Source organism: Sphingomonas oleivorans (genome assembly GCF_003050615.1).
Taxonomy (GTDB): domain Bacteria; phylum Pseudomonadota; class Alphaproteobacteria; order Sphingomonadales; family Sphingomonadaceae; genus Sphingomonas_H; species Sphingomonas_H oleivorans.
The window spans coordinates 165,518-223,188 of sequence record NZ_NWBU01000018.1 but is presented as its reverse complement, the minus strand read 5'-3'; the positions used below and the strand labels follow the sequence as shown (position 1 = coordinate 223,188).

48 protein-coding genes are annotated in these 57,671 nt (G+C 62.2%); 21 read left to right on the top strand and 27 right to left on the bottom strand.

Annotated elements, in window-relative coordinates; genetic code table 11:
* Window positions 1-34 precede the first annotated feature (34 nt).
* Together CLG96_RS18355 and CLG96_RS18350 are read left to right on the top strand one after the other, a co-directional pair.
* Complete coding sequence (locus CLG96_RS18355) at window positions 35-733, top strand: pirin family protein (RefSeq protein ID WP_107970331.1); 699 nt, start codon at window positions 35-37, stop codon at window positions 731-733.
* Window positions 730-915, top strand: coding sequence for a pirin-like C-terminal cupin domain-containing protein (locus CLG96_RS18350; protein WP_279330756.1), 186 nt, complete (start codon window positions 730-732; stop codon window positions 913-915). Before CLG96_RS18355 ends, CLG96_RS18350 begins: the two co-directional genes overlap by 4 nt.
* Here the strand turns inward: CLG96_RS18350 and CLG96_RS18345 are convergent.
* Genes CLG96_RS18345 through CLG96_RS18335 form a run of 3 tightly spaced genes read right to left on the bottom strand, consistent with a single transcriptional unit; the run spans window position 872 to window position 4,362 of the window.
* Window positions 872-2,014: an FAD binding domain-containing protein gene (locus CLG96_RS18345; protein WP_107970266.1), complete on the bottom strand. Its 1,143-nt coding sequence runs from the start codon at window positions 2,012-2,014 to the stop codon at window positions 872-874. The two genes, CLG96_RS18350 and CLG96_RS18345, sit on opposite strands and share 44 nt — an antisense overlap.
* Window positions 2,015-2,017: 3 nt before the next feature.
* On the bottom strand, window positions 2,018-3,211 hold the full coding sequence (locus CLG96_RS18340; RefSeq protein WP_107970264.1) for an MFS transporter: 1,194 nt from the start codon (window positions 3,209-3,211) through the stop codon (window positions 2,018-2,020).
* Window positions 3,208-4,362 carry an alkene reductase gene (locus CLG96_RS18335; protein ID WP_243395864.1) on the bottom strand — a complete coding sequence of 385 codons (1,155 nt, stop codon included), beginning with the start codon at window positions 4,360-4,362 and terminating at the stop codon, window positions 3,208-3,210. Before CLG96_RS18335 ends, CLG96_RS18340 begins: the two co-directional genes overlap by 4 nt.
* A 98-nt stretch (window positions 4,363-4,460) precedes the next feature.
* Here CLG96_RS18335 and CLG96_RS18330 point away from each other — a divergent pair, with 98 nt between their 5' ends.
* Window positions 4,461-5,339, top strand: coding sequence for a LysR family transcriptional regulator (locus tag CLG96_RS18330; RefSeq protein ID WP_107970262.1), 879 nt, complete (start codon window positions 4,461-4,463; stop codon window positions 5,337-5,339).
* A 17-nt stretch (window positions 5,340-5,356) separates the two neighbouring features.
* Here CLG96_RS18330 and CLG96_RS18325 read toward each other — a convergent pair whose 3' ends face one another.
* From CLG96_RS18325 to CLG96_RS18315, 3 genes are read right to left on the bottom strand one after another with little or no spacing between them, the layout of a single operon-like run.
* Window positions 5,357-7,621: a xanthine dehydrogenase family protein molybdopterin-binding subunit gene (locus tag CLG96_RS18325; RefSeq protein ID WP_243395863.1), complete on the bottom strand. Its 2,265-nt coding sequence runs from the start codon at window positions 7,619-7,621 to the stop codon at window positions 5,357-5,359.
* Window positions 7,618-8,094: a (2Fe-2S)-binding protein gene (locus CLG96_RS18320; protein WP_107970260.1), complete on the bottom strand. Its 477-nt coding sequence runs from the start codon at window positions 8,092-8,094 to the stop codon at window positions 7,618-7,620. Before CLG96_RS18320 ends, CLG96_RS18325 begins: the two co-directional genes overlap by 4 nt.
* Window positions 8,091-9,395: a cytochrome c gene (locus tag CLG96_RS18315; protein WP_107970258.1), complete on the bottom strand. Its 1,305-nt coding sequence runs from the start codon at window positions 9,393-9,395 to the stop codon at window positions 8,091-8,093. Before CLG96_RS18315 ends, CLG96_RS18320 begins: the two co-directional genes overlap by 4 nt.
* 319 nt (window positions 9,396-9,714) lie before the next feature.
* Here CLG96_RS18315 and CLG96_RS18310 point away from each other — a divergent pair, with 319 nt between their 5' ends.
* The gene (locus tag CLG96_RS18310) at window positions 9,715-10,617 is read left to right on the top strand and encodes a VOC family protein (protein WP_207796757.1); all 903 of its coding nucleotides are present in this window, start codon (window positions 9,715-9,717) and stop codon (window positions 10,615-10,617) included.
* A 328-nt stretch (window positions 10,618-10,945) separates the two neighbouring features.
* On the opposite strand, the gene CLG96_RS18305 is transcribed toward CLG96_RS18310, so the two are convergent.
* Window positions 10,946-11,767: an alpha/beta fold hydrolase gene (locus CLG96_RS18305; protein WP_107970256.1), complete on the bottom strand. Its 822-nt coding sequence runs from the start codon at window positions 11,765-11,767 to the stop codon at window positions 10,946-10,948.
* Window positions 11,768-12,022: 255 nt separating this feature from the next.
* On the opposite strand from CLG96_RS18305, the gene CLG96_RS18300 reads away from it, so the two are divergent.
* Both CLG96_RS18300 and CLG96_RS18295 read left to right on the top strand, forming a co-directional pair.
* A complete protein-coding gene (locus CLG96_RS18300; protein WP_341476963.1) occupies window positions 12,023-12,763 on the top strand; it encodes a response regulator transcription factor in 741 nt (246 codons plus the stop codon).
* A gap of 85 nt (window positions 12,764-12,848) precedes the next feature.
* Window positions 12,849-13,220 (top strand): response regulator transcription factor, encoded by a 372-nt coding sequence (locus CLG96_RS18295; RefSeq protein ID WP_165799705.1) that lies wholly within the window; start codon window positions 12,849-12,851, stop codon window positions 13,218-13,220.
* Here the strand turns inward: CLG96_RS18295 and CLG96_RS18290 are convergent.
* A complete protein-coding gene (locus tag CLG96_RS18290; protein WP_107970252.1) occupies window positions 13,213-14,649 on the bottom strand; it encodes a sensor histidine kinase in 1,437 nt (478 codons plus the stop codon). The two genes, CLG96_RS18295 and CLG96_RS18290, sit on opposite strands and share 8 nt — an antisense overlap.
* A 167-nt stretch (window positions 14,650-14,816) precedes the next feature.
* Between CLG96_RS18290 and CLG96_RS18285 the strand changes: the two genes are divergently transcribed.
* Together CLG96_RS18285 and CLG96_RS18280 are read left to right on the top strand one after the other, a co-directional pair.
* Window positions 14,817-15,389, top strand: coding sequence for a helix-turn-helix domain-containing protein (locus CLG96_RS18285; RefSeq protein ID WP_107970250.1), 573 nt, complete (start codon window positions 14,817-14,819; stop codon window positions 15,387-15,389).
* 418 nt (window positions 15,390-15,807) lie between these two features.
* Entirely contained in the window at window positions 15,808-17,259 is a 1,452-nt protein-coding gene (locus CLG96_RS18280; RefSeq protein WP_107970248.1) for a catalase, read from the top strand.
* A 32-nt stretch (window positions 17,260-17,291) separates the two neighbouring features.
* Here the strand turns inward: CLG96_RS18280 and CLG96_RS18275 are convergent, their stop codons facing one another.
* From CLG96_RS18275 to CLG96_RS18250, 6 genes are all read right to left on the bottom strand, one after another.
* Window positions 17,292-17,549, bottom strand: a complete 258-nt coding sequence (locus CLG96_RS18275; RefSeq protein ID WP_243395862.1) for a TMEM175 family protein — start codon at window positions 17,547-17,549, stop codon at window positions 17,292-17,294.
* A gap of 65 nt (window positions 17,550-17,614) precedes the next feature.
* Window positions 17,615-18,244 (bottom strand): hydrolase, encoded by a 630-nt coding sequence (locus CLG96_RS18270; RefSeq protein ID WP_107970246.1) that lies wholly within the window; start codon window positions 18,242-18,244, stop codon window positions 17,615-17,617.
* 116 nt (window positions 18,245-18,360) lie between these two features.
* A complete protein-coding gene (locus CLG96_RS18265; RefSeq protein ID WP_107970244.1) occupies window positions 18,361-19,953 on the bottom strand; it encodes a PAS domain-containing sensor histidine kinase in 1,593 nt (530 codons plus the stop codon).
* Window positions 19,954-20,287: 334 nt separating this feature from the next.
* Window positions 20,288-20,974, bottom strand: a complete 687-nt coding sequence (locus tag CLG96_RS18260; protein WP_165799704.1) for a sensor histidine kinase — start codon at window positions 20,972-20,974, stop codon at window positions 20,288-20,290.
* 397 nt (window positions 20,975-21,371) lie between these two features.
* Window positions 21,372-22,478, bottom strand: a complete 1,107-nt coding sequence (locus CLG96_RS18255) for an NADH:flavin oxidoreductase/NADH oxidase (protein ID WP_107970240.1) — start codon at window positions 22,476-22,478, stop codon at window positions 21,372-21,374.
* 141 nt (window positions 22,479-22,619) lie between these two features.
* Window positions 22,620-22,958: a hypothetical protein gene (locus CLG96_RS18250; RefSeq protein WP_243395861.1), complete on the bottom strand. Its 339-nt coding sequence runs from the start codon at window positions 22,956-22,958 to the stop codon at window positions 22,620-22,622.
* Between CLG96_RS18250 and CLG96_RS19280 the strand changes: the two genes are divergently transcribed.
* Window positions 22,941-23,342 (top strand): hypothetical protein, encoded by a 402-nt coding sequence (locus CLG96_RS19280; protein WP_243395860.1) that lies wholly within the window; start codon window positions 22,941-22,943, stop codon window positions 23,340-23,342. The two genes, CLG96_RS18250 and CLG96_RS19280, sit on opposite strands and share 18 nt — an antisense overlap.
* A gap of 158 nt (window positions 23,343-23,500) precedes the next feature.
* A complete protein-coding gene (locus tag CLG96_RS18245) occupies window positions 23,501-24,490 on the top strand; it encodes an alpha/beta fold hydrolase (protein ID WP_243395859.1) in 990 nt (329 codons plus the stop codon).
* Between the two features lie 241 nt (window positions 24,491-24,731).
* Here CLG96_RS18245 and CLG96_RS18240 read toward each other — a convergent pair whose 3' ends face one another.
* From CLG96_RS18240 to CLG96_RS18195, 9 genes are all read right to left on the bottom strand, one after another.
* Window positions 24,732-26,189, bottom strand: coding sequence for a TolC family outer membrane protein (locus CLG96_RS18240; RefSeq protein WP_107970235.1), 1,458 nt, complete (start codon window positions 26,187-26,189; stop codon window positions 24,732-24,734).
* Complete coding sequence (locus CLG96_RS18235; protein WP_107970233.1) at window positions 26,186-27,475, bottom strand: HlyD family type I secretion periplasmic adaptor subunit; 1,290 nt, start codon at window positions 27,473-27,475, stop codon at window positions 26,186-26,188. Before CLG96_RS18235 ends, CLG96_RS18240 begins: the two co-directional genes overlap by 4 nt.
* A gap of 2 nt (window positions 27,476-27,477) precedes the next feature.
* Complete coding sequence (locus CLG96_RS18230; protein ID WP_207796755.1) at window positions 27,478-29,763, bottom strand: type I secretion system permease/ATPase; 2,286 nt, start codon at window positions 29,761-29,763, stop codon at window positions 27,478-27,480.
* A 39-nt stretch (window positions 29,764-29,802) separates the two neighbouring features.
* Window positions 29,803-34,161: a beta strand repeat-containing protein gene (locus CLG96_RS18225; RefSeq protein WP_243395869.1), complete on the bottom strand. Its 4,359-nt coding sequence runs from the start codon at window positions 34,159-34,161 to the stop codon at window positions 29,803-29,805.
* Between the two features lie 224 nt (window positions 34,162-34,385).
* A protein-coding gene (locus CLG96_RS18220; RefSeq protein ID WP_423828216.1) for an IS5 family transposase occupies window positions 34,386-35,142 on the bottom strand; the annotation gives its coding sequence in 2 pieces (ribosomal slippage) (window positions 34,386-34,826 and window positions 34,828-35,142; 756 coding nt in all).
* A gap of 36 nt (window positions 35,143-35,178) precedes the next feature.
* Window positions 35,179-35,433 (bottom strand): hypothetical protein, encoded by a 255-nt coding sequence (locus CLG96_RS18215; protein WP_133175422.1) that lies wholly within the window; start codon window positions 35,431-35,433, stop codon window positions 35,179-35,181.
* Window positions 35,434-35,870: 437 nt separating this feature from the next.
* Window positions 35,871-37,364 carry a glycoside hydrolase family 32 protein gene (locus CLG96_RS18205; RefSeq protein WP_133175421.1) on the bottom strand — a complete coding sequence of 498 codons (1,494 nt, stop codon included), beginning with the start codon at window positions 37,362-37,364 and terminating at the stop codon, window positions 35,871-35,873.
* A 264-nt stretch (window positions 37,365-37,628) separates the two neighbouring features.
* Window positions 37,629-39,851, bottom strand: a complete 2,223-nt coding sequence (locus CLG96_RS18200; protein ID WP_133175420.1) for a GH32 C-terminal domain-containing protein — start codon at window positions 39,849-39,851, stop codon at window positions 37,629-37,631.
* A gap of 135 nt (window positions 39,852-39,986) precedes the next feature.
* Entirely contained in the window at window positions 39,987-42,491 is a 2,505-nt protein-coding gene (locus CLG96_RS18195) for a TonB-dependent receptor (RefSeq protein WP_165799701.1), read from the bottom strand.
* A gap of 387 nt (window positions 42,492-42,878) precedes the next feature.
* Here CLG96_RS18195 and CLG96_RS18190 point away from each other — a divergent pair, with 387 nt between their 5' ends.
* The 4 genes from CLG96_RS18190 (at window position 42,879) to CLG96_RS18175 (ending at window position 47,244) form a co-directional block, all read left to right on the top strand.
* Complete coding sequence (locus CLG96_RS18190; RefSeq protein WP_107970217.1) at window positions 42,879-43,949, top strand: LacI family DNA-binding transcriptional regulator; 1,071 nt, start codon at window positions 42,879-42,881, stop codon at window positions 43,947-43,949.
* Between the two features lie 332 nt (window positions 43,950-44,281).
* Window positions 44,282-45,559 (top strand): oligosaccharide MFS transporter, encoded by a 1,278-nt coding sequence (locus tag CLG96_RS18185; RefSeq protein ID WP_107970216.1) that lies wholly within the window; start codon window positions 44,282-44,284, stop codon window positions 45,557-45,559.
* Window positions 45,560-45,740: 181 nt separating this feature from the next.
* Window positions 45,741-46,436 (top strand): HAD family hydrolase, encoded by a 696-nt coding sequence (locus tag CLG96_RS18180; protein WP_243395858.1) that lies wholly within the window; start codon window positions 45,741-45,743, stop codon window positions 46,434-46,436.
* Window positions 46,437-46,665: 229 nt separating this feature from the next.
* A complete protein-coding gene (locus CLG96_RS18175) occupies window positions 46,666-47,244 on the top strand; it encodes an RBBP9/YdeN family alpha/beta hydrolase (protein ID WP_107970214.1) in 579 nt (192 codons plus the stop codon).
* Here CLG96_RS18175 and CLG96_RS18890 read toward each other — a convergent pair.
* Together CLG96_RS18890 and CLG96_RS18165 are read right to left on the bottom strand one after the other, a co-directional pair.
* Window positions 47,234-47,401: a hypothetical protein gene (locus CLG96_RS18890; RefSeq protein WP_165799700.1), complete on the bottom strand. Its 168-nt coding sequence runs from the start codon at window positions 47,399-47,401 to the stop codon at window positions 47,234-47,236. The genes CLG96_RS18175 and CLG96_RS18890 overlap by 11 nt on opposite strands.
* A gap of 145 nt (window positions 47,402-47,546) precedes the next feature.
* Window positions 47,547-48,635, bottom strand: a complete 1,089-nt coding sequence (locus tag CLG96_RS18165) for an LLM class flavin-dependent oxidoreductase (protein WP_107970210.1) — start codon at window positions 48,633-48,635, stop codon at window positions 47,547-47,549.
* A gap of 321 nt (window positions 48,636-48,956) precedes the next feature.
* On the opposite strand from CLG96_RS18165, the gene CLG96_RS18160 reads away from it, so the two are divergent.
* Together CLG96_RS18160 and CLG96_RS18155 are read left to right on the top strand one after the other, a co-directional pair.
* On the top strand, window positions 48,957-49,793 hold the full coding sequence (locus tag CLG96_RS18160; RefSeq protein WP_107970208.1) for a LysR substrate-binding domain-containing protein: 837 nt from the start codon (window positions 48,957-48,959) through the stop codon (window positions 49,791-49,793).
* A 137-nt stretch (window positions 49,794-49,930) separates the two neighbouring features.
* Window positions 49,931-50,608 carry a peroxiredoxin-like family protein gene (locus tag CLG96_RS18155; RefSeq protein WP_207796754.1) on the top strand — a complete coding sequence of 226 codons (678 nt, stop codon included), beginning with the start codon at window positions 49,931-49,933 and terminating at the stop codon, window positions 50,606-50,608.
* Window positions 50,609-50,668: 60 nt separating this feature from the next.
* Here the strand turns inward: CLG96_RS18155 and gabD are convergent, their stop codons facing one another.
* Together gabD and CLG96_RS18145 are read right to left on the bottom strand one after the other, a co-directional pair.
* On the bottom strand, window positions 50,669-52,147 hold the full coding sequence (gene gabD, locus CLG96_RS18150; RefSeq protein WP_107970317.1) for an NADP-dependent succinate-semialdehyde dehydrogenase: 1,479 nt from the start codon (window positions 52,145-52,147) through the stop codon (window positions 50,669-50,671).
* 11 nt (window positions 52,148-52,158) lie between these two features.
* On the bottom strand, window positions 52,159-53,283 hold the full coding sequence (locus tag CLG96_RS18145) for a zinc-dependent alcohol dehydrogenase family protein (protein ID WP_107970207.1): 1,125 nt from the start codon (window positions 53,281-53,283) through the stop codon (window positions 52,159-52,161).
* A 193-nt stretch (window positions 53,284-53,476) separates the two neighbouring features.
* Between CLG96_RS18145 and CLG96_RS18140 the strand changes: the two genes are divergently transcribed.
* The 5 genes from CLG96_RS18140 to CLG96_RS18120 all read left to right on the top strand — a co-directional run bounded on the left by CLG96_RS18140 (window position 53,477) and on the right by CLG96_RS18120 (window position 57,412).
* Window positions 53,477-54,046, top strand: coding sequence for an FUSC family protein (locus CLG96_RS18140; protein WP_165799699.1), 570 nt, complete (start codon window positions 53,477-53,479; stop codon window positions 54,044-54,046).
* 135 nt (window positions 54,047-54,181) lie between these two features.
* Window positions 54,182-54,622, top strand: coding sequence for a cupin domain-containing protein (locus CLG96_RS18135; protein ID WP_107970315.1), 441 nt, complete (start codon window positions 54,182-54,184; stop codon window positions 54,620-54,622).
* An 8-nt stretch (window positions 54,623-54,630) separates the two neighbouring features.
* Entirely contained in the window at window positions 54,631-55,674 is a 1,044-nt protein-coding gene (locus CLG96_RS18130; RefSeq protein WP_207796752.1) for an L-dopachrome tautomerase-related protein, read from the top strand.
* On the top strand, window positions 55,675-56,061 hold the full coding sequence (locus CLG96_RS18125) for a hypothetical protein (protein WP_107970201.1): 387 nt from the start codon (window positions 55,675-55,677) through the stop codon (window positions 56,059-56,061).
* A gap of 19 nt (window positions 56,062-56,080) precedes the next feature.
* Complete coding sequence (locus CLG96_RS18120; protein WP_107970199.1) at window positions 56,081-57,412, top strand: Nramp family divalent metal transporter; 1,332 nt, start codon at window positions 56,081-56,083, stop codon at window positions 57,410-57,412.
* Window positions 57,413-57,671: the final 259 nt, after the last annotated feature.

Below are 57,671 nucleotides of genomic sequence, written 5' to 3'. Positions count from 1 at the left end.
AACGGCCGCCCACATGGCGGCCTGGAGAGTGACCATGATCGACCTGAGACCATTCGACACCCTCGGCGGTGCCAACCATGGCTGGCTCGACGCCAAGCATCATTTCTCCTTTGCCAGCTACCATGATCCGGATCGCATGGGCTGGGGCAATCTGCGTGTCTGGAACGACGATACCATCGCTCCGCATTCGGGTTTCCCGGCGCATCCCCACCGTGACATGGAGATCATCACCTATGTTCGCGAAGGGGCGATCACCCACAAGGACAATCTGGGCAACAAGGGCCGCACCGAGGCGGGTGATGTCCAGGTGATGAGCGCGGGCACGGGGATCGCGCATTCCGAGTTCAATCTGGAGGACGTCACCACCCGGATCTTCCAGATCTGGATCCTGCCGACCCGGACGGGCGAGAAGCCGAGCTGGGGCGCCAAGCCCTTTCCGAAGGGCGGCCGTGCCGGTCAGTTCGTGGTGCTCGCCTCAGGCTTCTCGAGCGACGGAGATGCGTTGCCGATCCGCGCCGACGCGCGTGTCGTCGGCGCCTCGATCAGAGCCGGAGAGACCATCGACTATCCGCTGGGCAAGGAACGGCGGGGCTATCTCGTGCCGGCGACCGGCGCGGTCGAGATCGAGGGGATCCGCGTCAATGCCCGTGACGGAGCCGGCATCAGCGACGTCGAGGTGCTGCGCGTGACCGCCATCGAGGACAGCGAGGTCGTCCTCGTCGACATAGCCTGACCAACCCGTGTGCCGGGGCCCCTGCCCCGGCACATTTGATCTATCGGAATTTCGTATCCTCGCGTGCTGACCGCATCGAACAGGCGAAGGAGGACTGGCGCGAGCAGCGTTTCGCCTCCGTGCCGGCGGAAACGGACTTCATTCCGCTGCCGCCGGACCCCTTCCCCGCTCGCGTCCGCTGAAGGAGAGCGATGCGCCCAGGCGCCGTCCATAGGCCGCAACCGCCCGGTTGAGGGGCATGCGCGCGCCTTCATAATGCGGCAGGGCGGATTCCAACGGGAGCTTTCCCAAGGCTTCGACCAGGGCAAGACTGTCACCGGCGGCCTTGGCGACGCCCATCGCGGTATGAGGGCGCACGACGAAGGCCGCATCCCCGAGCAGAGCGATCCGCCCATTGGCCATCCGCGGTGCCTCATAGTCGAAAATGGCCTGGATGAAGGGCGTCGCTGCAGCGGCGATCGCATCCGCGAAAACGTCGGGAAGAAAGTCGCGCGCGGCCGCCAGCATCGCGTCGCGCGCCGCGTCGGGCACCATGCCGGGTGCGAGGGAGAAACGCTGAGGCTTGTCATGACGATCGGTCAAAACCGACGGAAGATCGTCGGTCGGGCGATACCAGACCCAGTTGTAGCGACGTTGCCCCGGCTCCATCTCGCCGTGCGGCCCGGCCACGACATAGCCGAGCACATGGGATCGCGGCATGTAATAGAAGGCGAAGCGATCCAGCAGCAGCTCGGCGGCATGGGGCGGAAGATGCGCCTCGGGGAGAAGACCGCGCCAGGCCACATAGCCCGCGAAGCGCGCCTCATCCGCCTGCCCGGTCACGGCCGGACGGACGACCGAGCCCACGCCATCGGCTCCAATAACAAGGTCGGCATCGTCGATCCCATCGTCGTCCAGTCTCAGCCATGCGCGGTCCGCGTCCTGGCCAACCGCCAGCACCGCACGACCGGCCCGATACTCGCCCTCCCCGAGCTGCTCGCGGAAGCTCCGGTAGAGATGATCCCAGGAGATCTGCATCTGGGGTGTCGAGTGACGCTCGATGACGGCACCGGAACGGTCGAGGATGATCCGCTCGCGCGCGACGACACCGACATGGGCGACATGCTCGCACCCGATCGCACGAAGGATGGCGAAGATCTCCCTTTGGCCGACAAGGCCTGCTCCCCGGCCCTCGAGCCCCGAGCGCGATCGCTCGAAGACCTGGACCTCATGTCCCCGACGGCGCAGAAGGGCGGCCGCGAAAAGGCCGCCCAAGGAGCCGCCGACGATGGCGACGCGCATGGCTCAACGCTTCCGGGCGAGGCTGGCGAGCTGGAAAATGGTCGCCACGGCCGCGAGCCCCGCACCGAGGACCGAGAGACCGCTCCAGCCGCCTGCCTTCCACGCTGCGGTCGCAGCGGCCGAGCCTGCGGCCCCACCCAGGAACATCGCCCCCATGAAGATCGTGTTGAGGCGGGCGCGTGCTTCGGGTCGCAGCGCGTAGATCACATGCTGGTTCGAGACGAGTGCGCTCTGCACCGCGAAATCGAGCAGGATGACACCGACGACGAGGCCCGCGACCGATGTCCACAAGCCGAACAGCGCCCAGGACAGGAGCGTCAGCACGGCTCCGAGCGCGACGACCTTGTGGGGTCCCCTTTTGTCGGCGATCCGTCCCGCGATCGGAGCCGCGAGGATGCCGACGGCGCCGACAATGCCGAAGAGGCCGGCCACCTCAGCGCCTAACCCGAAGCGCGGCTCCTGTAGGTGCAAGGCAAGGATCGTCCAGAAGGCGGTAAAGGCCGCGAAGAGAAGCGCCTGGGTTACGGCCGCGAGGCGAAGCGCACCAAATTCGCGCCACAGATGGACCAGGGATCCCATCAGGCTCGCATAGCTATGGTCGGTATCGGGAAGGCTGCGCGGCAGCCGGAAGGCCATCAGACCGCCCGCGGCGAGGGCCAACGGCACGCCGAGCCAGAACATCTCCCTCCAACCGGCATGGGAGGCGACGAAGCCCGCAAGCGTCCGGCTGAGCAGGATGCCGCAGAGCAAGCCCGACATCACCACTCCGACCGTGGCACCGCGCCGTTCGGGTGCTGACAGATGCGCGGCGAATGGCACGATCTGCTGCGCCACGGTCGAGGAGATACCGACCAGCAGCGAGGCCAGGATGACGAACCCTGCGTTCGGGGCGATGGCTGCCGCGACCAAGGCCGCGGCGAGCAACACGAATTGCGCAACGATCAGCCGCTTGCGTTCGACGAGATCACCGAGCGGGACCAGCAGAAACAGGCCGGCCGCATAGCCGAGCTGGGTCGCGGTCGGAACGAGACCGGTGATCCCACCGGGCAGATCCCGCTCCATCACGCCCAGCATCGGCTGGTTGTAATAGATGTTGGCGACCGCGAGCCCCGCGGCGACTGCCATCGAAAAGGTGAGACCTGACCCTAGCGCCGGCGCAACGGCTGCGCCGGTCTTCGCTTGCGCGATCATGCTCATGATAGGCTCCCGGCGGGCTCGGCCGCCATTTCGAGGAAGGGATAGTCGACATAACCCCGCTCATCGCCGCCGTAGAAACTCGGGCGGTGATAGCGGTTCATCTCCGCGCCGATGGCGAGGCGACGCGGAAGATCCGGGTTGGCGATAAACAGGCGGCCGAAGGCAATCGCATCCGCTTGGCCCCTGGAGAGCGCCGCGCGGGCAGTGCCGCCGACATAGCCACCGGCGGATATCACCGGACCGGCAAAGGCTTGCTTCAGCAAGGCGCCAGCGTCGGGCGCATCGGCGTCGATCGCATTGATATCGCTCTGCTGGTCGGCGCGCGGCTCGACGACGTGGAGATAGGCCAGTCGTCGCTCCGACAGCGCGGCCCCCACATGCTGGTAGAGCGCCGCCGGATCGCTGTCGGCCATCCCGTTGAACCGGCCCCATGGCGACAGGCGCACACCGATACGGTCCGACGACCAGGCGGAAATGGCCGCATCCACGACATCCAGCAGGAAGCGCGCGCGATTGGCAATCGAGCCGCCGTAGCGGTCCGCCCGCAAATTGCTCGAATCCTGGAGAAACTGGTCGATCAGATAGCCGTTCGCCGCGTGAATCTCGACGCCGTCGAAGCCCGCGGCACGGGCATTGCGGACGGCGACGGCGAAGGATCGGACGATCGAGCCGATCTCGTCCTCGCTCAGGGCATGGGGAACCACGAGGTCGGCGGGCTGGCCCGAGGCATCGATGTGACGAAGCCCCGTCGGGAGGACCGCCGACGGCGCGACGGGCGTCGCACCGCCCGGCTGCATGGTCGGATGCGAGATCCGCCCTGTGTGCCAGATCTGAAGTATGATGGAACCATGTTTGGCGTGGACCGCATCGGTGATGCGGCGCCAACCGGCGATCTGCTCGTCGGTGTAGATGCCTGGCACGCCAGGATATCCCCGCGCCTGCTCGATGATGTCGGTCGCCTCGGTGATGATGAGGCCACCATCGCTTGCCCGCTGACGATAATATTCCTCGTTCATCGCCTGCGGAACGTCTCCAGGCTGGCGGGATCGCATGCGCGTGAGAGGCGCCATGACGACCCGGTGGCCGAGAGTGAGCGCGCCAAGGCGAAGCGGGACGAAAAGAGGATCGGAGGGAGCGGCGTCGAGCATCATCAAATGTCCGTGCTGTGGTTGCCACGACCATGTAGAAGCCTAACGAAATCCGCTGTAGTCATTGGAAACGATAAGTCGGCATATCGGATATAGATATAATGGACCTTTCTGACATCGCGATCTTGGTCGAAGCGATCCATGCCGGAAGCCTGGCGGCGGCAGCCCGTCGGCTCGGAATCGCGCCGATGGCGGCATCGCGCCGCCTGGCTGCACTTGAAGAACAGCTCGGTACCCGTCTGGTGCACCGGACGACGCGCGCTCTCGCGCTCACGCCCGAGGGAGAGGCTTTTCTCCCTTATGCCCAGGCGATGCTCGAGGATGAGGCGAACGCACGTGCGGCGGTGAGGCCATCGGCAGCCGGAGCATCCGGTTTGCTGCGTGTCACGGCGTCGGTCCCGTTCGGGCGCAAGGTGGTGACACCGATGATCCCGGACTTCATGCGCGCGAACCCGGATGTCCAGGTCGACCTGCTGCTGACCGACAGCATCGTGGACATCGTGGCCCAGGGCATCGACGTCGCCGTCCGCATCGCGACGCTGAGAGAGAATGCGCTGGTGGCGCGGCGCCTCGCGGACAATCCGCGGGCGCTCTACGCTGCGCCGGCCTATATCGCCGACCATGGCGCGCCGACGACGCTGGCCGAGCTTGCGCGACACCAGTGCCTTGCGACCACCGGGGTTTCGCATTGGACCTTCCTCAACGGTGCCAGGACGGTCCGGCAGAAGGTCGCGGGCCGCTTCACGGCAAGCTCGGTCGAAGCCCTGCATCAGGCCTGTCTGGGCGGCCTCGGGATCGCCAATCTCTCCGCCTGGGATGTGAAGGAAGAACTCGCGGCCGGCCGGCTGTTGCCGATCACGCTGGCGGATGCGCATCCCGAACCTCTGGCGGTCTGGGCGGTCTATCCGACGGCTCGCCTCGTTCCGCCCAAGGTGCGGCTCTTCGTCGCCGCGCTCGAGGCGTGCCTGCGTGGCGGATGAGTACAGCCAAGGCATCGTCAGCCCGCCAGGCCGATCGCGGCCTTCACCTTTTCCGGCGTGAGAGGCATGTCGCGCAGACGAGCCCCCGTCGCGTCGGCGATCGCGTTGGCGAGCGCAGCGGAGGTCGGGCCCTGGGCGGTTTCGCCCGCCCCCAGAAAGGGTTGCCCGGGGCGGTCCATGACATGGACGTCGATCGATCCCGGCATGTCGAGGAAGCGCAGGATCGGATAGCTGCCCCAGTCGAAGCTCGTCCGCTTGCTGTCGTCATAGCTGACGGCTTCCTTGATCGCCCAGCTCAGCGACTGGATGATGCCGCCCTCGACCTGGTTGCGGATTCCGTCCGGGCTGGCCGGCTGCCCGGCATCGACCGCCGCCTGCACGCGATGAACCATGATGGCGCCCGTTTCCCGCTCGACCTCGATTTCCATGGCGAGCGCGCAATAGGCGCCGATATTCTTGTAGCGGGCGAAGGCCATGCCGCATCCGCGACGCCCATCTCCGCGTGGGCGATGAGCCCAGTCGAACCGGCGGGTCGCCTCGATCATGACGGCGCGGGCGCGCTCATCCTGCATATGGGCCAGCCGGAAGGCGAGAGGATCCACGCCGCCCGTAAGAGCCAGCTCGTCCAGCATGCTCTCCAGGCTGAAGATGTTGAGGTGAGCGCCCAAGGATCGCAGCGCGGACACCCGGAGCGGCATCTCGGGAACGAAATGATATCGCACGTCCATGTTGGGAAAGACGTAAAGAGGATTGGCATTTCGATCGCCGTCCCCCTCGGGCATGGGAATGGGCTTGGGCTCCTGCATAAGCAGAGGCGGCACGACCTGCTGGGCGACGGCGTAGCCGCCGGCCATCACCGGACGATTATTGTGCGAGTTGCTCCAGACTTCGTACGTCCAATGTGCGATCCGCTTGTCGGGCCCGATCGATGCCTCGACTTTGGTCACCATGCCGCATCCGCACGGCTCCCAACCGAACTCCTGCTCGCGCATCCATTGCAGCCTGATCGGACGGCCCGGCAATTCCATGGCGATGAGCGCGGCTTCGGCGGTCACGTCGTCGGCACCATTCTGCCCGTAGCAGCCGGCCGAAGGGATGTGGATGCAGCGCACTTTTTTAGCCGGCAGCCCGACAAGCTCGGCCACCGCGCGATGCATGTCGAATACGCCCTGGCTGTGGGACCAGAGCGTCAGTTCGCCATCGCTTGCCAACGCCACTGCGCAAGAGGGGCCGATCGAACCATGGCTGTACCAGGGGCGGCTGTAGGACGCCCTGATCGTCCTCGTCGCCGGACGCTCGTCATCACGGGTATCGAGCACGACGATCTCGCGACTGGGAAGAGACTGAAGGCGATGGGGGCCGTCGGTGACGGGGAGCGGTGGCAGCGTTCGCACATAGTCGGACGCCTGCGCCACCCGCATCGCCTTGATGGCCTGCCATTCCTTCAGCGCCACGACGGCGGCGAAGTCTCCCTTTTGGATGACCGCAACCACGCCCGGCATCGCTCGGGCCGCCTCCAAGTTCGGCGCCTTGAGGCGCGTCCCGTAACTCGGCCCGCGCACCAGCCGGGCGTGCAGCATCCCCGGGAACCGGAGATCCTGGACGTAGGCGGCCCCGCCCGTCAGCTTCGCGGGGATGTCGACCCGCGGGAGATCGCGACCCAATGTGCGATAATGCGCCGGATCGCGGCGCGGCGCATCGGGGACGGCTTCGATATGAAGCGACAGGGCGGCGGCGAGCGGCCCATATCCCAGGCGGCGACCGTCGGGTGCCATGACATGCCCGTCACCGCTGGTGGTCAGGCTTTCGGGCGGGAGCTTCCATTGCCGTGCTGCGGCCTGAATCAGCAGGAAGCGGACATTCGCGCCTGCATTGGCGAGCGCCGTGCCCCCATCCTGCATGGAATGGCTGCCTGCCGTCAGTCCTTCGTCAGGCGTTCTCGCCGTGTCGGCCGTGATGAGCGTGATCGTGGCTGGAGAAAGATCGAGCTCCTCGGCCGCGACCTGAAGCAGGGCTGTGCGGATGCCCTGGCCGAGCTCGGCCTTGCCCGAGAAGACGGTCGCAGCGCCGTCCGGCGCGATCCGGATCCAGGCGTCGAGCTCCGGCCTGTTCTTCAGGCTTCCCGGCAGGTCCGGGCGCAGCGCTTTGGGTGCAGCACCGCCCTCGCCCCCGCCGACGAGTTGTCCGAGGCCGCGGGACGCGAAGCTGAAGGCCAGCAGGAGCCCACCACCGACAAGCGCTTCACGACGCGTCGCCATCGCCGACTTCTCCGTTCGGATCATGCCGAATGTCCATCGACGGGGAGACCGGCCGCGCGCAGGACCGCGCGCAGGATGCGCATATGCGTCCCGCACCGGCACAGGTTGGTCTGCATGTGGCGACGGATCTGAGCTTCGTCGGGCTGCGGAATCGCGTCCAAAAGTGCCTGCGCGCGCATGATCATGCCCGCGCTGCAGTAGCCGCATTGCGCGGCCTGTTCCGCGGCGAAGGCGCTTTGGAGCGCGTTCATCCGGTCGACGCTGCCCAACCCCTCGATGGTGCGCACTTTTCTCGTTCCAACAGCCGCCAGCGGGGTCACGCAGGAGAAGATGGCCTTGCCGTCGAGCTGCACCGTGCAAGCCCCGCACTGACCGAGACCACAGCCATATTTCGCACCATTGAGGCGCAGATCGCCGCGAAGCACGTAGAGGAGCGGCGTATCGGGTTCGGCATCGACCACATGCTCCGCCCCGTTGACATTGATCCTGATGGTCATGGCTGGGCCCTTTCCTTGCGAGCCTTTCGCACGGTCTGCTCCAGCTTCGACCAGTCCGGGCGATCGGTGTAACGGGCGCGTGCATAAGCGATGACAGCGGCGACCTGCCCGTCAGTCAGACTGTCGGCGAATCCCGGCATCTTAGGTCCTCTGCCTCCGATCGGCGGCTCGATGCCCTGAAGGATGGCCTGGATCGCGCTGGTCGGATCATCGTCGCGCAGATTGCTGACAAGCCCGAGCGACGGACGCCCCTGCCCCATCATGGGTGCGCCAGGACCATGACATCCAGCACATGCGCCTGCGAACAGGGTGGCTCCTTCTGGAAAGCGCTTCGCTGCGGCGACCTCATTGTCCAGGGGCGCAGGCGCTGGACTGCCGATATCCCGTCCCGCCATCCTGGACGCGATATAGGTCGCGATCGCCCTTACGTCGGATTCGGGGACCGATGCGAGGCTCTCGACCACCGGTCCCATCGGGCCGGCGGCAGCGCCATGGTCAGGCGAGATCCCGGTCCGCAAATAAGTATAGAGCGCGTCAGGCGTCCAGGCGCGCGCTGCCGGATTGGAGGCATCGAGGGCCGGCGCATGCCAGCCTTCGGCGACACCACCATGATAGGCGCGCGCGCCTTCTTCGCCCCCGGCAAGGTTGCGCGGTGTATGGCAGCCACCACAGTGGCCCAGGCCCTCGACGAGATAGGCGCCACGATTCCACTCAGTGGAGCGGCCCGGATCGACCGGCACCGCACCCTTGTGCAGGAAGAACATCTTCCAGCCGGCGAGCAGCGGGCGGAAGCCGAGTGGCGGGATCAGCTTGTTGGCCGGGGCTTCCTGATGGACCGGCCGCCGCGTCATCAGGAATGCGTAGATCGCATCCAGATCGGCATCGGTGACATGGGTGAAATGCTCGTAAGGGAGCGCGGGATAGAGATGGGCCCCGCTGCGGCTGATGCCGTCTTTCATCGCCCGGCGGAACGCCGCTGCCGACCAATGGCCGATGCCCGTGTCCGGATCCGGTGTCAGATTGTCCGAATAGAGAGTGCCAAATGGTGTCGCGAGTGCCCTTGCGCCGGCGAGCGGACGCCCCCCTTCGGCGGTGTGGCAGACAGCACAGTCGCCGAGCTTCGCGAGCACGGCGCCACGTGCGACCTGCTCGGCGGGAAAGGACGAGGGGGACGGTACCGGAATGGGAGCGATTGCGGGCCGCCAACTGAGCGCGAGCGCGAACAAGGCCATGGCGAGGATCAGGACCGCGCCATAGCGTGCTGTGTGTGGATGATAGCCACGAAACAGCCTGGCGCTCATGCGGGCCCGCCGGCCGGGGAATGGGATTTTTTGACCGCTCATGCGGCGCGCGCCTCCAGCTTGAGCGCAATCTTCTAATTTTCCCGGCGACGTCGATCTTGGCGGAATGGACGCAGCTTTGGCAAATCTCGCGCGCCCTTCGTTGCCAGTTGGGGCAGCCTGGAAGAAGCCGCACCGGGCCTTCCATGATCCATGGAGCGTATGACGGGCCGCCATGTGTCTCGTCCGCTCATTCCTTCCATCCAAAGCTTCGGAGGAAACGACAAGACAATCGAGCGGTCTGAGTTCTTCATGCCCGCGACATCAGAAAGGCGTGAGCATGACATCATATCGAGTGACCGGAACGAAATTCGCTTTGGCCATCGCAGCCCTGCTTGGCGCGGCTGCTCCGCTCCCGCTCCTGGCGCGCGAGGCCCCGAGCGTCGCGGTCGGCCCTCAATATGACACCACCCATGTCTATGTGGCGCCGAGCGACGTCGACGCTTTCGTCGCGGCCTTCACCGCGACCTTTGGTGGTGCATCGACCAAGCAGGGCATCGCCACGGTAACCCCGACGCCGAGCAGCACGTCCACCCAGCTCGTGCAGACCCCGGTGGGCACGGTTTCCCTCTTCGGCTTCAGGACTCCGATCCCCTGGCCGTTCGGCGCGGAACGGACGGGCTGGCTCGTCACCGACATGGATGAGGCAATCCGGCAGGCGCGCGCAGCGGGCGCGGACGTGATCGTATCGACCTTCCCCGACCCGATCGGGCGGGATGCGGTGATCCAATGGCCGGGCGGCGTGATCATGCAGCTCTACTGGCACAACACCAAGCCCAGCTATGCGCTCCTCGCGACCGTGCCGGAGAATCGGGTCTATATGTCCGCAGACAAGGCCGACGAGTTTGTCCGACACTTTTCGACATTCGCCCACGCGCGACTTCTGTCCGATGAGCGCAATGCGCCCGGAATCGAAATCGGGCGGCCGGGCCATCATTTTCGTCGGATCCGTCTGGAATCGACCTTCGGCAAGCTGACGCTCCTTGTCACCGACGGCCATCTTCCCTGGCCCTATGGCCGGGAGATGACGGGCTATGAGGTGCCGGATCTGGATGCCACTCTTGCCAAGGCCAAGGCCGCCGGCGTCGAGATCCTTGTGCCCCCCTTCGAGAGCGCGGGGCGCAAGAGCGCCATGGTGAGCTTCCCCGGCGGCTATGTCGCCGAGGTCCACTCCGGAAGCTGAGGCGGAGACGATGGCCGAAGGCTGTTCCCACTTCCCCTCGATGCGGGTCGCATCCCCGAGCGCTCGGGGATGCGAGGACGCCACGGTCGCGACCACCCGGGGCATCCGTGCGTCAGCCTATCGCGCGGCCACGCGGCAGGCGGAAGGGCATTCGCTGCAAGAGGCCGTCGCGCGATACTGTCGGTGATTGCGAAATGCCTGCCGGCCAGGGCTATCCCTCGCCGATGCTCAAGTCCCGCGCCGAGCCATGCCTCGGACCGTCCGGAAAGGCGCTGTCTCAGCCGACGAAGCCGCGGACCGGCAGGATATCCAGCCCGCGGCCTTTGGATCAGGCTTTCAGGAAAGCGAGAAGGTCCGCGTTGAACTGATCCTTGTGGGTAAAGACCAGCGCATGCGGCGCCCCTGGATAGACCTTGAGTTCGGATCCAGGAATGAGCTCATGAGCGAGCCGGCCGGTTGCCTCCAGTGGCACCACCTGATCGTCGTCGCCATGCACGACGAGCGTGGGAATGGTGAAGGCCTTCATATCGGGACGGAAATCGGTCTCGGAAAAGGCGCCCACGCAGTCAAAGGTCGCCTTGATCGATCCAGCCAAGGCAATTTGCAGGGTCTGCGCTAAGACGCTCTTCGAGGCCGCGTCGGGATTGTGGTTGGTGCCATAGAATAATTCACCAAAATTGTCGATGAAGGCGGCGCGATCCTTCAACAGACCTTCGCGAATCCAGTCGAACACCGACTTGTCGACGCCATTTTGATGGTCGTCCGACTTGATGAAATAGGGTGTCACGGCGGCCGTCAGCACCGCTTTCTTCACGCGCGCCGTGCCGTGCTTCGCAATATATCGCGCCACGTCGCCGCCGCCCATGGAGAAGCCGACAAGGGTGACATCGGTCACATCGAGCGTATCGAGGATCGCCGCGATATCGTCGGCGAACGTATCATAGTCGTAGCCATCCCATGGCTGGCCAGAGCGACCGAAACCGCGGCGATCATGCGCGATCACACGAAAGCCGTTCGTGGCCAGGAACATCATCTGATATTCCCACATGTCCGCGCTCAATGGCCAGCCATGGCTGAAGAAGACCGCCGGGCCTTTGCCCCAGTCCTTGTAATAGATTTCGGTGCCATCGCTGGCGGTAACATAAGGCATCTGGAGCTCCTTCGTTAGACGCGCACAAGGGGACGGTCACGGGCCGCCCGAGCGCTCCTCTCTATTCAATGTCGGGTTGCCCCGGCTTGTATGGAGCGAAGGCTTTGGAGCGGATTCTGCGGGAAAGCGCCTTGCCGGATCCCTGGGTCTCCTCGGCGCTTTGACACCGGGGTAGCATGTCCTACAGCTGGTTATTGCGACGGCGCGTTCGCCAACAAAGGTTAAAAGAAGATGAGGCCAAATGCGGCCGAGAGAGTGAGCCGATCGATCGAGGGGCCCGGAACGCCGGTTTCCGAAGCTATAGCGGTGTATCCGGTGGACGGACGTCAAACGGGAGGAATGATGGAAGAGAGGCTTTTGCCTGTAGATGAAATCGCCGACGAAATGCCTCCGCTCGTCGTCATCGTGGACGATGACGAGATCGTGCGCCGCTCGATAGGCAGCCTGTTACGCTCGATCGGCCTTCGGACGGCTCTCTTTTCCTCGGCCCAGGAACTTCTCGATGCCGATCTTCCCGAGGATGTCGGCTGTATCGTCATGGATGTGCGACTGCCCCGTATGAGCGGACTGGAGTTCCAGACGCGACTCCGCAAGCGAGGGGATGACCGACCTCTTATCTTCATCACGGGTCATGGCGATATCCCCATGACCGTGCGTGCCATGAAGGCGGGTGCCATCGACTTTCTGGCGAAGCCATTCCGGGATCAGGATATCCTCGATGCGGTGAATGTCGCACTCGCCAGGGATCGCGAGAGCCGCCAGGCAAAGGCTTCCCTGGCCGATATCCGGGCGCGGCTGGCGACGCTCACCCCTCGTGAGCGCGAGGTCATGACGCTCGTCGCATCGGGCCTGCTCAACAAGCAAGCGGCGGGCGAACTGGGACTGAGCGAGGTCACGGTGAAACTTCACCGCGCGAGTCTCATGAAGAAGATGCGCGCACGCACGATCGCTCAACTCGTCCGGATGGTGGAAGCATTGGAGCGGGCAGGCGCATGATAAGTTCACATGCCCTGATGAGCCATGGTGCCGACGTGCTGGTACCCGAAGAGCCGATAACGAGCCACTGCGACGTGGGGGCACTGTGACAACTGCGAAATCCATCGCGATCGTGGACGATGACCGTCTTATACGCTCGTCTGCTGCCAGCCTGATGCGTTCGTTTGGCATTGCCGCATCGACGTTCGAATCCGCCGAGGCATTTCTTGCGGCCGACGCGAAGGAATTCGCCTGCATCATCTCCGACGTCCAGATGGGCGGCATGTCGGGCCTTGACCTTCAGGACGAGCTCAATCGCCGCCGGATCTCTACGCCTCTGATCCTGATCACGGCTTATCCGACCGACCGCCTGAAGGATCGAGCCCTGGCCGGCGGCGCCCGATACTTCCTTGAGAAGCCATGGTCGGTCGATGATCTTCTGGTCTGTCTTGAGGAAATCATGGGGCCGCTTAGCTGACGAGAATTGTCGCTTCCGTCTCCCTCCTTGCCGTCGGCATCGCAATATGAACGATCGCACCGCTCCTCTCGGCTCTATCCTCCAGCCTGATCTCGCCGCCATGAGTTTCGACGGCCGACCGTACGATGGCGAGGCCCAAGCCCATCCCCGTCGGCTTGGTCGTCACAAAAGGATCCAACGCCCTATCACGGATATCGGCCGGAAATCCGGGACCAGTATCTTCAACCTCCAGTTCGACCATGCCCTCCCGGCAAAGGCTCCGAACCGTCACCAACCTTGGCCCATTCGCCATGCCCGTCATGGCTTGAATCGAATTGACCAGCAGATTGATGATCGCCTGCTGCATGAGGACGCGGTCTGCGCTGATCTGCGCGTCCCCCGCCTGCAGTGACAGGTCGATCATGATATCATGGGTGGGCCGTTCTCGACGGAGAAGCGCCACGGCGTCCGTGATCAGCTGGTCGATAGCGAAACTGGAGACCGGGGTGATGTCCCGGCGGATCATATTCCTAATCGACCGAGTCACATCCTGCGCATGATTCACGGCGGCGACGATATCCGCCAGCGCGAGCTTAATTTCCTCTACCTCGGGCGGTTCGTGCTGCAACCATCGTGACAGCGCGCCGGCATAGGTTTTGATAGCCTGCAGGGGCTGATTGACCTCATGTGCGATCGAGGCTGTCAGCTCGCCGACGGTCGCGGCGCGCATTGCTTGCTCGATTTCACGTCGCGCATTGTCGAGCGCCTCTTCGGTCATCCGTCGTTTCGTGACGTCCGTGTGGGTTTCCACGATCCGACTGATCTCGCCTGCCGGACTGCGTTCGAGATTCCAGCGAGCCACGACAGTCACGCTGCTGCCGTCACGGCAGGTCTGGACCAGTTCCCCTTCCCAGCGTCCAGATCGCCGCAATTCCTCCAAAGCGTCAGCCATCGTCGTGGGAAAGCGTGTATGAAGCTGCTGGTGGGGATCCACTGCCATCATTTCGGGCGCACTCCAGCCATAGAGCTCGCTCGCAGCGCGGTTCCAGTAGGTGACACGCCCATCGGCTCCCAAGGCGAAGAGCGCATCGCTCGTCACCTCAAGAAGACGCGCTTGTGCCGCGACATCCGATCGCGCGCGGCCGATCCGCTCGATGAGTCCCACGCTCAAGGCCAGCGCGAGCAGACAAAGCAGCAGCCGGACGATGGCGGGCGCGTCGGCGTGCACGCCGTGCGTCAGTGCAAAGCTCAACAGGATGAGCCCAGCACAGACTCCCGCGATCGCACGGACTTGTCGTGGCCTGGACGGCTCTGCGACACACAGCAAGGCTGGCCCATAGAGGAACGCGATCGCACTCATGAAGTGGGAGAATGTATCGACCAAGAAGGCCGTCATGGCGATCGCGATCGCCGCGCTCCAGCGGATCAGGCGTGAGGATGCGGCGGTCATCGCCAGGCGCCCTGCAGCGAGAGGAGCCGCCCCGGCCGCGCGACCCCATACCTGGGTATGGGGCCGGACACCTTTTTCGATGGGACAAGCGAACCAGTGTTCGGTAGTCCCAGCCGGCCTCGTGACCTTAGTTTTTTCGCCAGAGAAATCGAGCGGAGGACAATCCGATGAAGGTCACGCCCGTCTGCCAGAGAACTCAGGAGGTCCCCCCCGCGCATGCGGTGTTTCCCCTCCCCCTCGCGGCAAAACTGGTCGCTGACGCCGACGAGGCGATCGAAGGCGATCCGGCGCTGGCACGTGCCTGCCTTCGCCAGATCGCGCTGTTGATCGAGGGCTGCGATCCCGAAGGAAGCCGGGCCAGCATCCGCCTCCGCCCCGTTTCCGTGGACGGGCCCGTTCGGGGAGGACTTGCGACCTGGCAGATTCGCCTGGTCGCGGCACATATCGAGGCCAATCTGTCGGATACGATCCATGTCGAAACACTGGCGGAGATCGCCCGCCTGAGCAGTGGCCACTTCTGCCGCGCGTTCAAGACAAGCATCGGCGAGACCCCTCACACCCACATCGTTCGACGCCGTCTGGAGCGTGCGAAAATGCTGATGCTCACGACCAGCGAGACGTTGAGTCAGATCGCTTGCGCCTGTGGGCTGACCGACCAGGCCCATCTGACGCGACTGTTCCGTCAGCATGTCGGCGATACCCCTCTCAACTGGCGGCGTAAGTGGCGGCAGGCGGCCTGAATTCCGGTCGATGCGGGATGCCGCGAATGGGTTTCGTCCAATCCCATCCGCTCGGGATCCTGCAGCTCGCGCGCGAGCTTGGTCCCGAGGCCGTGGCGCCATCTGGGTCTCCGGTCTTGCCAGGGTTGGAGGAGATGATCGGTTTCAAGAAAGCGCCCCATGCGATTGGCGGATACTGCTCACAATTGCCCGCAATTGGTCCGAAAAGTCTTGGCGTTTTTTGCGCAGAGTTGAACAGAAAACCACATTGTCGGTCCGTCGGTGGGGAGCTCGGCAGGAGCCGGCATCGGTCCATCCGCGCACATCCAGGCACATGCCGTCAGGTATCAGACCGTCCCTCCGTTGCCCACCGCGACGTCGTGCCCCGGCCCGGTCGACCGTACCAACCATCCCTCGCCCACCATCCAGGAGCATTGCCATGACGAAAAAGCTGACCCATCGCACGGGTGCGCCCGTCTCCGACAACCTCAACATCCTCACCGCCGGTCCGCGCGGACCGGCCTTGCTCCAGGACATCTGGTTGATCGAGAAACTCGCCCACTTCGATCGTGAAGTGATCCCCGAGCGGCGCATGCATGCCAAGGGATCCGGTGCTTACGGGACCTTTACGGTCACGCACGATATAACCGCCTACACGAAAGCGTCCGTCTTCAGCCAGATCGGCAAGAAGACCGATATCTTCATCCGCTTTTCGACCGTCGCAGGCGAACGTGGCGCGGCGGATGCCGAGCGCGATATTCGCGGATTCGCGGTCAAATTCTACACGGATGAGGGCAACTGGGATATTGTCGGGAACAACACGCCTGTGTTCTTCTTCCGGGATCCACTCCGCTTTCCAGACCTGAACCACGCGATCAAGCGGGATCCTCGTACTGGGCTGCGCTCACCGGACAATAATTGGGACTTCTGGACCTTGCTGCCGGAAGCCCTGCACCAGGTCACGATCGTCATGTCCGAACGCGGTATCCCGAAGACCTACCGCCACATGCACGGCTTCGGCAGCCACACCTTCTCCATGATCAACGCGGCCAATGAGCGCGTCTGGGTGAAGTTCCATTTCCGCTGCCAGCAGGGCATCGAGAACCTCACCGATGCGGAGGCGGAAGCATCGATCGGTCGAGATCGGGAGACGCATGGCCGCGATCTGTATGAGGCGATCGAACGCGGCGACTATCCGAAGTGGACCCTCTTTATCCAGGTCATGACCGAAGATCAGGCACGAAGCCATCGGCATAACCCTTTCGATCTGACGAAAGTCTGGCCCAAGGCCGACTATCCGTTGATCGAAGTTGGAGAGTTCGAGCTCAACCGCAATCCGGACAATTATTTCGCGGAGGTTGAGCAGGCCGCCTTCTCCCCCGCCAACATCGTGCCGGGCATCGGATTCTCGCCAGACAAGATGCTTCAGGCGCGCCTGTTTTCCTATGGAGATGCCCAGCGCTACAGGCTGGGTGTCAACTTCAACCAGATCCCGGTAAATGCTCCTCGCTGCCCTTTCCACAGCTATCATCGCGACGGCGCGATGCGGGTGGATGGCAATCTGGGCGGCACGACGCCCTATTATCCCAACCGGCACGGTGAATGGGCGGATGACCCCATGTCTTCCGAGCCGCCCCTGGCTCTGAAAGGCGACGCACGGCATTGGGACCATCGTGTTGACGACGACCATTGGGAACAGCCGGGCAAGCTGTTCCGGATGATGACGGAGAAACAGCGCGAGCTTCTGTTTCAGAATACGGCGGCTCAGATCGGTGGAGCGAGCCGCGAAGTGCAGGAGCGCCATGTTGCCAATTGCACCAGAGCTGACCCTGCCTATGGGGCCGGCATCGCACAGGCGCTAGGCCTCGACATTGTCGAGGCTGCCGAATGATCGGACGGGCCTGACGAGCTGACCCGGCAGGCCTATTCCGAAATGAAGGAGGGGCGGCCCGACGGCCGCCCCTTTTCCGTTCCCGCACACCGCATCGCCGTCTTGTCGGCGGCCGGCCTTGGAAGGCAAGCGCGGCGTGCGATCCGGCTGGGCGCCTGGAAGAAATGGCGATGATTGTTCCAGTAGAGCCCGACATTCACATAGCTGAGGATATAGGCGATCAGCAGCGGAGCACTTTCCCTGAGCGCCGAAAAGCCAAATCCGTCCGGAACCCTGAGGTTCAGGAGCATGATCGTAATGATGATCCCACGCCAGCGGTGAACGCCTCGAGCCTCGCTGCCTTTATCGCGAGGGTTCAGGATGGGTGGATCATGTCGCGCGCGTAGGCGAGCCCGATCCCATATCCGCCACCATGGGCTTCGACGATGGCGCGGGCCTCATCATAGGTAGCCCGCCGTGTCCAATCGCGTTGCAGTTCCAGCAGGACCTGGATCCAGGACGTCGGGATGGCACCCGCAGCCTCCATGCGCCGCAGGGCCAGCTGATGTCCTTCGACAGTAAGACCACCGCACGTGTCCGCGACGACGAATACCTCCAATCCTTCGGCCAATGCTGAGAGCACGGCGAAGGTGACACAGGCTTCGGTGAGGAGGCCGGAGACGAGCAGACGACGACGCCCGGTTGCGAGGATCGCCTCGCGTACCGTCTCGTCCTCCCAGACATTCATGCTGCGCCGGTCGATCGGTTGCACGTCGGGCAGGACGGCCTGGATGGCAGGCATAAGAGGACCGCTATAAACCTTTGTCGCGGACGTCGAGGCAATGACGGGTACGCCAAAGGTCTTGGCGGTCTTGGCGAGGGCGACGCTATTGTTGAGGAGCGTTTGACGATCGATCGAGCCGACGCCGAATGCGAGGCCGGCCTGCTGGTCGACCAGGAGAAGTGCACAATCTCCGGGCAGGAGAAGCTTCGGGTCTGCGGTCATGACGGTCCTCGCGCGGTCGTTGCCGGCCAGCTGCCGGTCTGGTCCGGATAAGGGTTCGAGTCCCTGCGGGATTGTCGATTAGGCGCCTGCTTTGGAGAGTTCTGCGCCATATATGGTCAGGCGCGAGGCAGCTCGACCCTGATCGTGGCGCCATCGGCGCCGTTGCCGGAAATCCAGATCTCTCCCCGGTGCATTTCGATGGCCGACCTGCTGATCGACAAGCCAAGGCCCATCCCGTGCGACTTGGTGGTGAAAAAGGCCGTGAAGGCTTTTTCGTGCGCCTCTTCCGAAAAACCTCGGCCATCATCCTTCACCTCGAGGGCAATGCCGTCATCGAGCACCATTGTAGAAATGGCTATGCAGGGTTTGGCTCGTCCGGCGGAAACCGTCGCTTGGATCGCATTGCGAAGAAGGTTGATGACGACCTGTTGCAACAGCACCCGATCGCCTCGGATCGAAGCACCCTGTGCGTTGAGATCCGAGATTAGCGTGATGCCAGTATCGGCCGCCTCCCGCGAAGTGAGGTGGACGGCTTCGGCCACGATTGGGTCGAGATGGATCTCCATCAGTTCCGGTTCGGATTTGTCCAGCATTCGACGGACATGCCGCACGACCTCGCTTGCCCGCGAAGCGGCTGTCATGATGTCCTCGATGAGCTCCCGCGATGCCACCAAGTCGGGAGGCTCGCGATTTATATACCGCCGGCACGCATGAGCGTAACCGGTCAGCGCCGACAAGGGCTGGCCGACCTCATGTGCGATCGAGGCGGTCAGCTCCGTCAAGCTGGCGGCTCTCAGAGCCTCATCAAGTTCCTGTCGCGTCCGATCCAGCGCCGCCTCGAGACGTAACTTCTCGCGGATGTCCATGATGCTGCCGGTGATCCTGTCGAGACCCGAGCAGGCCGGAAAGCTCAGTGCCACCATAATCGGAATCAGCTCTCCCGACTTGGCGCGAACACGCGTTTCAGAAGCAAAGGTCGGATGCCCCTCGTCGACCGCGATGATGCACTTGGCGAAGCTTTGGTCTTCCTCGGGAAGGAAGTCACTGAGATTCTGGAAGAATTCCGCCTTGCTCCGGACGCCCATCATACGCAGGGCCGTTTCATTGACGTCGGTGATCCTGACGGACCGCCGGACCTCTTTCACGAACTCGGGATGCTCGGCCACATAGGCCCGGACATCCGAAACGCCCGCCGCTCGCAGACGTTCGGTCGCCCGTTTGACGGGCCGCATGTCGTGCTCCCAGATCGCGACCGCAAGCGTGTCGAACATGCGTCGATATCGCCGCTCGGACAGCTGCTGTGCGTTTGCGCGAGCCCGTCGACCTACCATGAACCCGACGGTCAGGAGGGTCGACACGGATACGCCCAAGGCATGTATCGAGCCACGATCAAGGGTCGGATCTCCCAGGCCGGTGAAGCGCAGCATTGCACCGGCTATGCAGATAACCGTCCAAACCCAGACCCCGCGTTCGCCGGCCCCGCCGACCCCGGCCGCGATCGGTGCCAGGACATAGAGTGGCGCGAGTTCGAGATCGATCGGCGTCACGATGTCGGCGATGGTGATGGCGAGCGCCAATATCCCACCGGCGACATGCCCAATCTGCGGTGTCCGCAGCAACCACGATCGGGATCGTCCGGATGCGGTCTCGACGACCGGTTCCACGGTCGCCGGATATGCATGAGCGTCGCGTTGAGGCTGAACGGTCATAGCCGCTCAGCCGAGAAACTGATCATAACCACTCATGGTCCCGCACAATCATGGTTGCCGTGGATATCAGGCTCTCCGGCGAAGTCGCCGTCGAAGTCCGGACCCTATACCAATGTATGGGGCGGCCATGTCTCTGAGGTTATGTGCCGTTGCGTGCGTCACCGATCATCCCGCTCGGCTGCTCCAGTCAATGCTGGGATCCGGTCCGCCATCAGCCCGGGCCAGTGGCGCAGACGATCGGGGAAAGCCGGCTCGTCCCTCCCTGTCGGAATGTGCGGGTAGACAACCAATCCTGTACGGGCGCGGATGCATCGCGAACGTGCTTTTCCGATCTTTACCCGCCAGCGGCGATGCGGATCATTCCCGGGCCGGCCAGCGGCAGGATCGGGACGCAGATCGAAAAACGACTGCCCACGCCGGCCACCGACCTGCATTCCACGCCATAGTCGAGCTCTCGACAGGCGGAACGTACGAAGGCCAGGCCAAGCCCTGCTCCACGCCTGTCGGGCTCGGACTGATAGAAGGGATCGAAAATCCGCTGCTGGTCGTCGGCGTCGATGCCGCAGCCCGTATCGACGACGTCGATCCTGATGACATGTCCACGACGACGAACGCCAAGGACGATACCACCCGTGGCCGTGAATTTGATGGCATTGCCGATGAGGTTGCCGAGGACGGCGCGCAGAAGGCTACGGTCGGAGATGATCATAGCGGACGTTCTCACGACCGAGAATCGCAGCCCGTTCGCGACCGCGAAGGGCGCCCAATCGGCCTCCAATTCATCAAACATCGAGGCAAGGGAAAATGGGGTCGGAGGCGCCGTTCGTGCAGCGCCGAGCCGGCGCTCATTCGTGAGCATCAGATTTCGGAGGCCGGTCGCCAGTCGAGCGCCCTGCTCCTTGGCAAGGTCGAGCCAGCAGCGAAGATGCGGTCGATCGCTGCAACATGGCTCCAGTTCCTCCACCGCTCGGAGCATCAAGTGAAGCGGCTGGAGCAGATCATGCGCGGCCATCGCCAGCATGTTGACCTGATCCCCGGCGTCGCCGCCGGTCGCTCCTGGATTCCCTAAACCGAGGACGCCTCTATTCAGGACGGCCTCAACGGCAGCCCTCGGCTCCGCATTTGCGCCCCTTGTCATGCTGCACCTCATCATGAAGCGTCCGTCTTCGATATATCTGCGAACCAAGCACGCACGGCGCCGCGCCACTTCGAGCCATCCAGCCTCGCATCAATCGGTCGAACCACAGACGCGATACCCCGTGGCCCAATGGGTTACGGCACAGGACGCCCGTCTCCAACCGAACGGACGTTCGCTTCTTCCCCTGACTGAGGACCGGTTACCCCATACGTCGGTATGGGGTCTTGTTCGGCCAGATAGGCGCGAGGCCCGAAAGACGTCGGCGTCACGTGGCGGCCTCCTATTCGATGTCGAAGAGGTGCTTGTGCTGGCGCGGTTGCGACCTGAGATACTGGTCGGGCGCCCTCACCCGCCCACCCAGATGAGCGGCGGCATGCCATGGCCAGTGCGGATCGTAGAGAATGCCGCGCGCGATCGCGATGAGATCCGCGTCGCCTGTGCCGATGATCGCTTCAGCCTGATCGTAACCGGTGATCAGCCCGACCGCGATTACCGGCATATTCGTTGCCTGCTTGACCGCGCGCGCCAGCGGTACCTGGTAGCTCGGACCGACTGGGATCTTCTGATCGGGATGGACGCCACCGCTTGAGACATGGATGGCAGAGCATCCGCGTCGTTCCAATTCCTGAGCAAAGCTAATCGTCTGCTCGATGTCCCAACCGCCATTGACCCAATCTGTCCCGGAGACGCGCATCGTCACGGGGCGATCGCTGGCAAAGGCCGCTCGTACGGCATCGAAGACCTCGAGCGGGAAGCGCATTCTGTTTTCCAAGCTCCCTCCATATTCATCCTCGCGCCTGTTCGAGAGCGGCGAGAGGAACTGATGGAGGAGATAGCCATGGGCACCATGGAGCTGTACGCCATCGATCCCGAGCCGCGCCGCACGCCGAGCAGCCGTGGCGAAGGCCTCCCTGACCCGATGCAGTCCGTCGCGATCAAGCGCCATCGGCGGATTTTGCTCGGGTTGGAATGCCAAGGTCGAAGGCCCCTCGGTCTGCCAGCCATTCGCGGCAGCCGGGGACAATTGGCGACCGCCCTTCCATGGCACCTCCACAGAGGCCTTCCGGCCAGCATGGGAAAGCTGGATCGCAATCGGTATGTTCAACCAGCGACGTACGCCCTCGATGGTACGCGCGATCGCTTTCTCGGTCTGGTCATTCCACAAGCCGACGTCCGCATAGCTGATACGTCCTTCGGGAAGAACGGCGGTCGCTTCGATCGTCAACAAGGCTGCGCCAGATAGCGCAAGACGCCCGAGGTGAATGAGGTGCCAGTCGTTCATGCAGCCGTCGGATGCCGAATACTGGCACATAGGGGCGACTACGATACGATTGGCAAGGTTGAGCTTGCCAATAGTGAACGGTGTGAAGAGCTTCGGTCCAGACATGTTATGCCTCTTCGGAAAACGGGGTGATGGCAAGACCGGCATCAACCATCTGCTTTGTCGCAGCACGGCCTGAGCCGTCGGGGCCGGCCTGCTGGCACGGACGTGGGCGCCGGACACGGCCAGACATTTGCCCAGCGGACTTCAACTCCCGTCGCCCAGGCCACGGCATCGGCGGGCATAGGCGATCCCACGAAGGAAGCCGCGACGGGCATAGCCAGCATCGATGGCAGCATTCAGACGGCGTTGCGCTGGAGCCGCGCCCGACACTTCGCGAACGAGACCTCGAAAGGGTATCAGCCCGCCGACGAGTGACTTGCCGCCAGCCTCGGCCAGCTTCCCGGCCGCATTTTCCTTCTTCTCGTTCATGACCGTGAAATCGGATCCGAGCGCAGCATTGAGATCGGCGACCCCCTGGACCAGCCGGGCGCATGTGGCCGTGCCGTCCAATCCGTAAGGATCGTAATGCGCGGCTTCGAGCACAGGCGGAATCCTGATCTTGTCGGCGCCGATGTCGCGGGCGGGCGTGTCGATGATATTCTTTCCCTGCTGAAGGCCCTTTTGCAAAGCGCCAGGCTTTTCGGCTGGATCGGCCAGGACGGCCGACGCGGTGCAGACCAGGACGCAAAAGGCGACCATTCGATCGGCAAGGCCTGTCTTCATCGACTACGGGACTCCTTCTTCGAACGGCAAGCGTCCAGGCGAGGCCGTCCACAATCTCAATATGACGCACGTCGCCGCCAGGATTGGATTTTTCTGCGGTCAGCGGCGAAATCTGGCGCAAATCGCACAACGCTCACGAAAGCGCGGATAACTCAGTCACGTCCCATGATGACGATGGTTGCTCCGCCGTCCCTTGTCGCGTGAGACCTGCTATTTCCGTACGCCCTCGTGATTTCGCCTGCGACTTTGCCTGTTCGACGCAGGTCCATACAAGCACTTGGCGGCACATATCCTCATCATGCGAACCCCTGGGGCACCATCTTGTCAGAAGGTGTCCGGCCCCACTGAAACACAGGGAATTGATGATGAGCCAGACTGCAGCAGACATGACAGAGCCGACGCGGCGCACACTCCTGACCAGCAGCCTCGGAATTGCCGGCGGCCTTGGTATCGCCGGAGCAGTTCTGGCTGGCAGCCCCGCTAATGCGGAGGTCTCCCGTCCGGCGGGATCGCAACGCGGCGCCCGTCCTACCGGCCATATCACTACCGCCGACGGCACCCATATCTTCTACAAGGATTGGGGCCAGGGACAGCCGGTCCTCTTCTCCCATGGCTGGCCGCTCACCGCGGATGCGTGGGATTCCCAGATGCAGTTCCTTGGTATGCGCGGCTATCGCGTGATCGCGCATGACCGCCGTAGTCACGGCCGCTCCGACCAGACATGGGACGGCAATGACATGGATCACTATGCCGACGATCTTGCGGCAGTGATCGAGGCGCTCGACCTTCGAAACCTCGTTCTTGTGGGGCATTCGACCGGCGGCGGGGAAGTCGCCCACTATATCGGTCGGCATGGGACGGGGCGCATCGCGAAAGTCGTGTTGCTCGGTGCGGTCCCGCCGCTGATGCTCAAGACCGCTGCCAATCCCGAAGGGCTTCCGATGAGCGTGTTCGACGGCATCCGCAAAAACACCTTTGAAAACCGTTCCCAGTTTTTCAAGGATTTGACCACGCCCTTTTATGGCTTCAATCGGCCGGGCGCGACGGTGAACGAAGGGCTCCGCGACAGTTTCTGGCTCCAGGGCATGATGGGCGGCCTCAAGGGGCAATATGATTGCATCAAGCAGTTTTCCGAAGTCGACTATACCCCCGACTTGCAGCGGATCGATCGACCGACGCTGGTGGTCCATGGAGACGCGGATCAGATCGTTCCGATCGGGGCCTCTGCGCTGAAGACAGCCGAAATCGTCAAAGGAGCCACGCTCAAGGTTTATCCCGGCGCACCCCACGGCCTCGCCCAAACGATGACGGATCGCTTCAACGAGGACTTGCTCGCTTTCATCAAGGCCTGAACGGCGGAAAGCCTATGCTGCGCGCCGACGGCGCCTAGTTCCGACTACGCTGCAAGCGCATATTCGCAGGTCTATATTCCACCCCGGCGGCATTTGGTCGCCGGGGCAATTTAGCAAGATGGCATCGACGAATTCCGCAACCTGCTGAAGCTTGGCTCGGCCAATGCCCGGATCGGTAACATCGGTGAAATTGGTCTCGACGGTGCGTCAGAACTCAGAGCACATTCGTGCGACCGGCGCTTCAATTCGCCTGCCCGGCTGTCATCGGAGAGTCCGGCGTTGCGTTGACCAAGGTCAGCAGATCGCCCGTACGGGCCACGAGGGCATAGCGGCCGATATCCATGTCAACGCGTGCCTGGAGCAACTGACCGGACGCCTGATAGGCTTCGTTCAGTGCGTCCAGCAGGTCGTCGAGAGTGCGTCGGCCGATGCCATATTGCTCGACATAGGCGGTGTAGGTCTGCTGGCTCGTTTCGGCCGCGCGTTTGGACGCCTCGAACTCGCGCTCGCGTGTGGCGACATCGGCCATGGCTGAGCGGATCTCGTTTTCCAGTTCACGGCGTTCGAGGTCGCGTGCCAGTTCGGCTTGGCGCAGCCGCGACTGCGCCTGGGCTGCTTCAGCCGATTTGCGACCGCCTGAGAACAGGCGGTAGCGCATCACGACCTGGGCTCCGACATCGTAAAGGCGCTGGTCACGGTCGAGCACGTCATATTGCCGCGCGTTGGCAGCGAGCGAAATTGTTGGCCAGAAACCCGCGCGCGCCGCATCGGCGTCCTTGCGCGCTGCAGCGACAGTCGCATCCTCCGCCTGCAGTGAGGGGCTGGCCGCCAAGGCGCGGTTGATGATCGCATTGACGTCGCCGGCCAGATGCGGCGTGACCGTCGGCCAAGTGAGCGCGCCCGGCGATGCACCAAATACCGCTTCATACTCGGCTTCTGCGCGCTTGAGCGCGCCTTCCGCCAGGAACGCATGGGATCGAGCGGTGTTGGTTCGTGCTTCCGCACGCAGGCGATCGCCTTCCGACGCAGCACCAGCCTCGACGCGCACGCTGACCCGCTCCAGCAGGACAGCATGCGCCGTGACGTTGGCGTCGGCAAGCTTGACGGCCTCGCGGAGCCGCAGCACCTCCCAATAGGCGGCAATCGCCCGCACGGCGACGTTGGTTGCGCTCACCTGCGCCTCGGCCATGGTGGCGTCCTTGCGGTAGCGCGCGGCCGCAATACGCGCAAAGCTGGATCCGGCATCGAATAGCAGCTGCTCGGCGGCTGCATAGGCATCGGGCCGGTACAGTGACTGGTTGGTAATCCTCTGCTGGCGCCCGCCGACCGGCGTACGGTTGGTCCAACTGCCGAGCAAATCGACACCGACATCGAGCTTGGGATAAAGATCGGATCTGGCGGCTCGCACCCCGAGGTCCGATTCCCTCCCCCGTTCGATGGCAGCTCGCGCCTCGGGATGCGTCCGCACGGCCTCAGCGACGCTTGCCAATAAGGGATCGGCCCCCAGCTTCGCCGAGGCATCATCGCTATCCAGGGAAATCGGCACGGAGAAGGTTGCAAAGTCCGCCACCTCAAAGGGCGCCGTCAGCACATCGACGTCACCCGCGACATCTTGTGCTGTCCCAGCAGCCATGGCTGGGCCGGCAGATAGCAGAAGCGCGCCCAACCCCGGCAGCCACAGCGTCTTCGACTTGCTCATTCTCGGAAGGCTTTCGATTTCACCCGGATGACCGGCTCGATCAGGTAGCTCAACACGGAACGCTTGCCGTTCAGTATGTCGACTTCGGCAACCATGCCGGGGATGACGGGCAGCGGCTTGTTATCGGCATCCATAAGCGCGCCCCGGGTCCGCACCTGGACGCGGTAGCGCAGTTCACCGGTCTTGGGCATTTCGATGGCATCGGCGCCGATGTTGACGAGCCGCGCATCGAGACTGCCGTATCGCGTGAAATTATAGGCGGTCAGCCGCACGCGTGCCGGCTGGCCGGGCCGTAGAAAGGCGATGTCCTCGGGACGAATCAGCGCTTCCACAAGCAGCGTGTCGTCGAGCGGTACGACCTGAATCAGCGCTTCGCCCGGCTTGGCGACGCCGCTCACCGTCGTCAGCAGCACGCGGTTGACAACACCGCGTACCGGCGAGCGGATCATCGTGCGCTCGACCCGGTTCTGCGCGGCGGGCAGCTCACTGGACAGCTCGCCGAGTTCGGCAGTGGCGGAATTGAGCTCTGCCAACGCCTCGCCTCGATCGTCCGCAGTCTTGGCCGCAATTTGGCTGCGAGTTTCGGCGATCGCCGCCTGCAGCCTTGGAATGGCGAGGCGTGCCTGATTGCGCTTGCCTGATTGCTCGGCACGTTGGCGTTCGAGTTCGATCAACGTCGTCTGTGGCTCGAAGCGCTTTCTCACCAAGGGCTCGATCAGGCCGATCTGCCGACCAAGAAGCGCAAGCGATTCCTCGGCTGCAGCCAGTTGCGCTTGTGCTTCGCCCAGCTCCTGCGCGCGCTGGCGCAGTTGGTTTTCGAGCACGTTCAAGTCCGCCTGACGCTTGGCCTGACGTTCACTGTGGAGCGCCGTCTCCGTCGCGGCGAGCGCTGCAGCGTCGGCCGGCAGATCAGCGGGAAGCACCAGCGCGCGGCCCTCGGCTTCTGCCGTCAGCCGTGCGATGCGTGCACGCAACGCCGCCTGTTTCTGCTGGCTGCGGTCGAGATCGGAACGCAGCAGCGTCGGATCGATCTCCAGCAGGGCCTGGCCTTTGGCCACGACCTGGCCTTCGCGAACCAATATGTGCCGAAGGATGCCGCCTTCGAGGCTCTGGATCGTCTGTACCTGGCCTGAAGGAATGATCTTGCCTTCGCCACGTGTGACCTTGTCGACCTTGGCGAGTGCCGCCCAAAGCAGCGTCACCAGAATCATCGCCGCGATCACATAGAGCAACAGGCTGGCGCCACGATCCTGACGGGCCTCGAAATCGTGAATTGCGGATGTCATGATCAGCTCATGATCTCAGGTTCGGCGGACCTCGAGGCCGAGCGTTCAAGAATCGACTTGGGCCCGTCTGCAACGACCCGCCCGCGATCCATGACGATGACGCGATCGACGAGCGCCAGCAGACTTGTGCGGTGCGTGATGATGATCAACGTCTTGTCCGCAACATGGTCCTTCAAGCGCGCCAGCAGCCGCTGCTCGCTTGCCGGGTCCATCATGCTTGTCGGCTCGTCCATCACAAGGATGCTGGGATCGCCAACGAGCGCGCGGGCGATCGTGATGCTTTGCCGCTGTCCGCCCGAAAGTCCTTCCCCGCGTTCACGCAGGATGAGGTCGTAACCGCTCGGCGTTTCCTTGATGAAGTCATGCACGCCGGCGATTTCGGCTGCGCGCAAAATCCCGGCATCGCTCGGGCGACAAGCGCCGATGGCGATATTGCGGCGAACCGAGCCGCTGAACAGCCACACGTCCTGCAACACGGTGCCGATATTGGTCCGCAGATCGAGCGGATCGATCTGACGCAGATCGGTATGGTCGAGCCGGACGGCGCCTTCATCGGGCTCATAGAGGCCGAGCAGCAGCTTGGCGATGGTAGTCTTGCCCGAACCGACCTTGCCGAGGATCGCGACCTTCTCGCCCGGCTTGATCGCGAAGGTCACGCCGTCGAGCGCGGCTTCGGCCTGATCCGCATAGCGGAATTTCACGCCGCTGAATTGGATATCGCCATTGACCTTGGGACGGCTCAAATAGGCACGCGAGGTTATGCGGTCGGTCGGGGCCTCCATCAGTGCGTCGATCGAACGATAGCTGGTGACGGCATGGCTGAAGCGTGCGAGGATCTGCGCGAGCTGGCCCAGCGGCGCCATGGCGCGGCTGCCGAGCAGTACTGCGGCGATTAGTCCGCCCATCGACAACGCATTGTTATTGATAAGAAAGACACCGAAGAAGATGGTCAGGATCTGCGTCATCTGCTGCGCGGACCCGGCGATGTTGAAGGCAAGCTGGCCGAACAGGCGCGTTTTGAGGCCCACCGCTGCCTGATGGCGCAGACTCTCCTCCCAGCGCTCGCGCATCAGGCTCGCCGCGCCCGTCACCTTGATCGCCTCGATGCCGGCGACGGTTTCCACGAGCACGCCCTGCTTGGTCATGCCCTCCGCGTGCATCGTCGATGCCAGGCGCGCCATGAACGGCTGCAACAGCGCGCCGCTAAGGACGACGGCGGGCATGAGGAGCAGCGGCACGAGGACAAGCGGACCGGCGACCCAATAGATCACCAGCAGAAACAGTAGCACGAAAGGCAGGTCGACGAGCGCAACGAGCGATGCCGAGGTGAAGAAGTCACGCAGACTTTCGAACTCGCGCAGCCGACTTGCCATCGCTCCGGTCGAACCTTTGCGCGCCTTCATCTGCAGATTGAGCAGCTGATCGAAGATGCGTCGCCCCATGGCGCGATCGGCCCGTTCACCAGCGCGGTCGATGAAGGCCGCGCGCAGCATCCGGATTACGAAATCGAAGCCAAGGGCCACGGTCACGCCGATCGTGAGTGCGATCAGCGATTCGATCGCCCCGTTGGGGATGATGCGGTCGTAGACGACCATGCTGAAAATGGCGGCGACCAGGCCAAGAATGTTGGAGACGAAGGCGGCGAGTACGACCTGACCATAAAGACCGCGATTCTGCGCGATCGCACCCCAGAACCAGTGCGCGCCCGAGCTCGTGTCGCTCGTCTCGCCGACGACGTTGCGCCGCGGCGCGCGCGCGACGAGAAGAAGCTGGCCATCATAGTCGGCGGCCAGTTGTGCGCCATGGATTTCAACGGGCTGATCGCCGAGATCAGGGTCGAGCACCTGGAAACCGCTGCCTATGCGCGCCAATAATATGGCGGCGCGTCCACCTTTCAGGATCGCAACAGCCGGTAGCGGCGCGCTGCCCAGTCGCTCAAGGGAAACCGTGCGGGGGCGCGCGACGAGGCCGAGATCTTCCGCCCTGGCCACGAAGCCGGCGATATCGAGGTCGAGACGATCACCCGACGCATCGGCCAGGATTGCTGCCCGGCTGACGCCGATATCGTGATAGGCGCAAAGATGGAGCAGGCAGGTTTCGAGATAACCGAGCCTGGCACCATCGTCCGCCTGAAGCACCCCCTGCCCCAAGGGCCGCGGCGGTGGCCACGCCGCTGCCTCCGCTGCAACATCATCGACCAGGCGCAAATAGCGCTCGCCAAGGCGCGTGGTAGCAAGGCGTGCTTGGACCGAGGCGCCGGTGGCGCGGAGCATTGTCAGAATAGGCACGGCAACATCACTCAGATCTGGATTTCCATGACGGAATCGTCAGGTCAGCGACAGGCCGGACGGCAATTGTGCCTGCCAATCGACCCCGCCGGAAAAGATGAAGTCGGCCGCAGTCAGGTCGTTGGGATCATCGATTCCGACCAGCGTCACACTGCCGCTGACCGCCTGGCCACCCGATGTGAAGCTCGACAGATCGATTGCGAGATTGCCGCCGGTGACGGCGCCATGATCGAGAATATCCTGAAGATCGAGCACATTGCCGCCGCTGTCACGCAGGTCGGAAAGGTCGAGCTTGTCGCCATCGGACTGCGAGAAGTCCTGGATCGCGGTCGAGAAGCTGTAGCCTGTCGCGCCCTGATTGACGGCCGTATCGAGCACGAACGTATCAGCGCCCGCGCCACCGGTGCCGATCGTCGAACTTCCGTCGAGCGTTACCAGAAGATCTCTTCCCGCCCCGGCGTTCTGCGTGCCACCGATCAGAAGATCGTCGCCATTGTCGCCAACGAGCCAGTCATTGCCGCCGATCGACAGCAGAATGTCATTGCCATCATGGCCGCGCAGGCTGTTGACGTCGCCATTGCCGACCAGGATGTCGCCCGCATCGCTCCCGATCAGGTTTGCGATACGCAGCAGCGTATCGCCGGCAGCGTCTCCGCCCTGACCCTGTCCAGAGCGCAGGTCGACTTGAACGCCAATGCTACCGCCGGCATAAGAGGCCGTATCGACACCGCCAAATCCATCCAAGAGGTCGGCGCCCGCGCCGCCCGCCAGCACATCATTGCCGCTAGCTCCGAAGAGGCGGTCATCGCCTCCCCGGCCATAAAGAAATACATCGCCGCTCGTGTTGCTGCGTAGGAGATTGGCGCTGTCCGTGCCATAGGCAGTTGCGCCCGGCTCATACACATCAACATTCTCGATCGAAATGAGCGTGGCGCTGGCGCCCGATGCATTGGCAGTGCCAGCGGCCAGATCGATGGCGGTCAATTGGAATGCGATGAAGGTGTCAACACCATCTCCGCCATCGATGAGCACGCTCGATCCACCGGCATAAAGGCCCAGCGTGTCATTGCCCGCCATGCCATAAAGCTGGTCGTTGCCGGCCTGGCCCCAGAGATAATTGTCGGCGGCGTTGCCTCTCAGGATGTCGGCCGCATAACCGCCCATCCTGATGTTCTCAATGCCGATAAGCGTGTCGCCCTCGGCGTCGCCGCCATGCGCGGTGCCTTGTGTGAGGTCGATCTGCACGGCTCCGCTGCCATGATACGCGACTGTATCGCTGCCTGCGCCCCCGTCCAGCGTGTCGGCACCGGCGCCGCCTGTCAGGTTGTCGTCACCGGCAAATCCGTACAGGCGATCATTGCCATTACCGCCGTCCAGCCAGTTGCTCCCGCCATTGCCCTCGAGCAGGTCGTTGCCGTCACCCCCGTCGGCCGATCCTCCGGAAAAGCTCGTCCCAATCGCTGCGTCCAGGCGAATGACGTCGTCGAACCTTGATCCAATGATCTTGTCGATATTGATCAGCAAATCGCCTTCAGCATCGCCGCCGCTCGCGCGAACGCCCATCGTTACCGATATGCCGGCGGCCGAACGGCTATAGTCGACTTCTGCACTGGCAAGCCTGACCCCTTCGATAACGTCGGCGCCTGGACCTCCCCAGACATGAATATATCCATAACTGCTAGGATCCACAGCCTTATGGTCGACCACGACATGATCATCTCCTGCACCGGGATCAATGACCTCCGACGTCACCGAGCCGATGATCGTGTCGGCAAAGGATGAGCCGATGATCGAACCTATGTTGAGAATGACATCGCCCTCGGCATAGCCACCGCGGGCCGTGCCCAGATTCAGGTCCAGGAAAATAGCGGCGTCGGAGCCGGAATAATCAAGCAGCGGCCAAGCCCCGGAGGAATTCTCCGACGGACTTCCTTCATAGACGTCCGCCCCTGGCGAAGCGATCGCCCTGTCGCCGCGGCCCATGTGAAAGACCCGGTCGTCACCGCCGGTCCCGGCGAAGATTTCATTGGAACCGGACGTTCCTACAGTGTCGCCGGGCCGCGGCGTGTAAAAATATAAGCGCGCGATATCGAACTCGCGCGTAGTGCCCGACACTGTGGGTTGAACGAGGAGATCTACGAGCCCTTCGAATCCCGCCGGAACGGTGCCGGCCAGGCGCTGGCTCGCCAGGTCGAAGCTCAGCCAGGAAGGAGCAGGATCGCCGGCAAAGCTCAGCAGTTGCACGGCTGTCGGATCGAAATAGAAGATCCTACCGCCATCTGCTGAACCGATCGAGAAGGTCTGAGAACCGGACAGATCGATAGCAGCGTCGCGAATTCCCTGTGTGGCTGTCAAATAGTTGGAACTCGGATTGGGCTGGGCGACAATCTGATCCGAGAATTGAAGAAGTTCGATGCCGGTCAGCGTATCGGTGCCCTCGTCGCTATCCGCCAGGTTGAGATCACGCACGATGATCTGGCTGCCGGTGACCTGCACGCTGTAGTCGGCGCGCTTGCCTGCATAGATTGCCGTGTCTGCAAAAACGCTACCGCCACCAACAATGACATCGTCGCCGGCGCCGCCGAAGAATTGGTCGCGGTTTGCTGAGTAGGCACCGACAAGCTGATCGTTTATCCAACCCGACAGCCGATCATTGCCGGCGCCTCCGTTGAGAACGTCTTGGCCATAGCTGCCAACGAGAACGTCATTGCCGTCGCCGCCATTCAGGACTGTGTCCGTCACCTCCGCTACCAGATGATCCGGAGCGGCGGTCCCGCCGATGATCCGCTCCGCGGCCCGCGAAATTGTCACTCGAAGCGTTGCGGAATCGCTTTGGCCCGAAGCCTCGCGCACCGTGTATGAAAATACATCCGTGTAGGACTGTCCGGCGCCGATATTCGCCCACCCACCGCCAAACTGATAGGATGCGGTTCCGTCGGCGGCCACGGTCAAGGTGCCGATGGCGGACGACAATGTCCACGGAAACGCTCCGCCAACCCCCGATCTGTTCGGCAGTTGAAGCAGCGACAACTGGAGGCCCGTTCCGGCATCATTGGCAAACAGATTCAGGGCCGCGCCGGATTCCGTGGACGCATCGATCGTCATGACATCATCTGCCGCTGCGACGGCGGCGGTGCGGCCGTTCACAACGACGGAGATCTGTCCGGTTGAAGTACCGCCAGCCCCATCGCTGATCTGATAGGAAAACACATCCTGGCCACTCTGGCCAGTGGACAGTGCCTCCGTGTCAGGATCTTCATTGTCGAGCGTGTAGATGTAGCTGCCATCGGCATTCAGTTTCAGATTGCCATAGGTGCCGGTGAGGGCCTGACCGCTGACCTGAACGACGGCCAAAACTGCTCCGGCGTCGGCATCGCTGTCATTGGCAAGCACATTGCCCGTGACTGCATTGGGCGCAGCGTCCTCAATGATGGCGGCGGCATCGGCGACCGCGACCGGAGCGTCGTTGACGCCCGTGATCGTAACCGTCAGTGCTGCCTGAGCCGTGCCGCCGGTACCATCGCTCACCAGATAACTGAACGTTTCCGTCGCACTCTGGCCAGCGGCTAAGCGCTGCGTATCGAGATCGGCATTGTCGAGCGTATAGGTGTAGCTGCCATCGGCATTCAGTTTCAGACTGCCATAGGTGCCGGCAAGGGCCAGGCCGACATTGGCGGCCTGGCCGCCGACCTGGACGACGGCCAAAACTGTTCCGGCATCGGGATCGCTGTCGTTGGACAGCACATTGCCCGCGACGCTATTGGGCGCAGCGTCCTCGGTGATGGCAGCAGCATCGGCGACCGCGACCGGCGCGTCGTTGGCGCCCGTGATCGTGAGGTTGAGCGTGCTTGTCGTCGATCCGCTGCCGTTGGTGACGGTGTAAGTGAAGACGTCGGTGTGGGTCTGCCCGGCCGCGAGCGCCTTGACTGCCACATTGTCAAGCGCGGCATAGCTGTAGCTGCCATTGCTGTTGAGCGTCAGCGTGCCGAAATCCGTGACGATCGCCTGACCAACCACGCCCGCCGCACCGCCCTGGACTGCGACCGCGGACACAGCAGGGGCGCCATTCTGACCCGCGGCAGGCGTGTCATTGGCAAGCACGTTGCCAGTTACGGCCGTCGCACCGGCGGCAACCGCGCCACTATCTGCGCTTGCCTCCGGGGTGGGTGGCGGAGAAGGAGGTGGTGGTGGCAACGGAGCGGGCCGCGCCCCGCCACCGCCTCCACCTCCACAGGCTGCCAACAACAGGGGCAGGCCGAGAGAAGGCGCAATGGAAATCGTTTGAGCCCGTCCGATTCGTCGTGTCGAGCGGGCCAACTTCAGTTGATCATCTCCAGATAAAGCTTCTGGACAAGCTGACGCTTTTGCTGACGTTTTGTCGTCAGACACCCCCCGCATATTAGCCATTCCGCCCCGACTTCGCCCCACAACACAACTAATTCCGGACGGCACTCTTAGGAGTGAGGCGACACGTGTCAACCAGCGGGCCAGCTATGATGGGCTCGGCGATTATGGATTGCCGTCGGACACGGCCACAAACCTGTTAGGCGGGCACAACTGTCTTCGTCATTGCCGCAACACCTTGGTTCTGGAATTTATGGCCATTGCTGGGCTCTGGCCGACTAGGTCGTAGACTCATAAGCGCGGAGCCAGAGTCGCATTGAGGCGAGTTGGACCATGGCAAGGAAGTTGGCGGCGAGTTTGTCATAGCGGGTGGCGACGCGGCGGAAGTGCTTCAGTTTGGAGAAGAGCCGCTCGATCAGGTTGCGTTCGCGGTAGAGCCGCCTGCTGAAGCAGGGTTTCCATTTCCGATTGGATTTTGCCGGGATGTTGGGCGTGGCGCCTTGGTCTTCGATCAGCTCACGGATGCGGTCGGCATCGTAGGCCTTGTCTGCCAGCACGATGGTATGCGGCCCGAGTTGATCGAGCAGCTTATCGGCGATCTGCCCGTCGTGCGCCTGTCCCGCTGTCAGGCCGAGCCGGATCGGGAGCCCTTGCGCATCGACGACCGCGTGGATTTTGGTCGTGAGGCCCCCTCGGGAGCGACCGAGACAATGATCTCGATCCCCCTTTTTGCTGCTGGTGGGCGCGAACGGAAGTGCTGTCGATCATCTGGATGTCGCCGTCATGTGCGGCGGTGATCGCGTCCATCATCCGATCCCAGACACCGGCCTTCCGCCATCGCACGAAGCGGTTGTAACAGGTGGTTCGCGGCCCATAGCGCTCAGGTAGGTCGCGCCACGGCGCACCCGATCGTAGCACCCAGAAGATCCCGTTCAGCACCCGGCGATCATCGACGCGAGACACGCCTCGCGGCTTGTTGGGCAAGAGCGGCTCGATCGCGCGCCACTCGAAGTCAGTCAGGTCATATCGGCTCATGCCGGGGCTGAATCACATCTCGCCCGATGGCCAAAGCTATTTCGACGCAAAGACCCAGATGGTCGGAACATTATAGCGATCTGCCCACTCGCAGGCCGCCTTTACCGCGCAATCAAGATCGACATCGTTCTCGGAAAGCGATCCATAGCCGACCCACTCGCCCGATGCCTTCCAAGAGCCACCGCTGCCGTAAAACAGCCCCTCGTCTGACTGTTCGACGTAGAGCCATGGCTGATCATCGGCCAGCAAGGGGCGCTCAGCACCAGCATCAAGGCGAACGATCTCAACCATCCCCTCTTTCCTGCAACTCAACAGCGGAGAACGCAATCACTCCGCACTCCCAACGCATTTATGGGTTCACGGCCTAAGCGAATGACGCCATTCGCTCTGCGAGAACCCTCCATGGCGTGCTCCAAACGCGCTGTCATGAGGCCCGCAAGCTTGTCGAGCGATCGGGAGCCGCCTACCAACATCTGGCCAATGCCGGTGATGCCCTGATCCACCTTACGCTCAACCTCATCCGTTTTGCGGAGATATTGTTGACCGCCATAGCGTGGGTAGCCGTCTATGTCGGAGGCGCGGTCGGGGTCGCTGTCGCGTTGGTCGTCGGGGGCGTGAAGCTGATGCGGCGCAGGCGCCGGCCATAGGCGCCATCCCGTCCAACCGAGCGGCTGCCAGCGGCCGGGAGTTCAGATTGGCTCGAACGCCTCAATTCTACCAGCGAGCGGTCAATCCCAGATGCCCGTAAGCGCATTGATGGATGCGGCTTTCAGCTTGATAGGATGACCATCCCGACCCGAACGCATTTCCAGCCGGTCCAGGCGGCTTTCTACGAAATAGTTGAGCGTCAGAAGGCCCCTTCCATCTTCGAGATATATTTCCAGGGAAGAGGTGTCTTTTATCATTCTGAGCCCGATAGATGTTTCTCCACCTATTTCTATCGGCGCAATGATTTCACTGCTGAAACTCGCGACATCGCCGATACGAAAACTCGCTTTGGTTCGATCAACGCACAACTGCCCTGATCGCATATCAAAATTGAGGGTCAACTCTTCGTCGTCTCCATTAAGGAAATGCATAGACCAATCATGGGCTTCCTGCTGAGGCCAGTCCATCTGGAGGCTGATATCCAGCAACTCCCCAAGAGCTGCGCCATTGCCCAGATCATATGCTTCGTCGATAAGCACATTCCGATGCGTGATCGGATTTCCTCTTCGTAAGGTCGCCAGCTCGGCCAGCGGCGCACAGCTTAATCGCAGTCCCGCATCTGTTCTGATCAGCCGCAATTCGCGCGGCAACGTCATGGCGCCCCGCCAGGGAGAGGTCGGCAGCGCATTGGCATACTGCCAATTGTTCATCCAGCCGATGAGAATGCGGCGGCCATCCTGCTCCGGAACATCGCTCCAGGTGACGCCGGCATAATTGTCCGGGCCATAGTCCATCCATAATGTTTCCGGGAGATCACAATGAAAAGAACGGCCGTCAAAGTCGCCGATAAAATATTGCGTCCCCGACCCGCCATTGGGGGCGCCCGGATTCAGGCTGACGATCAATATCCATTTTTGCCCGCCGGCATCAGGCAAATCCAGCGGGAATAGGTCGGGGCACTCCCATACGCCTCCATGCGAGCCGACATCCTGACCGAAATCGGAACAATATTCCCAGTTGATCAGATTATCCGAACGATAGAATTTGATCATGTCATGGGCCGCCAGCACCATGACCCACTGATTGCGCGCTTTATCCCAAATGACCTTGGGATCCCGAAAATCGGCGATTCCGGGATTGTCGAGTACCGGATTGCCCCGATACATCTGCCAGACATCTCCGCCATTGAGGCTATATGCCAGGCTTTGCACCTGATGATTATCCCTGGAGCTATGCGTGAATATCGCCACGATCGGTGGATGGTCGCCCGTCTGGAATCCGCTGCTGTTGTTCCAGTCCACCACCGCGCTTCCCGAAAAGATATAACCCAAGCCCTCGGGACTTGCCCGCAGCGCCACCGGCCGATGTTCCCAGTGGATCAGATCCGTGCTGACGGCATGGCCCCAATGCATATTCCCCCAAATCTTGTCCGAAGGATTATGCTGATAAAAAAGATGGTAGCGGCCATTATAATGAACCAGGCCCGTCGGGTCATTTATCCAATTTTCCGCTGGCGAAAAATGGATCTGAGGGCGATGCGTTTCACCATATAAGGCCACGATCTTCTCAGTCATGATCACTCCTTGATCTCACCGGGCCTTGACGGGAATTGGCAAGCACGCATTGCCTCCAGCGCCGGATAATTTAAATCCTATCGATCGCTCCACAGCGGGTTGCCCATTGCAATATGTCCATCCTTGGGCATTTTTCGACATGACTGCGTACTCAATCCATGCAGTCAGAAAGAAGCAGTGTGTTTCATGCTGATGTGGATAAACCACATCCCAATATCGCCTTTGCCAGAGGTTCAGTGGCTGCCTGGATCGGATGACTTCATGTCAGACATCAATCGCTTTTACTTTCCATATTTCGATATTCTTGATCTTAACGTCTCCGTCGCACCAGATTTCCACGCCACAGGCGTCATCCGCCTCGGAATAGATCCTTGTTGTAATGCTCTGACGGCTGTTGGCGTAGATTTCGAGCATCGAATGATCGATAAAGACATGCAGTTTGAGATTATCGCCCTTCAGGTCGAGCGGGCCGCCGTTGATTCCATAATCTCTCGAGCGACAGGTGCGTGTCCTGTCTACCCAGATCCGGCTCTTTTCAGTATCATAGCCGATCAGCGTTTGTTCGTTTCCGTCCCGCGAAACGCCCACCTTGAGGCCAAAGGCCTTGGAATTGAGCGGCTCGATCTCGACGATGATCTCCAGCATGCGGCTGGAGACCATGGCGAGCGATTGATTGACCGCGGCCCAATTCTGGTCGCGCATGCCGATGAGTTGTCCGGCGCGCAGCGATGACAGCTCCTCGATCGGGTCGACCAATAATCCGCCTGCCTCATCGAGGCTGAGGACGACGGGCAGCCCCGCATTATGCGCCCATCCGGCGTCATGCTCATCCTGAGGCGACCTCTCCCCCTGCGCGATGGTGAAGAGCAGCAATCGGCCCGTCCTGGGATCGATCATGCCGCTGGGACCAGTAAAATGGAAATCGCCAAAATCTATGAGACGCGGCTCATCGAAATCCGCTACGAACTGGTGTCTTTCCTTGTCGAACCTGCCGAGCCAATAGAATATTTCGACATCGGCGCCCTTCCCGACCGGGCTGATGAGGAAAATATATCGCTGCTCGGCATTGGGATAGTGGCCGATAGGAAGAAAGACAGGCAGTTCCCAGATGGGACCGATATAAGGATATTTCTTGTCATCATATCGATAGAAATCGCCGAGGTGCCGCCAATCGGCGAGATTATCGGAGGCATAGATTTGCGCGCAGCCGATCTCCCCTCCCCGGCTGGATCCCACCAGCATGTACCAGAGGGCGGATTCCGTATCATGCCAGACAAAGGGATCGCGAAAATCGGCGGATAGCCCGAGCGCGGGATCTTGTTCGAGTAGCAGGTTCGGATGTTTGATCCAGCGCTCGAGCAGCGGATCATCGGCATTTTCCGGTCGCGCCATGGCTATCGCCTGATCGGGACATCTGGCTTTGTTGGCGGCGGTAAAGAACAGCACGGGCACGCCATTTTCGTCATAGGAAGCGCTACCCGACCAGACGCCATCCGGCGCAATCCTTGCATCCTGCGTAATTGCCTCGCCCAGGAAGCGCCAGTTCACCAGATCGTCGCTAACCCAGTGGCCCCAGCGCAATTCATAGAAAAAAGGGCCAAAGGGGTTATGCTGGCAGAATAGATGATATTTGCCGTTGAAATAGAAAGGCGCGTGCGGCTCGTTCATCCAATGGCCCGGCACGATCGCATGAAAGCGGGGGCGATAGGGATCGCCCTCATATAAGGCCGGATCGAGGCGAATATCGCTGGCCTCTATTAGAGGAATGCTGCCGCCATAATCTTGCAGCACGTTCCGGAAATTCTGCCGAATTTCCTCCGCCGGCAGCGCTTCACCATGAATGGCGACCATGTCCATCAGTCCGTTGAACATGTTCATGTTGAAGATGCCGAGCAGCTGCTCATTATCGGCCGTCCGCCCGATCAGCATATCGGCATCAGCCGGCATGAACTGAAAATCAGCGGGAATGCCGATCTCAGAAATGCAAAGCCCATTGAAATAGAGCCCTGCCCTGCCGGCATCCGCATCGACCCTTGCCGCAACATGCGACCATTGTTCGCGGGGCAGCGGATGATCGCCGTCCCACAGTTCAAGAAAGCGGCAGCCATCGCCGAAGCGCAACGCCCAATGGCCATGACGGCCGATGCCAAGGATGAAACCGGCATTGGCGCTCGGATCATATTGGTTGACGATCGCCGAGAGCTTGCCGCCAAATCCATGTTCCAGCGCTCTCGGCGCCACCCAGGCCTCGACGGTGAAGCTGCTTCCAAGGCTGAGCCTTGCCTTGGGACCGCGCAAAAAGGTGGAATAACCGTCGAACAACAGCGCCGTGCCGGAAATGCCCTTCTTCCAGATCGGGCTGGAGGAAGGCTTAAATCGAGCCCGGTTGAATACATATTCGATGGCAATCCTCTCGCCGGAAATTCTCTCGATTGCGAAATCGCCCTCGCCCTCATCGAACTTCCACTGGCAGAGAATGCTACTCATCACGAAATGGCTCCGGGGAAAGATATAATGCTCGTCGTGACGCACGACTTATGATTAGCGTTACGCCTTAGTCGTTGATGGGGCAGAGCAAGGTTGCAATTAAATAGCCGGCTCTGCCCCTGGCAAGGGCATCGATCAGAAGGAATAAGTAGCGGACAATCTGACGGCTCTGCCCATTTCGGGCCGGCCAAAGATAATCTGCTGGCCGTTCACGACGCTTCCCGTATTATGGTTCGCCTCGGTCAGGCCCGTCGAATTGGTCAGATTGGAGATATGGACCTGCAATCTGAGCTTCTCGGTCACGTCCAGGAACGCACCAAGCTCGAATGTCTCATAAGAGTGGATCTCGACCGTGGAGGCGAAATCGGCAAACCGTTTTCCGACATGCTTGAACGAGCCGTAGAGCTGACCGCCTATCGAGCCGAAACGAAAATCCAGATAGGGATTCACATTCAGCATGACTTTGGGAATGCGGTTGATCTGGTTACCGGAATAGTCGGTGGTGACAGTCTCGCCGGTATCGGGATTTATAACGGTATTGAAGGTCGTTCCCAGGAACTTCGGATCTTGCAGCGTACCGGCGACATGAACGCCGAAGTTCCTGCCAAACGGACGCCAATCCGTCTCCACCTCCAGACCCAGCGTCTCCGATCCGGCGACGAAGTTGATGATCTTCACATCGCGGGTAATCGGGTCGATTTCCTGCGTAGATAGAGGAAGGCCCTTGAACTTGTTGTAAAATGCCGCAGCGAAGATGGTGAGATTGTCCGTGCGGACCTTCAAGCCTGCCTCATATTGCTTGACATAATTTATATTTGCCTTGCCGCCGAACCACAATGTCTCGGATCGGGGCAGGCGGAAGGAATCGGTATAGCGGGCGTAGACCGCGAGATTGCCGCTGAGTTCATAATTGGCGCCCAGCGTCCAGCCGGTATCGCTGAATTCGCCCTTATTGTTAGAAATTGTCCCGGTCGGCCAGACGGAGCTGTCGTCCGCAAGCGTCGTCGGATCGCCCAGATTGACGCCGGCAAAATCAAGATCGGCGGTGTTGCTGTCGATATCGACGCCCTGCATCCTGAGTCCGAAGTCGACGCGCAGGCGATCATTGATCTGCCAATTATCATTGATGAAGAAGGCCTTGGTCTCAACCTTGTCGCTGGTGGAAACGGTGAAGCCGCCATAACGCAGGAAGCCATTATCCGTCAGCCTTCCGACCACATTGCCCGCTGCATCCAGGCCAACGACATCAAGAAGCCTGGGCCGATCCCGGACGTCCGTCAGAATGTCATTGAAGCTTATGAAGGACTTCAGGCCATAATGGCTATAATATAGGCCGGCGGTGATATCGTGATTGCCGATCTGCTTGGTCAGCGAGAATTCTTCGATGATATTGTCGTCGACCTCGATATTGGCGAACCACCAGCCGGCTCCATTCACCAAGCCGTTATTATTCTGATTGGCGATATCGAATCCTATATCGGGATGATTGGTATAGCGATATTCCAGCTTCTGGACGCTCGGGAAGGCGGCCTGCATCTTGGGCAGGAAGATATCGAGGAAATTCCGTGCCGCAAACGGATCGGTCCGCGGGAATATGCCGTTGAAACCGTTCTTCCCGTCAACATAGCGGAGCTTGTTCTGCATGATCCAGCCACCGCCGAATTCATGCGTGAGCAATGCGGTAAAGGTCTTGAATTCGGGGTGTATACCGTCTTCCAGGTCTTTCGTGACAATGCCATCTGGCGTCTTTATGTTCACGACCTTGAAGTCGGCGGACGTGAGCGTGCCATAGTTCGCGTCGATCCCCGGAATGCCTTTCGGGTCCTTCGGATTTACCACCGGGATTGGAAGATAGAAAATATTCCGGTCATTGGTATATTTGGCTGTAAGATGGACTTCCGTACGGTCGTTCCTGAAGGATAACGTACCACGGATCTGGCCACCCTTGTTGGCCGTGAATCCGGGATCGCGAATACCATCGTCGATGCGATAAAAGCCGCCGATCGAATAGGATAGAGTGTCGCTGATAGGGCCCGAAATATAGCCTTCGCCCCGATAATGATCATAATCTCCATAAGTGAACTTCGCCTGACCCTGGAACTTTTTCGTTCCCTTGCGGGTGATGGCGTTGACCGCGCCACCCACGGCATTGGAGTGAACGATGAATGAAGGGCCACCCCTGACGAACTCCACACGCTCCGTCATGCTGTCGAGCTTCAACAATATGTCCGCGTTCATGAAGCCGATCTCGGGCTCTTCGAACACGGGCAGCCCGTCTTCCAGAAGCGGCGAATATTTAAAGGCTCCTGCCAGAGGCAAGCCACGAACAAAGAGATTATTGGCGCCTTCGCCACCGGAACTTTCAGCCCAGAAGCCCGGAATTTCCGAAAACAGGTCTACCGTGCTGAGCGGTGCGACGCGCGCCAGATCCTTCTCGCCAAAGCTGGATACGGCATAGGATGTTTCGAATTGCGATATCTTGCTGGCGCCGACTGTGGCCGTAACGATGATCTCTTCCAGGGCCGGCTTGTCGAGACCCGGCTCGGTCGATTTCTTATCCTGAGCATGCGCCTGGTTGGCGCATGATAGGGCCGTCAAAATTGCCAGGACCGCGCCCGGCCTTTCCATTCCCTTCGGCATGATGAACGCCTCTCCCATAGGCATTTTGTTGTTTGAAATCGTTCATACATAGATGTCCAAAATGTCTAACGTTGGACATTGCGGATTATAGCATTGCGCCTTCCCAATGCAACGGGAAACTTTATGTCTCTGATCGCCTGATGTTTCTTCGATTTTGTTGCGAATCGTGCCGATGACGCGGCGCGCATGTCATATGCGCCTGATTATTGGCAGGATCCTGCGTAGCGGCCCAGGGCCGAAGTCGAATGATGCCCGAAGAGCCGGATCGTGCGCCGGCGGACCGCTCGGATGCTCCGCTGGCCTGGCCTTTCGCCTGACGATGCCTATCTGCTACATGAAAGGCCGCCGCGCCTGCTTGGCATGGTCAAGAATATATAGGGATGAGCCGTGGCAAATATTCATGACGTTGCCAAAAGAGCGGATGTATCGGTCAAGACCGTATCCAGATATTTGTCCGGATATCAGGGCATCAGCCGGAAAACGGTCGAACGCATCGAGAAAGCGGCAGAAGAGCTCGAATTTTTCCCTTCCGCCGCCGCGCGCTCGCTTCGCGGCCAGCCCTCGGGCATATTATGCCTGATTGCCGACAATCTGACGACCACGCCCTTTTCCTTCGATATCGTCAAGGGCGTTCAATCGGTTTGCGAAATCCATGGCAAGCTGCTGCTGATCGGCGAAACGCGCGAGAGCCCGCATATCTTCGCGCAATTGATAAGGCGGTTCAGGCAGCAGAAGGTCGAGGCCATCATCAAGGCGACATTCTATCACAAGCAGATCGAAATAACGCAAAAGTTCGAACATTGCCCATTGGTGCTCGTAAACTGCTTTGACGAAGCGGGACGATTTTCATCCGTCGTGCCCGATGATGAGCAAGGTGCCTATGATCTGACCAAAAGGCTGATCACGCTCGGGCATCGGGATATTGCCAATATAACATTGCCCGAGGATATGATCGCCACCAGGCTTCGCCAGCAGGGGTTTGTCCGGGCGATGCAGGAATCCGCCATTCCGTTGAACGCGGAATGGATCATCCATGCGGAGCGCAAGGAACCCGCCGAAACCTCCACCTGGCTGCACGCATTATTGGAACGGCTGCTGGCAGGCAGAAAAAGGCCCACTGCGATCATGTGCGGCAATGACAAGATGGCATTGCGGGTCATCATGCATTTGCACGCAATGAATATTTCCATACCGGATGATATTTCGGTCGTTGGATATGATGATTACACGCTGATATCGGAAAATACAGTCCCGCCGCTGACTACCGCGTCGCTGCCTTATTATCAGATGGGCGTACGCGCGGCCGAGCTGGCCTTCGACATGATGGCAAATGGCGCAAGAGTAAGCGGCGTCGAAAAATGTCGATGCGATGTCGTTCCCAGGGAGTCCGACAAGGCCCTTCAACAGCCTGACGGGAGGGGATCGGCGCAAGAAGAGGATATGGCGATCATCCAGTGAAGGCTACCGGCGTGGCTGGGCGAGGGTTTGGCGGGTAAGCGACAGCCAGGACAACGGACGATAGGAAACGGGCAATATCGGTCTGCGCTTTCCAATTTATTGCTTTAATAGAATAGCTTAAGCGAAATTGAGGCAAGCCGGCCGACACTTGCGGCAACAAAAGGAAAATCGTCTCCAGCTCAGGCAGGATGAGGGTCAGAAGACCAAGGCGACGACTTGTAAATTTTGCCCAAGCCAGCTAATTTCTCCCAAAATGGCTAACGATGGACATTTCAGGCGCTCGCGCATGGGAACGTCCTCGAAAAAATGCCGGATCATAGGAGAGATGCCAAATGGGGCATGAGACGCGGAGAATTTACCGGCTGCTATGCGCCGCCTTTTTCACTTTTTTCCTGAGTTGGTCATTTTCCTTCGCGCTCTTCCCGATATGGCTCAACCAGGCGATCGGGCTCAAGGGCGAGTCGACGGGTATAATATTCAGTATCAATGCAATAACGGCCATGTTCATCATGCCGCTCTACGGCTATACTCAGGACAAGCTTGGCCTAAGAAAAGGGCTCCTGCTTCTGGTGGCGTCAATGCTGCTGCTGGTCGGCCCGTTCTTCATATTCATTTATGGTCCGCTTCTCGCTGAGAATCTGATTCTGGCCGCGACAATTGGCGGCGTGTTTTTCGGAATCGTCTTCGGCGCCGGTGTCGGTGCGCTTGAAACCTATGTGGAGCGTGTCAGCCGGATTGCCGGCTTCGAATTTGGCAAGGCACGTATGTGGGGCTCGCTGGGCGGGGCGGCATCCTCCTTCTTTGCAGGCCATTTGTTCAATATCAGTCCCAATATCAATTTCTGGCTGGCATCCGGCTGCGGCATCGTCTTTCTGCTGCTTGTCAGCCTGGTGCATCCAGCCGATCCGCCACATCAGCAGGAGGCCTTCAAGACGAAGGCCCATAAATTACATCTGATCGATGTGGCTCGGCTATTTGCGTCCGGCCGTTTCTGGGCGCTCGCGACGTTCGTCATGGGCGTGTCGTGCATCTACTCCGTCTATGATCAGCAGTTTTCGATTTATTATTCGTCCCTGTTCACGTCCCGGGACGTGGGCAACAGGATGTTCGGCTATCTGCACTCGCTACAGGTATTTCTTGAAGCCGGCGGGATGTTCCTGGCGCCATTGCTCGTCAACAGGATCGGCGCCAAGCAGGGCCTGGTGCTCAGCGGCGTGATCATGTCCTTCAGGATGATCGGCTCCGGATTCTCGGATGGACCGATAGAAATATCGGCGATGAAGCTGCTACATTCCATCGAGCTGCCGATAATGCTGATATCCATGTTCAAATATATTTCAGCTACATTCGACGCCCGCCTTTCCGCTACCCTATATCTTGTTGGGTTCCAGTTCATGTCGCAGGTGACGGCAAGCACGCTCTCGCTCATTGCCGGGAGGATGTATGATGATTACGGCTTTTCCACATCATACAAGATATTGGGATCCGTTGTTGCCGTCTTCGTCGTAATTTCATATTTCATATTGTCAGACGATCGAAAGAATATTGCGGCTTCTGGCGCAAGAAAGGCCGACATGGATCATGGCGGCAGCCTGCATAATCCTGCTTAGAGGCCATCACGGATCTCATCCGTGACGCTCTAACGGTGCTCAAGCAGCATAGCGGCAGCCATGCGGAGGAAAAGTCGGGAGGCGGGGTTGCACGGGCTGGTCAAACTGACCTGCCTAAATTTGGCCCATAGGTGGATGTACGCGGCAGCACACTTGTCCGTCATTCTTATGGGAGCCTGAATTGGACGTAACCCTTCGTCCTCTCCGCTTGCCGCGCCGCCCGCTCGCCGTGGTGTTCGACATGGACGGTACGCTGCTCGATACCGAGGCGGTGCACCGCACGGCGATGCAGGCGACCGCGCAGGCGATGGATTTCGAGCTGCCCGATGCGATGTTCGCCGCGCTGGTCGGCGTCCACCGCGATCGCAACATCGAAATGCTGCTCGACCATCTCGGCCCGGATTTCCCGATCGAGGATTTCTATCGCGATGCCGATGCGCGCTTCGAGGCCATGTGGCGCGAGGGCGTGCCCTTCCGGCCTGGCGCGCGCGAACTGCTGGCCCGTTTTGCCGGCCATGGCCTGCCGCAGGCGGTCGCGACATCGACCGCGAGCCCCTTTGCCGAGCAGCGGCTCGCGGCCAGCGGCATCGCCGACCATTTTGCCACGGTCGTGACGCGCAGCGACGTGCTGCGCCCCAAGCCTGATGCCGAGCCCTATGCGCTTGCCGCGCGGAGGCTGGGCGTTGCGGCGGCGGATTGCGTCGCGGTAGAGGATTCGCCCAATGGCCTGCGCGCGGCCGTTGCGGCGGGCATGATGGCGCTGCTCGTCCCCGATCTCGTCCCCGCCAGCCACGAGACGGAGATGCTCGCCACCGCGGTGTTGCCCGACCTGGGCGCGGTCGGCGCGCTGGTGGCGGCCGCGCTGGCGGAGCGCTGACGCGGCCCGATCGGCGCGGCCCTCGCCCATGACCTCTCGCTCGTACCATGCGGCCGCGCCGGCATCCGATTGAGCATTCGGAGCGCCTGACCATTCGGGCAGCCCGGTCCCGACGCGGAGGGCCCTCATGCTCTCCTTCCCCCCCTGTAGAACATGATCTTGAAGGATGGGGACTCTTATATCATATCTAACGAGTGTGATATGAGAATGGCGGCAGCGGGAGGTGCTGATGGCGCAGGCTATAGGTGCTGAGGTCAATTGCTTGATCGTTCCCGGCCTCAACGGTTCGGGACCGAGCCACTGGCAGACCCGGTGGGAAGAGGAGCGTCGCGACTGTGTGCGGGTGGAACTCGGCCGCTGGTCCGATCCGATCCGCGATCTCTGGATCGGCCGCCTGGAGCGGGCCGTCATGGCGGCACCCGGTCCTGCGATCCTCGTCGCGCACAGCCTTGGCTGTCTGGCAACCGTCTGGTGGGCCGCGCTGGCGGAACCAGGCATATGCGGCAAGGTGAAGGGCGTGATGCTGGTGGCGCCTGCGGACGTGGAAGCGCCGGACGCCCATCCGCTGCTACGGCGCTTCGCGTCCGCGCCGGCAGGCCCCCTCCCCTTTCCTGCAATTCTCGTCGCCAGCCATGACGATCCTTATGCGACGTTCGCGCGGCAACGGGACATGGCGGCGCAATGGCATTGCCAATTGATCGATGTCGGCAGGCGGGGCCATATCAATGCGGACTCGGGGCTCGGAAGCTGGCCCGAAGGTCAACTCCTGCTCGAAGGGCTGATCGAGCGCAGTATGATCAGAATTTGACCCCCATACACGCATAATAATAGCCGCCGGAAAGGCCGAACGGCGCGAAGCCGCCGAGGCTCCGATCGTTCGAAAGCACGATCCTGCTGTGTGGCGTCGCGACGAGCAGGTCGCGCCGCGCCTGCCGGCCGAAGGAGATGAGGCTGAGCGAACTCAATTCCGGATCGAGTGGCTTGACGCCGAGCGCGCTCGCCGCCTGCCGACCTTGAGCGTGGTTTGCCGATCGCCTCGGCCGCATGCGGCGAGCGCAAGCGTCGAGGCGATCGGCGCCAATAATCGGCGACGGGAAAACATATTCGCAATTACGCGACCTCCGGAACCTTCCGGCTGTCGCGCTGCGCGACGAGCTCGCGCACCAGCGGGATCAGATCACGGCCATAGGCAATGGCATCGTCCAGCGGTTCGAAACCGCGGATCAGGAAATGATCGATCCCGATATCATAATAATCGAGCAGCGCATCGGCGACCTGCTCGGGCGTGCCGACCAGGCCTGTCGAATTGCCCTGCGCGCCGCCGACCGCAGCGAGCCCCGTCCACAGCCGCTTGTCGACGCGATAGCCCTGCGCCGCCGTCTGCAGCAGCCGTTGCGACCCGACATTCGGCGGAGCATGGTCGCTCGTCTTGAAGCCCGCCGAGGCGCGCAGATCGCGCACCCGCTCGACAATCTCCTCGGCGCGCTTCCATGCCGCCTCCTCGGTATCGGCGATGATCGGGCGCAGCGACAGCGAGAAACCCGGGCGCCGGCCATGCTTGGCGGCCGCCGCGCGCACCCGCGCCACCGTCTCGCGCACCGCCGCCTGCGTCTCGCCCCACAGCGCATAGACATCGGCATGCTTGCCCGATACCTCGATTGCGATATCGGAGGAGCCGCCGAAGAAGACCGGCAGGTTGGTCGGCTTCACCGCGGCGAAGCCCTGGCGCACCTGATAGAAGCGCCCCTGATGATCGAAGGGTTGCTCCTCGGTCCACTCCTGGCGCAGCACCGTCAGATATTCGTCGGTGCGCTGATAGCGCTCCTCCTTGTTGGAGAAGTCGCCGTCGCGCGCCATCTCCTCATCCGCCCCACCGGTGATGATGTGCACTGCGACCCGGCCGCCGGACAGCGCATCAAGCGTCGCGAGCTGGCGTGCGGCCAGCGTCGGCTGGGTGAAGCCGGGGCGATGCGCGATCAGGAAACCGAGCTTGGTGGTGATCGCGGCGGCATGGGCGGCGACGATCTGGCTTTCGGGGCTGCTCGAGCCGAACGGGATCAGCACGCGATCGAAGCCGCCCTCCTCCTGCGCGCGCGCCGCCGCCTCGACATAGTCGCGGTCGAGCTCGCGCCCGCGCACCGCGCCGTGGATCTCGCTCCGATTGTTGAAGCCGATATAGCCGATGAACTTGACCGACATCGGATGCCTCCTTCTCGTTGTTCGATGAAGATGGCGAAGCACAGCGCGCTATGCCTATCGTTTCAATGGAGTTCGGTTCCGCTATCTATTGGCAAGGCTCATATGACAGCCTGACGGCTGGCCTAACTCCTGTTTTCCTGCATTTCTTTCCGGAACGGCCACCCGGACAAAAATCGCTTTCAGGGGCTAAAAGAGAAAGCACATCGCCATGTCTCCTATCCATTGGATAGGAGTTCAATCCTATTGGGGGCGCCGCAAGATGAGTATCCGGGCGATATGCAGGGCAGCGCATCGGGGCGCTCCGTTCCACAGGGATCGAAAATGCCCGTAAATCTGCCTACCACCCTGCTCCGCAGCTTCGTCGCGATCGTCGATACGGGATCGATGCTCAATGCGGCCGAGCAGGTGTTCGTCACCCAATCCGCGCTCAGCCTTCAGATCAAGCGCCTCGAGGAGCTGGTGCAGCAGGCGCTGTTCACGCGCGAGGGGCGCCGGCTGGTGCTGACGCCCGCGGGTGAGGTGCTGCTCGACTATGCCCGGCGCGTGCTGAGCCTCCATGACGAAGCGGTCGCAGCGGTGAGCGCGGGCCATTTCGCGGGGCCGGTGCGGGTCGGCATGGTGCAGGATTTCGCGGATACGCTGCTCACCGGCCTGCTCGCCCGCTTCTCGGAGCTTCATCCGGATTCGCAAATCTATGCCCGCGTCGCCGGCACGGCGGAGCTGCAGACGATGCTGGACAGGGGCCAGCTCGACATCATTCTCGGCTATGCGGCGGCGGACGATCCCGCTGCGATCAGGATCGCGCCGATGGGCTGGTATGGCGAGGCAGACCTGGCCGATCAGGGCGTCATCCCGCTCGCCGTCCTCGAAAAGCCCTGCCGTTTCCGCGAAGCCGCGATCGCCGGCCTGGATGCGGCGGGACGGTCCTGGCGGATCGCAGTGGAGACCCCCAATCTTTCCACCTTGCGCGCGGCGGTCGAGGCGGGGCTCGGCCTGACATGCCGGACGCACCTGTTCCTTCCCGATGCCGAGAGCCTTTCGGCGCCCTCGCTGCCGCCGCTCCCCAAAGTCGCGTGCATCGTCGGCAAGGCCGGCGGGCTCGGCCAGGCGACCGCGCGGCTCGCCGAACTTGCGACAGAGGTGGTGCGGCAGCTCTGATTTATGAGCGCCGGTCATGCGTTGCTTGGGCCATTCTCGTTGGTCGGGACGATGGGGCTCACCTAGTTTCGGCGGGATCCTACAGGGAAACGCGGCGATCTGCCGCTCCCGAACATGCCGAGCCGATGAGGTAGCCGATGACCGACAGCCTGCCCGAGAGCCTGAATGCCCAGTTCGCAGCGCTTCATGCCGAACGCGAGCGGAGCTGGGATCCCGAAAAGCTTGCAAGAAATGTCGATCAGCGGCGCGAGCTGGTCGCCAAATTCGATCCGGCGCAGGTCATCAAGATCGGCGATCAGGTCGAGCCGTTCGAGCTTCTCGATGTCGAGGGCGGGACGGTGACGCTGGACGCGCTCGTCGCAGACGGCCCGGCGGTGCTGATCTTCTTCCGTTTCGCCGGCTGCCCCGCCTGCAATCTCGCTTTGCCTTATTATGATCGGCAGCTTTGGCCGCAGCTTGCCGCCGCCGGCATCCCGCTGGTCGCGATCAGCCCACAGCTGCCCGAGCGGCTGGGCGAGATCAGGACGCGCCATGCGCTGGGCTTCCGTGTCGCCTCGGATCCCGACAATCGGCTCGGCCGCCGCTTCGGCATCACCTTCGAGCCGAGCGACATTCCCGCGACGCCGCCCGCAGAAGGCTGGATCGGCGAGATTACGGGGACTGGCACTTGGGAATTGCCGCAGCCTGCCGTGATCATCATCGATAGCGACCGCATCGCCCGCTTCGTGGCGGTGAGCCCCGACTGGCTGGTCCGCACCGAGGCGCCTGAAATAGTGGCGGCCTTGCAGCAATTGAAGGTCAAGGCAGCCGCCTGATGCGGCGCGGCCGACCGCGCGGGCTTATCGGCCCACGCGGTCGGAACCGGACAAGCCACGTCAGATGTCGATGCCACCGAGGCAGAGATATTTGATCTCCAGATAGTCCTCTATGCCATATTTGGATCCCTCGCGGCCGAGGCCCGACGCCTTCATGCCGCCGAAGGGCGCGACCTCGGTCGAAATCAGCCCCTCGTTGATGCCGACAATGCCATATTCCAGCCCTTCGGCGACACGCATGATCCGGCCGACATCGCGGCTGTAGAAATAGGAAGCGAGGCCGAATTCGGTGTCATTGGCCATCTGGATCGCCTCCGCCTCGCTATGGAAGCGGAACAGCGGCGCCACGGGGCCGAACGTCTCCTCGCGGAAGATCTTCGCATCAGGCGACACGTCGGCGAGGATCGTCGGCGTGTAGAAGCTGCCGCCGAGCAGATGGCGCTTGCCGCCGGTGACGACCGAGGCGCCCAGCGCCACCGCATCCGCCACATGCTCCTCGGCCTTCTCGACCGCGGCCTCGTCGATCAGCGGGCCGATCACCACGCCATCCTCGAAGCCGTCGCCGACCTTCATCGCCTCGACCGCCGTCTTCAATTTCGCGGCAAAGGCATCATAGACGCCGTCCTGCACGAGCAGGCGGTTGGCGCAGACGCAGGTCTGGCCGGCATTGCGATATTTGGAGGCGAGCGCCCCCTGCACCGCCGCGTCGAGATCGGCATCGTCGAACACGATGAAGGGCGCGTTGCCGCCCAGCTCCATGCTCGTCTTCTTGATCGTCGGCGCGCATTGGGCGAGCAGCTTCGCGCCCACCTCCGTGCTGCCGGTGAAGGAGAGTTTGCGCACGTCCGGATTGGACGTCATCTCGCCGCCAATCTCGCTGCCCGGGCCGGTGATGACGTTGCACACGCCCGCGGGCAGGCCCGCGCGTTCGGCAAGCACCGCGATCGCGATGGCGGAGAAAGGCGTCTGGCTGGCCGGGCGCAGCACGCCTGTGCAGCCCGCCGCCCAGCCGGGGCCGGCCTTGCGCGTGATCATCGCGGCGGGGAAGTTCCATGGCGTGATCGCGGCGAAAACGCCGATCGGCTCCTTCTGCACGATGATGCGGCGGCCGGGCAGATGCTGCGGAATGGTATCGCCATAGACGCGCTTGCCCTCTTCGGCGAACCATTCGATGAAGCTCGCGGCATAAGCGATCTCGCCCCGGCTCTCGGCGATCGGCTTGCCTTGCTCGGCGGTCATGATCCGGGCGAGGTCTTCCTGATTTTCCATCATCAGTTCGAACAGGCGGCGGAGCTTCGCCGCGCGCTCCTTCGCGGTCAGCGCGCGCCAAGCCGGCTGGGCGCGCTTGGCGGCGGCGATGGCGCGCGCCGTCTCCGCCGCGCCGAGCGACGGGACGTGGCCGAGATTTTTGCCCGTCGCCGGATTGGTGACGGCGATGCCGCGCCCCTCGCCGATCCCGATCCATTCGCCATCGATATAATTGGCTTCGCGGAACAGCGACTTGTCCTTGAGCGTCGCGAGGAAATTTTCATCAGCCATGATGCTATCCTTCAAAATTCTATGACCTGGCGCACGGCGCTGCCGTCATGCAGGCGGTCGAAACCTTCATTGATCTCGTCGAGCTTGAGCTTGCCGCTCAGCAGGCGGTTCACGGGCAGGCGCCCGTCGCGGTAAAGCTCGATGAAACGGGGAATGTCGCGGACGGGCACGCAGGTGCCAATATAGCTGCCCTTGACGGTCCGCTCCTCGCCGACGAGCTGCACCACATTGACGGGCAACGACGATCCAGGCGGCGGCAGGCCGGCGGTGACGGTCGTGCCGCCGCGCTTCGTCATCTGCATGGCATTTTCGAGCGCGCGAATGGAGCCGGCAAATTCGAAGGCATAATCCGCGCCGCCATTGGTCAGCGCGCGGACCTGTTCGATCGCATCGGGATCGCGCCCGTTGACCATAGCCGTCGCACCGACTTCGCTCGCGAGCGCGAGCTTCTCGGCCGAAAGATCGACGGCGACGATCTTGCTCGCGCCTGCCGCATTGGCGCCCATGACGGCGGCAAGGCCGACGCCGCCCAGCCCGATCACGACCGCGGTCGAGCCGGCATGCAGCCGTGCCGTGTTCACGACCGCACCGACGCCGGTCAACACCGCGCATCCGAACAAGGCGGCTTCGACCAAGGGCAGATCCTTGTCGATCTTGACCAGCGAATTGCGCGAAACGACGGCATGGTCAGCAAAGGCCGAAACGCCGAGATGATGATGGACATGGCCATGATCGTCGCTCAGCCGAATGCCGCCGGTGATGAGCGTGCCGGCGCCGTTCGCGGCCGCACCAGGCTCGCAGAGCGCGGGACGCCCTTCGGAACAGGGAAGGCAATGGCCGCAGCTCGGCATGAACACCATCACGACATGGTCGCCCGGTTCCAGATCGGCAACGCCTTCGCCCAGCGCCTCGACCACGCCGGCCGCCTCATGGCCGAGCGCCATCGGCATCGGGCGCGGCCGATCGCCATTGATGACGGACAGGTCGGAATGGCAAAGGCCCGCCGCGCCGATGCGGACGAGCACCTCGCCGGGGCCTGGCGGGGCGAGGTCGATCGTCTCGATCGCGATCGGCCTGCTCTGGGCATAGGGGCCCTGCACATTCATCTGCCGCAACACGGCCGCTCTGACTTGCATGCTCATGTCTCCGATTGGGGGCGCAACCCGTTGGTCGCCGCGGCGGAAATATGAAACCGCGCCTCCAGGCCCGATAGCCGCCCGCGCTGCGCAGCTCCTTGGAATTGAATTCGAAAACGGATCGGCGCGGACGGGACTATCAGGCGCATCGTCCATCAACGCCTTTTGCGTGAAGGCGATGCGCCGGTACCAGATGATGTCCCATTTGCCGTCCGCCCATTCGATAGTGTCGCTGCGCCGGCGGGATCGCGGCCTGGCCATGCTCATTTGCGTCGTCCGCTCGGCGGTCTCGGCGACATTCGCTTATGGTGGAGCCTTGACGCTGCAACTGCATCAACCGCTCTGGGCCTCGGTTTCCGCGCTCATCACCACCAAGGACAGTTTCGGCGACACATTCGCGGAATGCCGCAGCCGTGTGATCGGCACTGCGGTCGGGACCATATTGGCGATCATTGGCGTGTCATTACTCTCGCCATTCCGCCTGTCGGATATCGCGGAGCTGGCGATCGTCACCGCCATCGTGGCCGCCTTGGTTTCCAATCGCCCGCAATGGCGCGTCGGCATATGGACGGCGGCGATCACGCTGCTGAGCCGGCAGCCCGGTATGGATATCTGGCAGAACGGGCTCGCGCGCTTTTCGGAAGTGGCGCTCGGCTCGGTCGTGGCCACGGGCGTCGCAACCCTCGAACTGAGCCTGCTGGAGCGGTTGTTCCGGCGGGGCTTTGCGCGACGCGGCGGCGGCGACGGAACCGGCCGGCAATAGCCGGCACGCACCACTTATTCCTTTGCTTCTCAAATGCTGTGCCCCCGCAGCCAATTCTCCGCCCAATCCGGAGTGCCTATTTCCGAAAGACGACGGCGCCGATGAATGAGGGCGCCCCAGCAGAAGGATCTGGTCATGGCTGAGACAAGCGAACGCAAGAAGCTCGTCGAAGCGGCGCCGCACGCCGCGTTCAACCTCGATGCGATCGTCAAGACATTTCCGGAAAGCGCGGACACCTTGCTCGTCGACACGCGGCTGACCGACGAGGATGAGGCGAGCGCGCGCGTGTTCCGCGTCTATCATCCGACGCCCGCCCATTATCACGCCACCTGCGACGAATATCTGATCGTCCTGTCCGGCCGCGCCCGCTTCTTCATGGGCGATCGCGAGCCGTTCGAGGTCGGCCCCGGCGAGATGCTGTTCTTCAAGAAATTCACCATCCACGGCATGCCCGAGATCCTCGAACATCCGCTCTTCATGGTATCGGTCGACACGCCCCGGCGCGATCCGAGCGATATCATCTTCGTCGATCCGACGGCCGGCACGCCCGAAAGCTTCGTGCAGGCCAAGAAATGAGCGCAGGGATGCTGGAGACGGTCGCGATCTTCCCCAAGGAGCGGCCCGGCAATCCGACGGTGATGCGGGACGGGCGCGTGCTCGTCTCCATCTCCGCCGTGATCGCCCCCGAATATGCGGTGCGCGCGATCGGAACGGACGGCGACCACCGCCCCTATCCGGATACGATCTGGGCGGGCAAGCCGCGTTCCGACGGACGCGGCATGGCGGGCGTGATCGGCATCCGCACGGATGTCGACGGCATTGTGTGGATGCTCGATCTCGGCGATGCCGGGCATCAGCCCAAGCTGGTCGGCTGGGACGATCGGAAGGAACGGCTCCACCGGACAATCGTCCTGCCCCAGAATGTGCTGCGGCCGAGCTCCTTCACCCAGGATTTGGTGATCGATCAGCGCCGCCGGCGCATCTACGTCGCGGACATGACGCTGAACGCCGAAGGTGTCAGCGATTATCCGGCGATCATCGTCGTCGATCTCGATACCGGCCTCGCCCGGCGCGTGCTGGAACGCCATGCATCGCTGCTGCCCAGCGACGAGCCGGTCCGGATCGATGGCAATATCGTCTCGCTGCGCGCGGAGGATGGGCGGACCCTGCCCTATCGCTACGGCTTCAATCCGATCGCGATCGATCCGCTCGGGCGCTGGGTCTATTTCGGCGCGATGTCGGGCAAGGCGGTCCATCGCATCGATGCCGCCATGCTCGCCGACGAAGCCCATGAGGCGGCGCTGGCGGAGCATGTGGAATATTGGTGCGCCAAGCCCCATTGCGACGGCTTCGACGTCGATGCCCATGGCAATATCTATGTGACCGATATCGAAAGCAGCGCCATCGGCATGGCATCGCCCGCAGGCTATTCGATCCTCGCGCAGGATGACGAACGGCTGGGATGGCCGGACGGCGTCGAGCTCGATGCCGAAGGACGCTGGCTCTACATCACCGCCAATCAGCTTCATCGTCATCCGAAGCTCAATGACGGCATCGATGCCAGCCGGCCGCCATTCCATGTCCTGCGTTTGCGCGTGGATGCGCCGATGCGCGCGAACGATGCGTGAATGACTCCCGCCCGGACTTCCCTCGCCTTCACCCTCGCATTTTGCATGGCGGCGCTTGCCATCTGTCCACTGGCTGGCGTGACGGCGTGGGGAGCGGGGCTACACGCCCTCATGGCATCCGGCGTCACCGCCCGGCTCTGGTCGATCGAGCGCCGGCTGGAACGGACGCCGGACGCCTGTTGGGGGACGCGTCATGAAATGGCGGCGCTTCTCCTCGCCATGCAGGCGCTCAGCGCGGCATGTCTGGTCGGCGCGCAATTCGCGAAGGGGGAAGAAGCGCCGGCGCTCGTCATGGCTGGCTTCCTTCTGTTTGCCCATTCATCGATGCAGGCCCGTCTGATAGGATTTGCGTCCCGCACCGCACAATTCCGTCCCCATTTATCCTGAACCCCGAGCCGGAGACGCCATGCCGCCCTCATCCTCTCCCGGCGCAGCGACATCGCCTTCCCAGCCGATCGCGGCCGGGAAGGCGCTCGAGCCGCAGCGGGAGATTTCGCTTTTCCGGCGCATGCCGGTCTTTGCCGGTCCCGGTCTGCTGGTGGCGGTCGGCTATATGGATCCCGGCAATTGGGCGACGGACATAGAGGCCGGGGCGCGGTTCGGCTATCAGCTGTTGTTCGTCATCCTTTTCTCCAGCCTTGCCGCGATATTGCTGCAGACGCTTGCGATGCGGCTGGGGATCGCGACCGGACGGGATCTCGCCCAGGCGTGCCGCGACCATTTCGGCCGCCGCACCGGCATCACCCTGTTCGCGCTGGCCGAGATAGCGATCATCGCCACCGACATGGCGGAAGTGCTGGGCGCGGCGCTGGCGTTCAAGCTGCTGTTCGGCTTTCCGCTTGTTATCGGCATTCTCCTCACCGGGTTCGACACGCTCATCGTCCTTGGGCTCCGGGGGCATGGCGTCCGCCGGATCGAGGCGATCGTCCTCGGCCTCGTCTCGACGATCCTGCTATGTTTCGTGATCGAACTGGCATTTGTGCGTCCGGACGTTCCGGCCATGCTGCGAGGCTTCGTTCCCTCCTCGTCCGTCCTCGGGCAACCGGGTGCGCTGTTCCTTGCGATCGGCATCGTCGGTGCCACGGTGATGCCGCACAATCTCTATCTTCACTCCGCGCTGGTGCGTGACGCGGCGGCGGACGCCGATGATGGATCGCGGCATCAGGCGGTAAGACGGGGCACGCGGGACACGGTCTGGTCGCTGTCGATCGCGGCCGCCGTCCAGGTCGCGATCCTGCTCGTCGCCGCCGGCATATTCCACGACAGCGGTCACAGCGACATCGGCGATATCGAGCAAGCGCATCGCATGCTCGCCCCGCTCACGGGTGCTACGGCAGCGGCGCTGCTGTTCGCCATCGCGCTGTTCGCATCGGGCCAGAGCTCGACATTTACGGGAACGATCGCCGGCCAGATCGTGCTGGAGGGCTTCCTCAAGCTTCGCCTTCCGCTCTGGCAACAGCGGCTGCTGACGCGCATGCTCGCCATCCTGCCCGCGATGATCGGCGTCCTGCTGCTCGGCGAGGGATCGGTGGGCGAACTGCTCGTCCTCTCCCAGGTCGTGCTTTCGGTGCAGCTTCCCTTCGCCATCCTTCCGCTGATCCGCTTCACGAGCGACCGGAAGCTGATGGGCGCATTCGTCACGCCCCGTCCCCTCGCCATCCTGGCCTGGGCGATCTTCTTCCTGATCGGGACGGCCAATATCTGGCTGGTCGCGTCGATGATGATCGCTATGCCATAAATATTTTATGGCTCCTGATCGAGCCTGATCGGTATGGCCTGGACGACGGACAAGGTCGTGGCCGCCGTCTGCCACGGGCCGGCCGGTCTCGTCAGCGCTGACCGCGGAACTGACGCTGAAGGCCATTTGCGAAACGAAGAACTGACGCCTTTTCGTCCGTCGTTCGGGCTGGACAAGGCGTTCCAATGAACGTCCTGTCCAGCCGGGCATTGGCCGCCTCACCTGCCCCATTGCGCCGTGCCCCTTCACAGATGCTGTG

Excerpts from the sequence above, each read along its gene's own strand:
- CLG96_RS18355 (WP_107970331.1), top strand. The coding sequence starts at position 35 with ATGATCGACCTGAGACCATTCGACACCCTCGGCGGTGCCAACCATGGC.
- CLG96_RS18345 (WP_107970266.1), bottom strand. The coding sequence starts at position 2,014 with ATGCGCGTCGCCATCGTCGGCGGCTCCTTGGGCGGCCTTTTCGCGGCC.
- CLG96_RS18340 (WP_107970264.1), bottom strand. The coding sequence starts at position 3,211 with ATGAGCATGATCGCGCAAGCGAAGACCGGCGCAGCCGTTGCGCCGGCG.
- CLG96_RS18335 (WP_243395864.1), bottom strand. The coding sequence starts at position 4,362 with ATGATGCTCGACGCCGCTCCCTCCGATCCTCTTTTCGTCCCGCTTCGC.
- CLG96_RS18330 (WP_107970262.1), top strand. The coding sequence starts at position 4,461 with ATGGACCTTTCTGACATCGCGATCTTGGTCGAAGCGATCCATGCCGGA.
- CLG96_RS18325 (WP_243395863.1), bottom strand. The coding sequence starts at position 7,621 with ATGATCCGAACGGAGAAGTCGGCGATGGCGACGCGTCGTGAAGCGCTT.
- CLG96_RS18320 (WP_107970260.1), bottom strand. The coding sequence starts at position 8,094 with ATGACCATCAGGATCAATGTCAACGGGGCGGAGCATGTGGTCGATGCC.
- CLG96_RS18315 (WP_107970258.1), bottom strand. The coding sequence starts at position 9,395 with ATGAGCGCCAGGCTGTTTCGTGGCTATCATCCACACACAGCACGCTAT.
- CLG96_RS18310 (WP_207796757.1), top strand. The coding sequence starts at position 9,715 with ATGACATCATATCGAGTGACCGGAACGAAATTCGCTTTGGCCATCGCA.
- CLG96_RS18305 (WP_107970256.1), bottom strand. The coding sequence starts at position 11,767 with ATGCCTTATGTTACCGCCAGCGATGGCACCGAAATCTATTACAAGGAC.
- CLG96_RS18290 (WP_107970252.1), bottom strand. The coding sequence starts at position 14,649 with ATGACCGCCGCATCCTCACGCCTGATCCGCTGGAGCGCGGCGATCGCG.
- CLG96_RS18285 (WP_107970250.1), top strand. The coding sequence starts at position 14,817 with ATGAAGGTCACGCCCGTCTGCCAGAGAACTCAGGAGGTCCCCCCCGCG.
- CLG96_RS18280 (WP_107970248.1), top strand. The coding sequence starts at position 15,808 with ATGACGAAAAAGCTGACCCATCGCACGGGTGCGCCCGTCTCCGACAAC.
- CLG96_RS18275 (WP_243395862.1), bottom strand. The coding sequence starts at position 17,549 with ATGCTCCTGAACCTCAGGGTTCCGGACGGATTTGGCTTTTCGGCGCTC.
- CLG96_RS18270 (WP_107970246.1), bottom strand. The coding sequence starts at position 18,244 with ATGACCGCAGACCCGAAGCTTCTCCTGCCCGGAGATTGTGCACTTCTC.
- CLG96_RS18265 (WP_107970244.1), bottom strand. The coding sequence starts at position 19,953 with ATGACCGTTCAGCCTCAACGCGACGCTCATGCATATCCGGCGACCGTG.
- CLG96_RS18260 (WP_165799704.1), bottom strand. The coding sequence starts at position 20,974 with ATGCTGGCGATGGCCGCGCATGATCTGCTCCAGCCGCTTCACTTGATG.
- CLG96_RS18255 (WP_107970240.1), bottom strand. The coding sequence starts at position 22,478 with ATGTCTGGACCGAAGCTCTTCACACCGTTCACTATTGGCAAGCTCAAC.
- CLG96_RS19280 (WP_243395860.1), top strand. The coding sequence starts at position 22,941 with ATGCGCGGCTTCGAGCACAGGCGGAATCCTGATCTTGTCGGCGCCGAT.
- CLG96_RS18245 (WP_243395859.1), top strand. The coding sequence starts at position 23,501 with ATGATGAGCCAGACTGCAGCAGACATGACAGAGCCGACGCGGCGCACA.
- CLG96_RS18240 (WP_107970235.1), bottom strand. The coding sequence starts at position 26,189 with ATGAGCAAGTCGAAGACGCTGTGGCTGCCGGGGTTGGGCGCGCTTCTG.
- CLG96_RS18235 (WP_107970233.1), bottom strand. The coding sequence starts at position 27,475 with ATGACATCCGCAATTCACGATTTCGAGGCCCGTCAGGATCGTGGCGCC.
- CLG96_RS18225 (WP_243395869.1), bottom strand. The coding sequence starts at position 34,161 with ATGCGGGGGGTGTCTGACGACAAAACGTCAGCAAAAGCGTCAGCTTGT.
- CLG96_RS18215 (WP_133175422.1), bottom strand. The coding sequence starts at position 35,433 with ATGGTTGAGATCGTTCGCCTTGATGCTGGTGCTGAGCGCCCCTTGCTG.
- CLG96_RS18205 (WP_133175421.1), bottom strand. The coding sequence starts at position 37,364 with ATGACTGAGAAGATCGTGGCCTTATATGGTGAAACGCATCGCCCTCAG.
- CLG96_RS18200 (WP_133175420.1), bottom strand. The coding sequence starts at position 39,851 with ATGAGTAGCATTCTCTGCCAGTGGAAGTTCGATGAGGGCGAGGGCGAT.
- CLG96_RS18195 (WP_165799701.1), bottom strand. The coding sequence starts at position 42,491 with ATGCCGAAGGGAATGGAAAGGCCGGGCGCGGTCCTGGCAATTTTGACG.
- CLG96_RS18185 (WP_107970216.1), top strand. The coding sequence starts at position 44,282 with ATGGGGCATGAGACGCGGAGAATTTACCGGCTGCTATGCGCCGCCTTT.
- CLG96_RS18175 (WP_107970214.1), top strand. The coding sequence starts at position 46,666 with ATGGCGCAGGCTATAGGTGCTGAGGTCAATTGCTTGATCGTTCCCGGC.
- CLG96_RS18165 (WP_107970210.1), bottom strand. The coding sequence starts at position 48,635 with ATGTCGGTCAAGTTCATCGGCTATATCGGCTTCAACAATCGGAGCGAG.
- CLG96_RS18160 (WP_107970208.1), top strand. The coding sequence starts at position 48,957 with ATGCCCGTAAATCTGCCTACCACCCTGCTCCGCAGCTTCGTCGCGATC.
- CLG96_RS18155 (WP_207796754.1), top strand. The coding sequence starts at position 49,931 with ATGACCGACAGCCTGCCCGAGAGCCTGAATGCCCAGTTCGCAGCGCTT.
- gabD (WP_107970317.1), bottom strand. The coding sequence starts at position 52,147 with ATGGCTGATGAAAATTTCCTCGCGACGCTCAAGGACAAGTCGCTGTTC.
- CLG96_RS18145 (WP_107970207.1), bottom strand. The coding sequence starts at position 53,283 with ATGCAAGTCAGAGCGGCCGTGTTGCGGCAGATGAATGTGCAGGGCCCC.
- CLG96_RS18140 (WP_165799699.1), top strand. The coding sequence starts at position 53,477 with ATGATGTCCCATTTGCCGTCCGCCCATTCGATAGTGTCGCTGCGCCGG.
- CLG96_RS18135 (WP_107970315.1), top strand. The coding sequence starts at position 54,182 with ATGGCTGAGACAAGCGAACGCAAGAAGCTCGTCGAAGCGGCGCCGCAC.
- CLG96_RS18130 (WP_207796752.1), top strand. The coding sequence starts at position 54,631 with ATGCTGGAGACGGTCGCGATCTTCCCCAAGGAGCGGCCCGGCAATCCG.
- CLG96_RS18125 (WP_107970201.1), top strand. The coding sequence starts at position 55,675 with ATGACTCCCGCCCGGACTTCCCTCGCCTTCACCCTCGCATTTTGCATG.
- CLG96_RS18120 (WP_107970199.1), top strand. The coding sequence starts at position 56,081 with ATGCCGCCCTCATCCTCTCCCGGCGCAGCGACATCGCCTTCCCAGCCG.